Raw genomic sequence first — 57,671 nt, 5'->3', positions numbered from 1 at the left:
GCGCGGGTTGAACTCTGGGTGGGCGACCAACGACCAATGCCTCCACTAAGGACAGTATCGTCTGCTGGTCGCGCTTGAGGGCATTCGTCATCTGTTGGCTGAAACGAAGCAGAAAAAGCGCTGTGATTAAAAACAGAAGCAGGCCGGGTGCAACCAATAACAGGTTGTCCATCAGATTGAACTGAACACCTGTTCCACCCCAATAGGCAACCTGCCAGATTGATCCTTTGACTGGTACCACACCATCCGCTTTGGTGCCGGTGGCAGACTCGTCCCCCTTTCCGACAATGACCAGCGGGTCTTTGTCAGAAAGCGCCTGTTGCACCTCTATACGGCCAGGGAGATTCTCAACCCTGCGGATGAGATTTTTCAACATATCCAATGAATATGCGACATGAAGTACCCCGGCAACATCGCCGACCTGATCGGAGGTAATAGCACTGGCAATTGCGATATGCTGATGCGGCGTACCAGACTGATGCAACTCTGCAGGCAGTACAACATCACTCTTCTCTGCCTTTCTTAAAAGCAGCAAGGATGCATAGCCCATATTTGGCATCTCGCTCGTATCAGGCTCATTGTAATCTACGGGCAGTAGCCTTAGCTGCAACGCATCGGGAACCAGTCGCGCAAGTCTGGCTTGCTGGGCGGGTAATCCGCCCTCATCGAAAGCATTGAAAGAGTCCGCCAGGCCGGGTTGACGAGCCAAACCCTGGATCAGTGCCAAGCGTTGTTGCAGGTTGGACGAGATGGATCCGGCGAGTAACTGAGCTGTAGACTTTACCTGTTGCTTGTCGCTTGTCTGAGTGGAGGTCAGATTCTGATACACCAGGTAGGACCAGGCAATTGCCGTCAATACCAGAAGCGCTAGAACCCCCAGTAGCCAATAGCCGCGTATGGTGCGACCACCGCTCTGTAGATTATCCTTCTCCCCACCACGTTTTAGAAACCCCATAATATTTCCTGGATCAGGCTAGGTGTTCTGAAAATCCATTCAGTAACAACCATGTTGAATACAAATTATAAACTGCTTTAAAAAATTCCACTTATTCCAGGACAGCTGGTAAAAGTCTACTCAACATCCGATTGATTCGAATAGCAGGCACTTCAGTTCCATAGCGCGCTAGTTTTGTGCATCAATCCAGCATAACCCCAAACCTATAATCAGCGCTCTCCCTGGTACTGATTGAATATTGATACTTCAGTTGCGCGCATGGAATTGCTTTGCAATCCTTTCGGCGAGTCGTTGAGCCAAGTAGGATTTCTCCATCATCGGCAACTCCTCTCGACCATCCTGCCATAACAAGAGTAGTGCATTCTGGTCAGACTCAAATCCACCTACCCTGCTACCAACCCTATTCGCAGCTATCATATCCAACTGTTTGCGACGACGTTTTTCATCGGCATACTGCTCAACCTGGTCTGTCTCAGCAGCAAAGCCCACTGTGAATGGTGGATCATTTTTAGCCGCCACTTCAGCGAGTATATCGGGATTCTTCACAAGTTCCAGTGCTAGTATCTCTTTATTTTTCTTGATCTTATTGGAGGCAATGTGGTTCGGACGATAATCGGCGACTGCAGCAACAGCGATAAAAATATCACAATTATCAACATGCGCCATGACCGAGGAATACATTTCAGCTGCCGTTTCAACCTGAATAGTGGTGATTTTAGATGGTGAGGTAAGTGCTGTCGGACCGCTCACAAGGGTAACTTCAGCACCTAAATCACGCATCGATTCCGCCACTGCGTACCCCATCTTCCCCGAACTGCGATTTCCCACATAGCGCACGGGATCGATCGGTTCCCTGGTTGCGCCTGCCGTGATCAGCACCTTGACACCCTGCAGCGTACCCGGACTGAAATAGTTCTCTACAAGTTGGCATAATGCCTCGGGTTCCAACATTCGCCCCGGTCCAGTTTCACCACAGGCCTGCGCCCCATCATCCGGTCCCCAGCAGAGATAACCCCGTTGAATCAGACGTTGCAGATTATCCTGGGTTGCCGAATTCAGCCACATCTGCCGGTTCATCGCAGGCGCCAACACTATCTGAGTCTCGGTAGCCAGGCAGAGAGTTGCCAACAGGTCATTTGCCTGTCCTGTCGCAACACGGGCCATAAAATCCGCAGTGGCCGGTGCAATCATTACCAGGTCGGCCCAGCGTGCAAGTGAGATATGATCCATTGCCGCTTCCTGGGCTGGATCGAGAAGTTCGGTATAGACTGGATGCCCTGAAAGGGCCTGGAAGGTGAGCGGGGTGACAAACGCCTGTGCTGCCGGGGTCATGACCACACGCACTTCAGCCCCCGCAGATTGTAAGGCCCGCAGCAGCACCGCACTCTTATAGCAGGCAATACCACCGGTCACCCCTAACAGGATCTTTTTGTTTGCTAATCCAGACATCACGTCTCAATTATCCTGAGATGGGGTAAGAGTACCCCATGCACCTAAGAATGTTAACCAAGCTCCAATACATCGGATAATTTATCAACCCCTGTCACTTGCAGTCCCGGGATTGGCTGCTTGGGTAGATTCAGGCGTGGCACGACCGCATGCTTGAAGCCGTGTTTGGCCGCCTCGCGCAGGCGTTCCTGACCATTGGGTACCGGCCTGATCTCTCCCGTCAAACCCACTTCGCCAAAAACGACCAATCCCAGGTCGATGGGACGATTGCGAAAACTGGAGAGGGCCGCCATCAAAACGGCCAGGTCTGAAGCGGTCTCAGTGATGCGCACCCCACCAACCACATTCACATAGACGTCCTGATCGAACATCCCAATGCCGCAGTGGCGATGCAGCACCGCCAACAACATGGAGAGCCTGTTCTGTTCCAAACCCAGGGTTACCCGGCGTGGATTAGCCAACGGACTCTCATCAACCAGAACCTGAACTTCCACCAGCAGTGGACGCGTACCCTCGCGGGTGACCAGGATGATACTCCCCGGCACCGTTTCCGCCTGGCGTGAGAGGAAGATCGCCGAAGGATTGCTGACCTCCTTCAAGCCCTTATCTGTCATGGCGAAGACGCCCAGCTCATTGACTGCGCCGTAACGGTTTTTTATGGTGCGGATAAGACGAAACTGACTGCCCGCCTCGCCCTCGAAATAGAGTACGCTATCCACCATATGTTCCAACACCCGGGGACCCGCCAGGTTACCCTCCTTGGTGACATGTCCGACCAGAAATACCGCCGTCCCACAGCGCTTGGCGAAATGCACCAGTTGCGCAGCCGCCTCCCTCACTTGCGAGACAGACCCGGGCGCCGATTGCAATAACTCGGTATACATGGTCTGGATCGAGTCCACCACCAACACCTGAGGACGCTCCCGCTGCGCAGCGGCGATGATCCTTTCGACACAGGTCTCGGGTAACAGCCGCAACTTTTCCGCGGACAGCCCCAGGCGCTTGGCACGCAACGAAAGCTGACGCGGCGACTCCTCCCCCGAAACATAGAGGGTGCACATGGATTCGGACAGACGTGCCAGGGTCTGAATCAACAGGGTCGATTTCCCGATACCTGGATCGCCACCAATCAGGACCACGGAGCCTTCGACAAGTCCACCCCCCAAAACCCGGTCGAGTTCCGAACTCCCGGTGGACGATCGCAGCTCCTGCTCACCCTCCACATCGGTCAGGCTCAGGATCTGTGTCGATGTCTCTCCGGTGTAACCGCTATAGCGACTGTTCGCAGCTGAGACAGGTGCGGCAAGACTCTCTTCCAGGGAGTTCCAGGCTTGACACTCTGAACACTGCCCAGCCCACTTTGGAAAGCTCGCGCCACAATCCCGGCAGACATAGAATGATTTCGCCTGACGCTTGCTACCTTGAGCCATCAGCCCACCTCATCTGCGTCTATGTTTATGTCGACGAACTCAACCCGCCGTTTGACACCACACAGCAATTCGTAAGCAATGGTTCCCGCGGCGGCGGCAATCTCTTCAACCGGCAGTCCCCTGCCCCAGAGTACGGCCCTGTCTCCCACCTTCACGCTGGGCAGATCCCGTGCATCGACACAGATCATATCCATGGATACCCGACCTATCAGGGGCAGGCGCTTTCCCGACACCAGTACGGGGGTGCCAGCGGGGGCATGGCGGGGATAGCCATCACCATAGCCAATTGCGATTACCGCCAAGGGCATTGCCGTCGGGCAAGTGAAGGTACCGCCGTAGCCGACACGCTCACCGGCCTGGCAGTGTTTGACAGCAATCACACGGCTCTGCAGGGTCATCACCGGCAGCAGATCTTCATCACCGGCTGTTGAATCGATGAATGGCGATACGCCGTACAGCATGATCCCCGGACGCACCCAATCCATCAGTGATCCGGGATGACCCAAAAGACCAGCTGAATTGGCAATGGAACAGGCATTGAAGCAACTAAGATCGAGTGACTCGAACAGGCTGCACTGGGCCCCGGTGGCGGGATCATTTCTGTCATCCGCGTTTGCCAGATGGGTCATCAGGTTAATCCCGGCAACTGCAGGATTCGCCTGCAATGCAGTAACCACAGCGCCGATTTCTTGCGCCGTGAAACCCAACCTGTGCATGCCGGTATCGAGCTTGATCCAAAGCTTCAAGGATTGTCGCTTTAGCCCTGTCTTCTCCAGGATCTTCAGCTGCGAAATATGATGCAGCACGATCTCAAGTCTCGCCTCGGCAGCCTGCTTGTATTCAGCCTCGCTATAACAACCACCCAGCACCAGGATGGGTTGGGTGATCACCGCACTACGCAGCGCCATGGCCTCACCGAGTCGCGCCACAGCCAAGCCATCGGCCTGGGCAAGGGTGGGGGCGACACGCAGCATGCCATGGCCATAACCATCCGCCTTGATCACGGCCCATACCTTGCGATCCTTCGCGGCTGCTTTTGCCCGCTTCAGGTTATGACCAAGGGCCGCGTGGTCGATTCTGGCCTGAGGGGCATACCCCATCAATAACCCTCGTCTGCATAAATATCGTCAGTGTAATTTTCAAATTTGGTGTATTTGCCAAGAAAGGTCAGACGGGTGGTGCCAATCGGTCCGTTACGCTGCTTACCGATAATAATCTCGGCGATGCCCTTATCCGGGCTATCCTCGTTATATACCTCATCCCGATAGATAAAGACGATGAGATCCGCATCCTGCTCGATGGCACCTGATTCACGCAGATCGGACATGATGGGGCGTTTATTGGTGCGTTGCTCGAGACTTCGATTGAGCTGGGAGAGTGCAATCACCGGCACATCCAACTCTTTGGCCAAGGCCTTGAGTGAGCGGGATATGGCGGATATCTCATTGGTACGATTCTCCCCTTCACCCGGGGCCTGCATCAATTGCAGATAGTCGATGACGATCAGACCCAGATCGCTATGCTCACGCTTGAGGCGCCGTGCACGGGCACGCACCTCCGTTGGAGACAAGGCCGGTGTATCATCGATGAAGAGAGAAGTCTCCGCCAACATGCTAACCGCCGATGAGAGCCGCGGCCACTCATCATCATCGAGTTTTCCCGTGCGTACCCGGAGCTGATCGATACGTCCCAGGGAAGACATCATACGCATCGCCAATGCATCCCCCGGCATCTCCATGCTGAATACCGCCACCGGTTTGCCCCCTTGAATGGCCACATTCTCTGCAATATTCATTGCAAAGGTGGTTTTACCCATGGAGGGACGTCCCGCGACGATGATCAGATCAGCATGCTGCAGACCGGAGGTCATCTGGTCGAAATCGGTGAAACCGGTGCCGAGTCCGGTGATCGGTTCATCCTGCTGGAAGAGTGTCTCTATCCTGTCCACCGCCTTGGTCAGGAGGGACTTGATCGGGGCGAATCCACCCTTCCCTTTTGTGGTCTGCTCGGCGATCTCGAAGACCTTGCGCTCGGCATTGTCGAGTAGCTCTTCCGCTTTCCTGCCCAGTGGATGAAACGCGCTGTCCGAGATATCCGTACCCACAGAGATCAGTTGCCGCATCACGGAATACTCGCGGACTATACTGGCGTAGGATTTGATGTTGGCCGCGCTGGGAGTCTCTTCCACCAGGCGAACCAGATAGGGGAGTCCGCCGCCGTCTTCAAGGGCCTCTTTACGTTCCAGGTGCTCTGCCAGGGTCACCACGTCGAATGGCTGACTCTCTTCGGCCTGGGCGGAGATGGCGTTAAAAATCAGGCGGTGCTCCTTGCGGTAGAAATCACTCTCCACAACCTGGTCCGCCACCTTGTCCCAACTGGCATTATCCAGCATTAGTCCACCCAATACCGACTGTTCCGCTTGAATCGAGTGCGGCGGTACCTTGATGGCACGAGTATCGTGATCCGGATAGGGTGGTAGCTCTTCAGGATAGGCGGTTTCTGACATCAATTTTGATCTACGGATGAGGTGGTGCGAATTTGCCGAATCGACCTGTAAGGATACGGGATTGCGCTGACCTAGGAAAGCTGATGCAGCAACAAAGCCGCTCTGAGCAAAAACTGCAAAAATGGGAAAATTAGTCGCTAACGGACGCCAACGACAGTAAATGAACGTAAAAAAGCTGTCAGGGTGCGGCAAGCCGCACCCTACAACTCAAGCGAAGTTGACCTGCTGCTGTTTAAGCTTCAGGAACAATCGTCAGTTTGATTTTGGCATTCACGTCGGCGTGTAGATGCAGATCGACCTCATACTCACCTGCAACACGGAATGCACCGTTTGGCAATAACACCTCTTTTTTAGCCAGCTCAACACCGGCTTCAGCAACGATCTTAGAGATATCAGCAGTACCTACCGAACCGAACAGACGCCCTTCCTCACCTGCCTTACAGGTAATTGAGACCTCTAACCCATCCAGCTTGGCTTGACGCGCCTCCGCAACCTTCAGCTTTTCAGCCGCATCTTTCTCCAGTTCAGCCCGGCGTTCCTCGAAGATCTTCACATTATCTTCTGTCGCCGGCACAGCTTTACCTGAAGGAATCAGGAAGTTGCGGCCATAGCCACTCTTCACGTTCACCTTTTCACCCAGATCACCCAGGTTATCCACTTTCTGCAATAGAATAATTTCCATTGTAACCACCTTTCTATAGGTCAAATCATCGGTTGCCGGGTGCCTTCAATGCCACACCAGCAACCTGTTCTTACCCGCGCTGTTTGAAGCGGGCTCGAAAATTTATCCAAACATCCATCAGACCGATACTGGTTAAAACCATCACCATCTGTGGCATGAACATAATCAGCATTATGTAGACCAATACCAACCAGAGTTGCGCCGATTTCATTCCCTTGAACACACCGTGAGCAACCGCCAAGCCCTGTAAAAACAGCACCCCCAGGAACACCGCACCCACGCAGTTGAGCAGGGCTGGTACATTCCCGGCGGGCATGAGCAAGAGCGATAAGGCCAATGCCCCAACCGCGCCGACCATCCAATGTACCCGCAGTTGATGGAACTCCTTGGAGAATCCACCCGGGTTGTACAATCTTGCCTGCCACCAGCGAGCGAGATAGAGGCTGGCTGTCAACTGCAGCATATAGACCACAGAGACTGCCCCGCACATCACCACCGATAGCTGCGCAACCAGTTGATCTCCCTGAGACTGATCCAACAACCCGCTGTCCACAAAGCGTTTTCCAAGGGGCTGCAGATACTCCTGCCAAAACAACGCAGGCTCACTCAGGACCATGTACTGTATCAACACCACCAACAGGCCAAATCCAATTGCCAGCTGTGTCGTTAACGCCAGTGACTTGGTGTTGCGTAACGCCATGCCAAGCATGGCGATCGGCATCCAAAGCACCAGCAAGACACCCACTGCCGGTAACGGATTAGAGACAATCACCACCATCAACAAGGCTATGGCCAATGTGGATAGAAGTAATGTTTTAATCCCGGCTGATGCCCCCTGACGCAGGAACACCAATCCTACGCAGGCGCTGCCTACAATGCCGATCAACGGAAATATCAGAGACAGCATAGTCAGGGCAGTGGTAGCCATTGCTGACTGGGACGGCCCACGCATCACAAAGGATGCCAATGCTTTCATGTTCCGCTACTCCGGCAGGTATGAGTCCCCCTTAGTGCTGATCGGTATAGGGCAGTAGTGCCAGATAGCGTGCCCGCTTGATAGCAGTCGCAAGCTGTCGTTGATACTTTGCCTTGGTACCGGTAATCCGGCTGGGAACGATCTTGCCACTCTCACTGACATAGGCCTTGAGAAGATTCAAATCCTTGTAATCGATCTCGCTGATGCCCTCCGCAGTAAAGCGGCAATATTTCTTACGTCGGAAAAAACGTGCCATTTGTATACCTCTCAATCCACTCGATTAACATCGTCCGAAGATTCGCTTGCTTCCGTGGCTGCTGCGGGAATCTCTTCCTCTTCCACACCCACTTCATCTTCCTCTTCCGCATCAGCATTAGCATCAGCATCCATTGCATCATCCCGGTCTCGGGATGATCCGCGCTCTCTCTCTTCCTCTTCCTGGGACTTGGCCAGTTGAGAGACTTCGGTAAGCGCCTCATCGCGGCGGATGACCAAGTTGCGAATCACGGCATCGTTGAAACGAAAGGCGCTCTCCAGTTCGGCCAGTGCCTCGGCGTTACACTCGATGTTCATCAGCACATAGTGTGCCTTGTGGATTTTATTGATGGGATAGGCCAGCTGACGGCGGCCCCAATCTTCCAGACGGTGGATCGTACCACCCTTGGTCTCGATACCCGAACGATAACGCTCGATCATAGCGGGTACCTGTTCACTCTGGTCCGGATGAACCAGGAACACAACTTCATAGTGCCTCATTGTCTCTCCTTTCGGGTTAGGCAGCCTCCCGCATCTGCGGTAAGGCAAGGAGTGATGCCCGGTCGATTCGCTAGGTCGTCGTTGCTGACGTCAACAGCGGCAGTCGGGCACCGGGAAGCGGCGGATTCTACCGATTTGAGGGGAAATCTGCAACTGGCGGAAAAATAGCCCTAAAAATCTGCCTGCACACCGAGAAAGGCGCCGTCGAAATCCCAATCGGTGTAGATTCCGTCCAGATCATCCAGTTCCAGGGAGATACGGTGATAGCCTCCCTTGAGGCTGATATCCACCGCCAGACTCTCGACCAGTTTGAAGGCGATCCCCGCCGTATAGTCTTGCAAGGTATGATCACCCAGACTCAAGAGGCTCAGATCACCGAACAGGGAGACGCGGCTGGCAGGAATCCCCACCTGGAGCGCCCCGTGAAACATCGGCACATAACCGTCAAAGGTCTCGCTGGCACGCAGACCATTGCTCTCAACCTCGATGTCGCCATCCAGGTATTTGACATTCAATCCCAGATCGAAAGATACCGTATCGTTGTCAAAGATCTCGTAATAGAAAATAAAATCTGTGTTTTGCGCCTCGAAATCAACATTCACATCGATGCCGGCGGGAAATGTAGTATCCGAGTAGTCGAAATTCTCCGACAGGCGCTGATCACCGGAAGAGCTGAGATCATTGGTCCTGACCTTGAAGTTGGGAACCAATGGCAAGGGGTGTTCAAATGCCAGGGTCAGGATGGCATTGCGTTCACTATCGAGATCGAATGACTGCTGATCGCTGCTATCTGCAAAGGAACCGGAGGAATCCATGTTCCAGAAATCCACATCAGCAGTCATGCCTAATACGCTATCGGCATGGAGAGGCATGTTCATCAAACCGGTCAGCAGTGACACGCAGGCTAATTTTCTGATCACGATAGTCTCCTCAATACCTTAAACAGGCAATCCTTCGGATTGATTCAAACGTTACCACGCTGACGAACCGCTTCATAGAGAGAGATGCCACAGGCTACGGAAACATTGAGGCTCTCCACACTTCCCGCCATTGGCAGCTTAACCAGCAGATCACACTGCTCCCTGGTCAGTCTGCGTAATCCCTTGCCCTCGCCTCCCATGACGATCGCCAAGGCACCACACAGATCGATCTCATACAGCGTTTGGGTGGCCTCGCCCGCGGTACCGATCAGCCAGACACCCTCGGCCTTGAGCCACTTCAGGGTGCGGGCCAGGTTGGCCACCTGGATGAAGGGAACCGTTTCCGCGGCCCCGCTCGCCACCTTTCTGACCGTAGCCGTCAGTGCCACTGAGCGATCCCTGGGAGCGACAATCGCATCCACGCCTGCGCCATCGGCACTCCTTAGACAGGCCCCTAAATTGTGCGGATCCTGGACCCCGTCTAGGATCAGCAGAAATGGCTGTTTCTCTAACCTTTTCAGTAACGCCTTCAGGTAGGGCTCATCCTGTGTCTGCCGTTGCCGAACACGCAACGCCACACCCTGATGCTTCTCTCCATGCACCCGTTCATCCAACACCCTGCCTGGAATGCGTTGACATGGGATACCGGCTGTTTCGGCCAGCCCAAGGATCTCTTTAATTCGACCATCCTGTCGTTTGCTGTCCACCAGCAGCTCTTCCGCCCCATCCTTACGCTGGAGTGCTGATTTTACGGCATGCAGACCCAGCACCCATGTCTGATCATCAGACATCAGTGTTTCTTCGAAGTGGATTTAGATCGTTTTCTCCGTTGCTTCTTTTTACCAGACCTTTTCTCCTTGCCGGACGCCTTGGCTTTACTCGCCTTTGAGCTGCCTGGACCGCTCTCGGAACGACGTGATTTTCTTTTCTTGCCAGTGGTCTGGCCCCCTCCATCGGCGGGCACGAAGTCGATCTTGCGGTCATCCAGGTTGACCTTGGCCACGACGATGGTCAGGGGATCACCCAATCGCAATACCCTGCCGGTACGCTCACCGGTCAGACGGTGCCCCACCGGGTCGTAGTGATAGTAGTCATTTTGGAGTGCTGTAATATGCACCAGGCCGTCAACATAGATCTCTTCCAGCTCCACGAAGACACCAAACGAGTTGACGCTGGTGATAATCCCATTGAAGGTCTCGCCAACCTTGTCCTGCATATATTCGCACTTCAGCCAATCGAGGGCGTCCCGGGTCGCCTCATCCGCTTTGCGTTCCGTGCTCGAGCAGTGTTCACCCAGGGCTTGAAGCTCCGCCTTGGTGTAGTCGAAGTCGTCCGCGCTACCCCGGTTTATGGCATGTTTAAGCGCACGGTGGACAATCAGATCGGGGTAACGTCGTATCGGCGAGGTAAAGTGGGTGTAGGCCTGGTAAGAGAGACCGAAATGACCCACGTTATCCGAACTGTAGAGTGCTTGTGAGAGAGAGCGCAGCAATACTGTCTGGATAAGATGCCTGTCCGCCCGCCCTTTGATCTGATCGAGCAGAATCGCATAGTCGGCTGCCTTGGGTTTCTTGCCCCCGGGGAGACTCAACCCCAGTTCACCCAGAAACTCCCTCAGATCGGTCAGCTTCTCATCCGCAGGACCTTCATGGATACGATACAGCGCCGGCTGCTTTTTACGTAACAGGAAACGCGCCGCCGCCACGTTCGCCGCCAGCATACACTCCTCGATGATGCGGTGTGCATCGTTGCGCACTACCGGCACGATTCTCTCGACACGCTTCATCTCATTGAATTCAATCCGTGTCTCGGTGGTATCGAAATCGATGGCGCCTCGCATGGCCCGCTGTTCCAGAAGCACCTGGTAGAGTTGATTCAGATGCTGCAGATGAGGCAGTATTTTCGCGTGTTGCTTACCCAGCCTGGCATCACCCTCGAGCATTGCCGCCACATCATCGTAGATCAGTCGCGCATGGGAGCGCATCACAGCCGGATAAAACTTCGACCTTGTCACTTTTCCGCTGGTATCGATGAACAGCTCGCAGGTCATACACAGCCGGTCTACCTGTGGATTGATGGAGCAGAGGCCATTCGACAACAATTCCGGCAGCATGGGGATGACCCGATCAGGAAAATAGACCGAATTTCCCCTGATTCGCGCCTCACTGTCCAGGGCACTGCCCGGTTCCACGTAGTGAGAGACATCAGCGATGCAGACAAGCAGGCGCCACCCTTTCGGTTTTGGTTCGCAGTAGACCGCGTCGTCGAAATCCCTGGCATCTGCGCCATCGATGGTCACCAGCGGTAGCTTACGTAAATCGACCCTGTCCTTCTTATCCGTCTCTGCCACTTCAGATTTGATAGTACCGATCTGTTGTTCCACCTCATCCGGCCAATCGATCGGTATGCTGTGGGTGCGAATGGCGATATCGGTCTCCATGCCCGGCCCCAGATGATCGCCCAGAACCTCTGTGATGCGGCCAATGGGGGGAGTACGTTTGGTGGGTTGATCCAGAATCTCGGCCACCACCATCTGTCCCTGCCTGGCGTTACCGATCTCGTTGCTCGGGATGACCACATCCTTGCTCAGGCGTTTGGAATCGGGCACCACGAAACCCACACCTGTCTCCATATAGAGGCGACCAGCGACATTGCGGGTGTTACGTTCCAATACCTCTACCACCGCCCCTTCCAGACGATTGCGACGATCCATGCCGGTCACCCTGACCACGGCCCGGTCGTCGTGAAATACAGAACGCATCTCCTTGAAGGAGAGATAGAGATCGTCACCGCCATCATCAGGCCTGAGAAAACCGAATCCATCCGCATGCCCGATAACCCGCCCGACGATCAGGTCGCGCTTGTTGACCAGGCAGTAGTTGTCATTCCGGTTACACACCAGCTGCCCGTCCCGCTGCATTGCGCGCAAGCGACGGCGCAGCGCTTCCAGCTGCTCTTCCGACGCAAGGTCAAGGCGATCGGCAAGGGATGACATATCCATCGGGACACCCTCTGTTTCCAGGGTCTCCATGATGAACTCACGACTTGGGATCGGATTCTCGTACTTACGTGCCTCGCGGGCACGATGGGGATCTTTCCCGCTGGATCGTCTGCTGCTTTTTTTGTTTGCCACTTAATTATCTATTCTGATTGCATTGAAAATCGGATTTTAACATTTAACCGTTTAAACCCCCATGGCTTATCTCACCTAATCTACAGTGTGATTGGATTTATTCCATCAATACCAGCAAACTTGCCCCTAAATGAATATCCACACGCTGCAGATCATCCTCATATTACTCGGGGTCGCGGTAATAACAGTGACCCTGTTCAAGCGTCTGCACCTACCACCCATACTCGGCTATCTAATAGTCGGGATCCTGGTCGGTCCCTTCGGCTCAGGTGTGATCGCTTCCAATGAGGAGACCCAGTTTCTGGCAGAGTTCGGGGTTGTGTTTCTGTTGTTTGCCATCGGACTGGAATTTTCCCTGCCACAGATGATCGCCATGAAAGGTGCTGTATTCGGTCTCGGTGGCAGTCAGGTATTGCTCACGGCACTGATTGCCGGCGGCATAGCCTGGCTGCTGGGACTCGAATTGGCAGCCGCGGTGATTACCGGCGCAATCCTGGCCCTCTCCTCAACCGCCATCGTCATCAAACAGCTCTCAGAGCAGGTTGAGCTGAATACCGGGCATGGTCGGGTGGGGGTCAGTATCCTGCTGTTCCAGGATCTGGCGGTAATCCCGTTGCTGGTTGTCATTCCGATCCTGGTCAGCGATGCGGAGCAGGGTTTGCTGATACCCCTCTCCTGGGCCCTATTCAAGGCCTCAGTGGTATTTGCCGTGATCATGGCGATTGGTCACTGGGCCTTGCGCCCCCTGTTTCATGAGATCGCCCGCGCCCGTTCAGCCGAACTCTTCACCCTGACAGTTCTCCTGGTATCCCTGGCCGCTGCCTGGTTGACCCATGAGGCCGGGCTCTCTCTTGCCCTGGGCGCCTTCCTGGCTGGCATGATGTTGGGTGAGACCGAGTATCGTCATCAGATCGAGGCCGATATCCGCCCATTTCAGGATGTCCTGCTGGGGCTCTTCTTCGTCACCGTGGGGATGCGGGTCGATCTCATGTCCCTGTTACCCCAACTTCACTGGGTATTCATTATCGCTGCTGCCTTGATCGCAGCCAAAGCCAGCATAATCCTGCTGCTGGTGCGTCAAACCAAGCGTTCCCTGGCAACCGCATTCCGCTCAGGACTGTTATTGGCACAAGGTGGTGAATTCGGATTCGTACTGCTGGATCTGTCCCTGCAATCCTCTCTGATCCCTGGAGAAGCGGGACAGATGTTGTTTGCCGCCATCATCATCAGCATGGCGATCTCACCGTTTCTGATTCGCTATAACGGCAAGCTGACTGAGAAATTCTGTAATTTACACCCCTCTGACCAGGATTTTGTCATCACCCAGGACCTGGAGCATGAAGCCGAAGGAATGGATCAGCATGTCATCATCTGCGGCTATGGTCGCATCGGTCAGAATCTCGGCCGACTCCTGGATCACGAGGGTTTCCCCTATGTGGCCCTGGACCTGGATCCCACAGTAGTCAGAGAGGCCCATGAGGCGGGTGAACCGGTCCATTTCGGAGACGCCACCCGTCATGAGATCATGCACGCGGCCGGTATTGAACGGGCCGGTGTAGTGGTGATCACCATTGAGGACCACGCCACAGCACTACAGATCCTGCATCACATCCGTAAACTGATCCCTGAACTACCCGTCCTGGTACGTACCAAAGACGACACCCATTTGGAGGAACTGGAAGCAGCAGGCGCAGCCGAGGTTATGCCGGAGGCGGTGGAGGCCAGCCTGATGATGGGCGGGCAGCTCCTGCTGCTGCTGAAGGTGCCGGGTTCCCGCATCCTCAAGATCATGCGTGAGATCCGTGAAAACCACTACAAACTGCTGCGGGATTTCTACCACGGCGAAGAGGCCATCGATATCGAGCACGACGAGGGCTTTCAGGAACGCCTGCATACCGTCACCCTGCCTGAACGCGCCTTCGCGGTGGGCCACACCATACAGGACCTGCACCTGTGGGATTGGGATGTAAGTGTCACCGCGGTACGCCGCGGCGGCATCAGGGGCGAGGCACCGGAACCCGAGACACGACTGCAGGCAGGGGATGTGCTGGTGCTGGCCGGTACCCCACACCATTTGGAGCATGCGGAGGGGCTGCTTTTATATGGCCTCTAGTTGCGTTGATCGCTACTCCGGCCGCATGTGCGGAAACAGCAGTACATCACGGATCGAGGGGGAGTCGGTGAGCAGCATCACCAGCCGGTCTATGCCTATCCCCTCGCCGGCGGTAGGGGGCATGCCGTGCTCAAGGGCCCGCACATAGTCGGCATCGTAGTGCATCGCTTCATCGTCCCCGGCCTCCTTCTCCTCCACCTGTTGGCGAAAACGCTCGGCCTGATCCTCCGCATCGTTGAGCTCGGAAAAGCCGTTAGCGATCTCGCGGCCACCGACGAAAAACTCGAACCGGTCGGTGACGAAAGGATCGTCGTCGTTGCGTCTCGCCAGGGGTGAGACCTCGGTGGGATAGGCGGTGATGAAGGTGGGATTCATCAAGCGATGTTCCACACTCTTTTCGAATATCTCGATCTGTATCTTGCCAAGCCCATAGCTGGGCTTGAGGGGGATCTCCATCCTCTCGGCTATGCCCCGGGCCTGGGCCTCATCATCCAGCATCTGCGTAGTGATCTCCTGGTTGAAATGGCAGATTGACTCCTTGACCGTCATGCGCTGGAAGGGGCTGGCAAAATCGTAACGCTCTCCCTGGTAGGAGACCTCGGCGCTTCCCAATACCTCCTGACATAGCCCCCGCAGCATCGCCTCGGTCAAATCCATCAGATCGTTGTAGTCGGCATAGGCTTCGTAGAACTCCAGCATGGTGAATTCGGGATTGTGGCGGGTGGAGAGCCCTTCGTTACGGAAGTTGCGGTTGATCTCGTAGACCCTTTCGAATCCCCCCACCACCAAGCGTTTCAGATAGAGCTCCGGGGCGATACGCAGAAACATATCCATATCCAGGGCGTTGTGACGGGTAGCAAAAGGTCTTGCGGTGGCGCCGCCGGGTATCACCTGCATCATCGGTGTCTCCACTTCCAGGAAACCGCGCTGATCGAGAAAGTTGCGAATGAACTGCACGATACGGGTGCGTAACTGAAAGGTATTCCGCGACGCCTCGTTCATGATCAGGTCGACATAGCGCTGACGATAGCGAAGCTCCTGATCGGAGAGGCCGTGAAACTTTTCCGGCAGTGGGCGCAGCGCCTTGGTCAACAAGCGCAGATTGTCGACCTTCACCGAAAGCTCACCGGTTTTGGTCTTGAACAGCACCCCTTCGGCACCGATGATGTCACCGATATCCCACTTCTTGAATTGGCTGTTATAGACACCTTCTTCGAGTGAGTCTCGCTGCACGAAGAGCTGCATGCGTCCCGACATATCCTGAAGATGGGCAAAGCTCGCCTTGCCCATGACCCGCCGGCTCATCATGCGACCGGCTAATTTGACCCGCAGTCCCGAACCCTCCAGCTCCTCACCCGACTTCTCCCCATACTCGGCATGTAACTCTCCGGCCATGCTGTTGCGGCGGAAATCGTTGGGAAAGGCATTCCCGCTGTCGCGCATCTGTTGCAGCTTGTCACGACGCTGGGCAATCAGCTTGTTTTCGTCCTGGGTCTCGTCATTCATGGTCTAATCAACTCAAATATTTACTGATTTCAAACTTTCTTAAGATCGGTCTGCGGACATTTTCAAGTGGCGGTGGTCAAGTGGTTACACCCCGCTTTTGAGGCTCGCCTCGATAAACATGTCGAGTCCACCATCGAGCACCGCCTGGGTATTACCTGTCTCAACGCCGGTGCGCAGATCCTTGATCCGGGAAGCATCGAGGACATAACTGCGAATCTGGCTGCCCCAGCCGATATCTGATTTGCTCTCCTCCAGCTCCTGTTGCGAGGCATTTCGTTTCTGCATCTCGAATTCGTATAACTTGGCCTTCAGCTGCTTCATCGCCGTGGCCTTGTTCTTATGCTGGGAACGATCGTTCTGGCACTGCACCACGATACCTGTGGGATTGTGGGTGATTCTCACCGCCGATTCGGTCCGGTTGACATGCTGCCCCCCCGCACCGCTGGCGCGGTAGACATCGATTCGCAGGTCAGCGGGATTGATCTCTACCTGTATGGAATCGTCGATTTCCGGGGAGACGAAGACTGCCGCAAACGAGGTATGGCGCCGATTTCCAGAATCGAAGGGCGATTTTCGCACCAGGCGATGAACCCCGATTTCAGTGCGTAGCCAACCAAAGGCATACTCCCCCTCGTAGCGTACCGTGGCGCTCTTGATGCCTGCCACTTCTCCTGCGGAGACCTCGATAAGTTCGGTCTTGAAACCACGATGTTCACCCCATCGCAGATACATGCGCAGTAGCATCTCCGCCCAATCCTGCGCCTCCGTACCCCCTGAGCCCGCCTGAATATCGAGAAATGCATTGCAATGGTCGGTCTCACCGGAGAACATGCGACGAAACTCCAGCACCGAAACCTTCCTGGTAAAATCCGCAAGCTCTTCCTGAATAGCATCGACAGCAGCCTCGTCTCCCTCCTCCACCGCCATTTCCAACAATTCGCCCGCGTCAGCCAGCCCGTTGGTGAGTTCATCGACGGTGAGTACTACAGCTTCCAGCGTGGCGCGTTCCCGACCCAGGGCCTGGGCGCGCTCCTGATCGTTCCAAACGTTGGGATCTTCCAATTCACGCAGAACCTCGGTCAAACGCTCCTGTTTGCCTTCATAGTCAAAGATACCCCCTCAGGGAGGTGACCCGTCCCTTCAAATCCGCGATGGATTGGCTAATCGGATTAATATCTTGCATAGCAGTACCGGCTTGGGAAAAAGCGGGAATTCTACACTACCTGTATGAGTGCAGGAACCACTTTCCCTACCTTGATCGCACAAACATGGTATTAGAGCCCGTAAACACTGAGCCAATAGGCCCTAGGTAACTTTACGCACCCGAGCTCCCTTTGGGCTGGAGCGTTTGCCAAGTGTGGAAATTTTGGATCTGACCTGATCTTTGATGAGACCCAGTTTACCGACCAAACCAGGGGAAGCGGCAGGTTCAGCAGGAGCCTGCTTAGGCTGACCTGGTTGCTCGGTCTGTTTGAGCCACATATTGTAGGAGTCGATAATCTCCCGGTCCCAGGATGCAGGTGGTTTCACTACGCGACTTTCACGATAGAGCCTCTCCAGGGAACGCCTTTTCGGACAGCCGGAATCTATCATTGCCTCATGAAGTTGCGACTCTGCAATTCTCAATCCCTTTTCTACCCTCTTTCTGCTGACATGCAATACCTTGGAAATGGCCGTTTCACTGATACCCAGCTCATGCTTGAAAAGAAAGTAGCGCTTTTTATCGTCAGGCAGGTGTTTGAAGTGCTCCATCAGCACCAAACTCCAGTTGCCATCCTGTTCGATATCACGGGGTAGATAGTTACTCTGCATATCCGCGCTTTGCGCTACCCCTGGCGTTTGTACCGACTTTCCGAGGTATTGATAGAAAGAGAGCTTGAGATCCTTGGGCGTTTTATTCGTAAGTCCTGAAATCACCAGATGTCGCCAGGCCGAATAGTAGGCGGCTTTGCCATACTCTCCAGTGCCATATTGCCTGACGATAAAGCGGTAGACACGCCCCCTGTAGCGTTCATAGAAAGAGACGAACCCCTCTTTGTCGTGCTGTAATATTTTCTCAAGCACAGCATCTGTATCAAATCTTCTCGATTTCACTTCAGCATAGGCTCCGAGGAGAAACCCTCCTCTCAGGTAGGTTGCTGGAATGTGCAATATCCCTTGCCAGACACGCATTGTTGAGAATCCATCCATAGGTTTCAGCGCACAGTTTGATTGTTCAATTATAAAGTATATGGGTTTTTTTGCCCGCTTTTTGCAAAACAGCTCAAACAATTTCACAAAAAACCATAATTTTTAAGGGTTTATTAGGCTATTCAGTCAAGCTCTCCATATTTTGAATAGCAGCAATGTGATATAAAAAAGTTGTATGTCGATCTCAGTTATTATCCCAACCTACAATCGTATCCATAGCTTGCCGAGAGCAGTTGACTCGGTATTGTCACAGACCCATGCGCCACTGGAGATCATTGTTGTAGATGATGGTTCTGAAGACGGCACAGATAGGTTGATGAAAGAGCGATATAGCCAGTGTGACTACCTTCATCAATCCAATCTTGGTGTCAGCAGTGCACGCAACCTGGGAATAGCGCATGCGCGGGGCGAGTGGATTGCCTTTCTCGACTCCGACGATCGCTGGTTACCGAATAAACTCCAGTTACAGATCGGGGCATTGACCGAGTCACCACAATATCGTCTCTGCCATAGTAACGAAGTGTGGATACGCAATGGAGTCAGAGTCAACCAAATGCATAAGCATGCCAAAAGTGGCGGCAGGATATTCCAGCGCTGCCTGCCCCTGTGTGTCATTTCCCCCTCCTCGGTCATGCTGCATCGGACATTGTTTGAAGAGTACGGTCTATTCGATACCGAACTACCCGCTTGCGAAGACTACGATTTATGGCTGAGGATCTGTGCCAGGGAAGAGGTGCTGTTCATCGACGAACCACTGATAGAGAAGTATGGAGGGCACACCGACCAGTTGTCCCAGCGGCATTGGGGCATGGATAGATTTCGTGTTCATAGCTTAATTAATCTACTCGAGAATCAATGCCTTGACGGGGATGACCGGGTTGCAACCATCGATATGTTAATTGCTAAATGCAACATCCTGGTCCTGGGCGCGGAGAAGCGTGGTCATAACCAACGTGCGGCATATTATCGGGATATACAGAGACGGTATCGGATACAATGAAATGGATGTGGTAACAGATAGCATTCCAACCAATCTAGTAATTGCGTTGCCCGCAGAGGCAAGGCCTTTGATCGAGCAATTGAACTTACAGCGGGATCAGGCAAACATGCGTATGCCTGTTTATGTTGGGAATGGCATTCAGTTAGTCATAACCGGGACTGGCGCAGCTGCCTCTGCCCAAGGCGTGCGCTACATACATTCAATAACACCCGGCTCTGCTATGCAGTGGATCAACCTCGGTATCTGCGGTCACGGGTCTCTTGAAGTCGGCACACCAATTTTGATTGATCGTATCATCGATCAGCAGAGGGATGAGACCTGGTCACTTGCCATCCCTCAGCAAATGACCAAAGCGGTCGGTGCATTGACATGCGTATCCAGGGCCCAGTCTGAATATGCGGATAACATGGCCTATGATATGGAGTCATCCGGATTCATTGGCGCCGTAAGCGAGATCGACTCAATCACTTCCGCCACAGTATTCAAGATAGTCTCGGATAATCCTGACTATGAATCCCGGGGGATCAGCGGAAAATTCGTGCAATCACTGGTTAGCCAACAGCTCGGATTGATTCGTTCCCTGATTGACCACTATCGGTAAATGATTTATGGCAAACGAGCCCCATACCACCGCAAGGAAATTTCTCGTTACCGGTGCCAGTGACGGTATTGGCGCTGCGATCACAAAGCGCTTGCTGAATCAGGGTCATCGAGTCTTGGCTATTGGCCGGGATTTCAGCCAGTGGGCCGAAGCAGAGGGACTTGAAAAATATATTGTCGACCTTGCCGCATTGGATAGGTTGCCAGAGCACTTGGCGCAGATAACGGTTCAACACCCGGACCTGAACGGTGCGATTTTGAATGCCGGATCCGGACGCTTCGGCAATATAGAGGAGTTCTCTTACCAGCAGATCAGTGACCTGGTGGCAATCAATCTGCTGCAGCATCTCTATGTCGCCCGCGCCCTGGTGCCCTTGCTCAAGAGATCCGCAGCTGGCGATCTGGTTATCATCGGTTCAGAATCGGCGCTGAGCGGCGGACGCAAAGGTGCGGTCTACTCGGCCTGTAAGTTTGCCTTGCGGGGTTTCGCCCAGTCATTGCGGGCAGAATGCAGCAACAGTGGGGTAAGGGTCTGCCTCATCAATCCCGGCATGGTGGATACGGGGTTTTACGACGATCTGAATTTCAAACCGGGCGAGATGGCGGAAAACGCATTGCGGGCGGAAGATATTGCAAATACCGTGATGCTGGTACTGCACGCCCATCCCGGTACGGTCTTCGATGAAATCAACCTCAACCCACTGAAAAAGGTTATTCAGTTTAAAGATTAATGATGCAGCCGTTCGAATTCAAACCCATCGGTATCATCCACTCCTGTTTCAAGGAAAAATTCGGCATTCCCAGGCAGTCGCGCCTGATACCGGAAGCCGAAGCCAGGCTGGAGATAGTGCCCCCCTACAACCGAGCGGAGGCCTTTCGCGAGTTGGTTGACTACTCGCATATATGGGTCATGTTCGTATTTCACGAGTCACCTAGGGATGCCTGGAAACCCACCGTTCGCCCACCCCGATTGGGGGGAAATCAACGCGTGGGTGTATTTGCATCGCGCAGCCCCATGCGCCCCAATCCCATCGGTCTCTCGGTTGTCGAGCTGGTCAAACTCGATCTGTCCAACAATAGTGTCACGCTGCACCTGGCTGGTATCGACTTCCTGGATGGTACCCCAGTGCTCGATATCAAACCCTATCTACCCTATGTGGATGCGGTTCCGGACGCAGAGAGTGGGTATGCCCCAGATGCCCCCGGGGAGAGGATTGAGTTGAGCTACTCGGCTGCAGCGGAAAAGGCCCTCGAGCAATTGCCGGCTATGGAGGCCCGGCACTTGCGACAGCTGATACAGGGCATTCTGCAAAATGACCCTCGCCCGGCATATCTGGACGAAGCCAAAAGGAGCCAATTCGGCATGCGTCTCTATGATTTCAATATTCGCTGGGAAATAACAGGGGGCGCTTTCCACGTCACCGAGCTGCAATCGATTGAGGAATATCCTGCTGGCTGAAATAGAGTTGTGATATCTTTGCTTTTCCTTAATGAGTGCTTCCTGTTGGCCTAACAAACCGCTATCATTCCCTGATTGGACAAATAGTTAGAAGCTGAAGCAAATGTCTTGCATTGACACGCCGGATGCAGCGCATGATGCAGGAACTAGAATCGTATAAAATAAACCCAAATTCCTGATGAGTAACGACAAAGCCGCCAAACAAGCCGCAAAACCTGACTTGGTTCAGACATTCCTGAATCAGGTCCCGGGCAGGGTCTCCGCAATTCTGGAGAATTGGCACCAATTGGTACACAGCGACTGGAAAGGCAACCATCTGGATACGCTGATCGAACGCATCTCTACCCTGAATGAATCCGGGACCAAGTTCGGTGTACCACAGATCGCCCAGAGTGGAAAATCTCTGATTTCCCATCTCGGTGACTATCACGGCACGGGTTTGAAGCCACAGCACGACGATGTAGTCGCGTTGGACGGCTTGGTCCACGCCTTCAAGGATGCGGCCATCCAGGCCTGCAACCAGCAGGCGGAACTGCTTGCCAGCAAGCCCGCGGAGACTGAAGAGGAGGCACCAAAGCTTGCTACTGCTCAGAAGGTTTTTATTCTAGGTGTCGATGAAGCCCTGGCAGCGAATCTGACCCGACATCTGCAAGTCAACCAATTTGACGTTGAATATCTCACCGACGTGGAGCAGGTTGTTCATCACTACGAGATCAATCCGGATGATTCAAGCTTACTGATCAGCCATGTGGATATGCTGAATGATCTCTTCCCCGAATCGAAAAAGGGGGGATTGTGGAATAAGAACAATGGACTCCCTGGTATGCCTGTGGCCTTTGTCGCAGACAACTCCGACCTGAAGACACGTCTCTCCGCTATGCGCGTGGATGCCAGTGCCTATTGGGTAAAGCCGGTCGATCCCTATCTGGCGGCAAAACGCATCCACGAACTCTCATCCACCCATTCCCATACCGCATATCGTGTGCTGATCGTCGAGGACGACCCGGCCCAGGCGGACTTTGCCGACGCCATTTTAAGCAAGGCCAATTTCGAATGCCGGAGTGTCATCGATCCATTGCAAGTGATGGATGTCCTGCAGGAATTCAAGCCGGACTTGATCCTTATGGATCTCTACATGCCGGAAGCGAGCGGTACCGAACTGACAACCGTTATCCGGGAGGATAATGAGTTTCTCGATGTGCCGATCGTGTTCCTCTCCGGTGAGCAGGATCTCGACAAGCAGTTGAGTGCACTCAGTTTTGGTGGCGAGGACTTTCTCTCCAAACCGATTGCACCCAAACATCTCATCACCACGGTTACCAACCGCATTCGTCGCGCGCGTCAACTCAGTCACCGTCTCCACGGACATACCCGGGGTGAAAAAGAGACGGGGCTACACTCTCGCAACTATCTGCTTGAGCGTCTGGATGCCCTGCTGCAATCAGAATCACCTATCGATGAAATCACGGGAATCTACTTCATTCAGATCGACAGCCCGGAGGATCTTATCCAAACGGTGGGTATCGGCGGTCTGGATGCGGTACTTGCAGTGGTGGCCGACCACCTCAAACAGCAGTTGCAGAGCCAGGATATATTGACCCGTTTTGGAGACAACAGCCTGAGCCTGCTTGCCTTGCGTCCTACCCAGGAGGAATTGCAGTCTCTGGGTGAAGCCCTGTGTCAATACGCATCAAAGCAGATCATCGAAGTCGAGAACACCACTGTCGGCGTTACCCTCAGCATCGGCATCTACCCGGTTGAGACGAATAATCACGATTCCCGTTCAATCATCGCCCATGCCCAGATCGCCAGCCGTAATGCCCAGGAGGCAGGTGGCAATCAAATCAAATTCGTTGAAATTGAGGTAGCGACACAGGATCAGACGAGTGAAGCTGCTGCTGTAGATATGGGATCATTGATCGAAAGCGCCCTTGAGCATGACTATTTAGACATCTTTTTCCAGCCAATTGTTGCCCTCCAGGGCAGCACCCAGGCCCATTACCAGACCCTGCTTCGACTTCAGGAACCCGATGGCAAACTGCATCGTGCCGCAGAATTCATTCCCAAGGCTGAGGAGTTGGGATTGATCAGCAAGGTCGATCAGTGGACCACCCGACGTGCCGTACATGCCATCAGTGAGCATAAACACCAGGGCAGTGATCTGCATCTGTTCGTCTCCCAATCCGCGGATCTGCTGGAGAACATGGAGCGTCTTACCTGGCTGCGCAACAAACACCGTCAGGGGCAGATTCACAAAAACAGCCTGACATTCGAGTTCAACATCAATGAGATAGCCAAAAACCTGAAATCCGCCAAGATCTGCATTGATATGCTGAACAAGATCGGCATCACGTCCCTGCTGACCCGTGTCACCCATACAGCGGAAACCGAACGAGTTATCGAACATCTTCCGATTCACTATATCAAACTCGATTTCAATCTATTGCAGGATCCTGAGCAAGGTCTCAAAGAGCTCATAGAACTTGCCCATGAAAAAGGTATCAAAGTTATTGCTCCACAGGTTGAGGACCCACGCAGCATTGCCGTGTTATGGAGCAGTGGTACCGATTATGTGCAGGGGAATTTCGTACAGCGTCCGGAAAGCAATCTGATCTACGATTTTAACGAGTCCGTACTCTGATCCCCATTCCGAGCCGCCGCCAGGTCTCGCTGAGGAGATAGGGAGCCGTAGCCTAATGAAACTTCAACCATATACCCTGTCATTGCTCCTGTTGCTGCTGGTCTCGGCACCTGTCATGTCGACTGAGGATCAAAGGGCCTATCCCCGACCTGTTGAACCCCTCAATGAGGCGGGGGACGAGCAGCTGAATTGCAGGCAATTGGAACAACGATTGTCTCAGCTCGAAGGTCGATCCTACAGCGCCAAACCGGGATTCTACGAAGATCCCTATACCGGTGCTTCCATCTGGATCGGTTCCCTGTGGGTGCCCGGCGCACTCAGTTATCTGGGCTATTCCGCCGTCGCGGAATATCAGGAGAATGATCGTCTTCACCACACCCAGAGCCGTATCGAGGGGCTGCGACGGATGAAGGCCAACCTTCGTTGTCATGAGTAGCGATGTCACATACCCACTATCCAAATCCGGCTTGCGCGAGGGGGAATATCGCTGGAATGAGCTGATCGACATGGTGCTGCATCACCGCCGCGAACTCATCGCCGCGAATCTGATTGCCGTGCTGGGCGCCATTGCCGCCGTACCTGTTCCCCTGTTGATACCACTGCTGGTGGACGAAGTGCTGCTGAACCAGCCCGGGCGGGCGATTGCCGCCATGAATGCCCTGTTTCCCCAGGCTTGGCACGGGCCTGTGCTCTACATTATGGCAATCCTGGTCCTCACCCTCATTCTGCGCCTTCTCGCCCTTATCTTCGGGGTATGGCAGACCTGGCAATTCACCAGGATCGCCAAGGATGTCATTTTTCACATCCGACGGGATCTGCTCCTCAGGCTTGAACGCATCTCCATGTCCGCCTACGAGACCATGGGCAGCGGTACCGTCGCCTCCCACCTGGTCACCGATCTGGAAGCCGTGGACAGCTTTGTCAGCGTTACCACCAGCAAGTTTCTGGTGGCCTCGTTGAGCATCATCGGAACCGCAATCGTGCTGCTCTGGATCAACTGGGCCCTGGCCCTGTTCATCCTCTTGCTCAATCCCCTGGTGATCTACTTCACCACCATCTTCGGTCGCAAGGTCAAGCACCTCAAGAAGCGGGAAAACTCCGCCTTTCAACTGTTCCAGGAATCCCTCGAAGAGACCTTGGATGCGATCCAGCAGATACGCGCCAGTAACCGGGAGCGCCACTACATTCGACGCATCATCGATAAGGCCGACCATATCCGCCATCACTCTGCCGCATTCACCTGGAAGAGCGATGCCGCCAATCGACTCTCCTTCATGATCTTCCTGTTCGGTTTCGACATCTTTCGTGCTGTGAGCATGTTTATGGTGCTCTGGTCAGATCTGACTATCGGCGAGATGCTTGGTGTCTACGCCTATCTCTGGTTCATGATGGGACCGGTGCAGGAAGTATTGAATATCCAGTATGCCTATAATGGCGCGCAAGCGGCTCTCAGCCGCATCAACGATATGCTGAAGGTCGATCTTGAACCGACCTACCCACACAAGCACAACCCCTTTCTCGGCAAGTCCACCGTCAGCCTTCGTCTTGAGGATATCCAGTTTGCCTATGGTGATGGTTCGTCTGTCTTGAATGGCGTCAACCTGGAGATCAAGGCCGGTGAAAAGGTTGCTTTCGTCGGCGCCAGCGGCGGTGGCAAGACCACCTTGGTGCAGATCATACTGGGTCTCTATCCGGTCAAGACCGGACGGGTGTTGTTTGACGGAGTTGCGGTAGATGAGATCGGCATGGATGTGGTGCGGGATCATGTGGCCACCGTGCTACAACACCCCGCCCTACTCAATGACAGCGTCAGGATCAACCTCACCCTGGGTCGCGAGATCGAAGATGAGAAGCTGTGGCAGGCCCTGGAGATTGCTCAACTTAAGCAGACCATTCAAGCCATGGAGCAAGGCCTGGAGACCCTGATCGGCCGTTTCGGCGTCCGTCTCTCCGGAGGACAGCGGCAACGCCTCGCCATCGCCCGCATGGTATTGACCGATCCCAAGGTGGTGATTCTCGACGAGGCCACCTCCGCCCTGGATACCACAACGGAAGGCGACCTGCATGAGGCCCTGCAGAACTTTCTACAGGGACGAACCACGGTCATCATTGCCCACAGACTAAGCGCGGTAAAACAGGCTGACCGGGTATTGGTCTTTGAAGATGGCCAGGTAGTGGAAGAGGGTCGCCATGAAGAGTTATTGCAAAACAATGGCCTCTACACCTCTCTTTACGGACGTCAGGAGCAGCACAGTCAGTAGTCGGTGCGGCAAGCCGCACCCTACATCTCATATCAGTAAATAGATTGTGTTTTGCCGATGTCTAATCCAATGGCCAGCGTCGTAGAACCTGATAGCGCGTCCCGGACAAACCCGTGTTTGCCGAAGCTGCCAAAACGAACTCTTTCACCTGCCAGACTATGGGTTGTGGCAGTTGTGCCGGAACAACCTGGCGCGCCTTTCTGAAGAGTGTGACGTGAGGTTTATAGGCGCGTTGTTCCGGTTCGTGACCACAACCGGTCAGACCATTGTTTAAATCGGCGACCAGTTGACTAAGTGCTTGTGGGGTCTCTCCTGGTGAAGCCCAGAGGATCCTTGGTCTCGACCAGTAACCGGTATGGTCGATGGACAACTGAAAAGTCGGTACCCTGACGGTATCGGCAATATCTTCCATGCAACGCCTTTGAGATGGCGCTATTTGTCCGAGAAAGACCACTGTCATATGCAGATCATCGGCGGCATGCCGACGCCCTTCTCCAGGCTGCGAAGTGCGGGCCAATAGATCGAGCTGATCACGTACCGCCTCATCTGGCCACAGGGCAAAGAAATAACGCTGACCACTCATGATCCCGGCGTCCTCAATCGATCACTCACTCAATAAACGCTCAAGTTCTTGCAAGGCATGAACAACCGCCTGCCACCGCACCTGGTTGCGATCACCAGGGAAAGATTGCCGACCTGTTATCCCCTCATCTCCCTTGATCTGCCAGGCAAAGTAGACGCTTCCCACCGGTTTTTCCACACTGCCGCCGCCGGGTCCTGCGACTCCGCTGATCGCCACAGCGACCTCGGCGCCGCTCTCCCTCAATGCTCCTTCAGTCATCTCCAGGACACAGGCTTCGCTGACGGCGCCGAATTGCTGCAGGGTGGAGGAAGAGACCCCCAACATGGCCTGCTTTGCCTGATTGCTGTAGGTCACAAAACCACGATCGAACCAATCGCTGCTACCCGCCAGATCGGTCAATATCTTGGCCAGCCAGCCACCGGTACAGGACTCCGCCACAACCAGGCGATAGCCGTGTCGGCGCAGATGTTCGGCACAACCTTTGGTTATCGCTGCAACGGCCTGCGCCGATAAAGCCTCCATCTACTTCACTTTCACCTTCAAGTGTTTACTCTTTTTCGGCCGCTCTGCCTCAACCTGCCAGGTAATCCGCAGATTGATGCGATGCCGCTCCTCATCCTGGGTGGCGGTGACCTTCAGCTGCAGCAGCCCATCCGGCTGCATAACCATCTCACCGTCCTCGTCGCTCAAGGTCAGTTTGCCTTTGGCGATCCCTTGCGAGATCGCTTTCATGAGTGCCTGAATGGAATCTTTATCCTGCAAAGACTCATGACGGAAATTTTTCTTGCCTTGTCTCATCTCTATTTTCCCGGTGTTCTTCGATGAAGCGTCTGTTTATGTCTGAATGGATCAGGGATTCGCTAAGTAAACGACTTCTGGTCAAATACCTTGATATGGGGATAGTCGGTACTGACTCCCATGACCAGGCGTTTGGGATGGATGATGGTTACAGCGGCACCCTCCCCCTTGAGTCCCTCTTTCTTGCGACTGTGGCGATCCAGCGTGGCATCGCATTCAAAATGGATCATCCCTTTACGCAGCATGATACGCTGTCCGTGATGGCGATTGGCATGGCCATGCACAATGGTGTAGATCCCCGCCTCGTTCAACAACTTGATTCCCTTGCGCGTAAGCGGCATATCCACGTCCCTGTACTTGGTGCGAATCAGATTGGCCATCGGACCATAGTAGAACTCAAAGATCTCATCCTCGATACTCTCCCTGAACTCCTTGTTTAGGTACTTGATGCCTTTACGCTTGATCAGTTTCGCCATTCTGTCATCCATACCCGCATGCACAAAAAGAAATGAACCCCGGCGATAGACCAGTCTCATCTGTTTGAAGAACCATGCAAATTCACCACCGGGTTTGAGAAACAGCTCCTGCCATTTCATCACTGCGGCGTAGACATGACGCAAGCTGAGGCCCACCGCCTTGCAGTCCGACTCAAAGGCATCGATCTTCTCCTGCAGACGCTTCAGCTCCCTGGCCATGCGCTTATCAGGCATTACCCAGCTTGCCATCTTTGGAAACTCTTTGAACCAACGCTTCGGTGGGTAGAGTATGCGGCGACAGGTGCGGGTAGGCGGTATACCCTTCAAGGCATTCTTGTCCTGCAGGTACTCATCCGCGATCTCGCGCAGCATGGGTACGACTTTACTCCCCATACGGATAAAAAAATGATCATGGCGTGGATCGGGATCCATACCAACCGATGCAATCCCCAGCTTAATGCGTATATCGTGATTACCCGCAAGCAGTAACACTTTGGCACCCAGTTTTCTAAGCTGTCGTATCACCTGCAACAGTTTCAAGTTACTGGGACCTTTATCGAAACAGTCTCCTCCAATCACGAAAATGGCATCTTTACCATGGGATGTCAGTTTCAATGCACAGGCTTCGTTACCTGTCTTCCTCACCCCGCCCGAAGCCACCAGGGAGGCGACAAAGGCATCCGCATCGGCGTGCAGGTCGGAAAAAAAATAGTGCTTGTGTTTCGGCCACTGCCACTCACCCTGTTTCACCACTTCTCTCAATAACAGCTCGGCAGAGCTACGCTGCCCCCGCTCCTTGGCCACCGATAGCCGCCTACCCGAGAGCCATGGCTCACCGTTTGTGGGCAGATCCACATCAAGCCATTTCAAACCCTTGTAAACCGGCAGATACTTGTGGTGAGGTCTAGCGTCGTTATTGTTTTTAGTCGTCAAAAGAGTCTCCACCGGAACGGATTTTCCAGTCTCCTGTAAGATGCTGCCAGGACCCATCCGACAGACGTTCGAGAAAAACCGGCCGGCAATGATACATACTCACTGCCGCGATCCGTTCAAACGGCAATACACCCAGGCGGTGAGCCGCATGGCGAAAGGCCGCACCATGACCCACGAACAGCTTCACGGTATCCACCTCCACTTGCGTTTGCAGCTCCAGCAGGCGTCGCTGAATATGTTCAGCCACCCGTTCACCCGCATCCATCAGGGATTCCGCCCCCTGAAGCGGCAGCCGATAGTGGCTGTCAGACTTCCAACCCCTAGGCGGTGACGTAAAGCGAGGGTCTGCCCTGAGCACCGACTCGATCTGTTGCAATGTAAGATTGGCTGCCGAACCCAATGACCGTTCAGCCAAGACGTCGAAGGATTCGATTTGCAACCTGTCGTGACTGCCGATCTGTAATCCCTTGCGCAACACATCTGCGGTCTGCCAGCCACGCAGCAGGCGTGAGCTGTCGATCACCGGGTGCAACGACCATTTGAACGTCTCGAGGCTACCCTGGATCAGGGTTACCGACCGCTCCGCCTGTTCCGCGCCCGGCCTGGTCAAGGGAAAGGGTTGCAGGGCACTCGGGGTATCGGGCAGTTGTTGATACTCACCATGACGCAACAAAGCGGCTATCAATCTAGCCACGATTTATCACCATTTGAAAAACCTAACCTTTCAGTTGCTTGGCCAGGACTTGAATCATCGGTTTCAATTCCGCCTGTTTGACCCGTCTCATCGCCAGCTTTGGCGACAGCCACTCGCGTCCGCGGTGATTCTCTTCCCATTCGCTTTCCGGCAACTCGCGGGTGACCCGCATCGGGTAGACCTTCACCGTGCATTCGGCACCCCATTTATCATAGGTATAGGTGCCCACCGGCTCTTCCGCCACCTCTCCCTCGATACCCGCCTCCTCAAGGGCCTCTTTGGCAGCCGAATCCTGCAGGCTCAATGCGGGTTCGCTGATCCCTTTCGGCAATACCCAATGCTTGCGCTTACTCGACATCACCACCAGGATTTCAACCTTGCTGTCCTTGATCCTGTAGGGGATCACAGAGGACTGCTTGTAATAGTAGGCCGGTCGATCCCGCATCTCAGTGCCATGTTCGTCGGGAAAGGGAAACTTCTTATCCATGCTGGATGGACGGACGATGGATATCAGGTTGCCGTCACCACTCTTCAGCTCACTCCAGTCATCCGGCATCTCAATCATTACCAGGGTGGAGGTGGGTATCAACTTACCATCGCTGGGTAAGGGGATGCGTTCACCCTGCAGATACTCTGCCAGTAATTCCAAACCCGGATTGTGTCCCACCAGCATGATCCGCTTGCTTTCTGGGGGCACATCAGCGAGGACCCTTAACAACTCATCCACATTCGCGGCATAGATGCGTCGATCCTCCTGGATGGTTTTCGCATCGCCACCCATGGTCTTGATCGTCTTCTGTGCGGTGACGATAGCGCGCTCCGCGGGAGAACTGACGACATAGTCGGGCTGCAACCGCTGTTGCAGCAACCACACCCCCATGCGTTGCGCACCACGTTTGCCACGATCTTTGAGCGGACGTTTGAAATCCTCCACCTGTTGACTCCAATCGGACTTTCCATGTCTGAGCAACATCAACTCTCTAGCCATAGTCTGATCGCCTCATACATTCGTTTAATCCCACAGTTTTAAACACAATCCACTCAATTCGGCAAAGTCTATTTTACCTGTCACCTCATAGATTGGGACACTCTTCAACAGGGCCAGATAGGGCGCAGGCTGAAGCGCTTCATCATCCCTTATAAACTCACCGAGACTGTCCTGAAAGAAAGGTCCGGGAGATTTCATCACCGCATTCAGCAGTTCACTGCGTTGCGCGATATCGATCTTGGTCAGCTTGAGGGGAGCGCTCTCCTCTCTGCTCCAGTTCAGGATCACCATCGCATCCAGAGGCACGGGGGTCGAGGTGTCGATGCGATCACGGCCATAGAGCCGTTCCACATCCACGTCGTACTTCTCTTCAAGGTCCCAAAGTTCCTGTTTCGGCAGGCTCAGCAATTGTTCCCTTCTCTGTTGGTCCAGCAGGGGTGAGAGTCGTGGACTGTTCACCAGAGTGCCTGGATTGATGCGGGGAAGCTTGGGGATGCCCACCGCCTCCACCCTGACACCCTGACGCCGCAGAAACAGCCTGTCATTGGTCACATAGCGACTCTTGGGATGCTCCATCAGATGCAGCATCAGGGTCGACTTTCCGCCCCCGGAAAAACCGGCCATGGCTATCCCATGCCCCTTCAGAACCAGAGCGGCGGCGTGACAGATCAGCCACTCCCGCTGCTGCAGCCAGTTCATCACCTGTGAGTTTATGAAATTGACTAGCTGGTTGTCATAGGCCGTACATGGCCCAGCCGCGATACGCCACTGTTCGCTCTGCAGAAACAACATGCCGGTGCGCACCTTGAACACCAGACGCCCATCTGTCAGATCGAGATAGGCATCCTTGCGTCCACTCTTACCCGCTTCCCGCTGCCAGTCGATAAACGGCAGACCGGTCTCGAGCTTTTCACTCTCAATGGCAGTGACTTCGATTGTCGCCAGACCCGTTTTCCTGGGTAGGTGATGAAAATAGTCCCCCAGCCGGTCCAGCAACGATTGGCTGTTGGAACGAATCACCAGGCTGCATTCACCTATCGCCAGTTGCAGCGGCTTCTCGCAGAGGGGCACCGTTTGTAAAAGCCGTGTGGCCGCATCCCGGGCATCCACGATCCCGGCCCAGTCAGTCGTGCTGTTCATGCCTCCAGTTCCTCCAGCATGTAGGCCACATAGCGGGATGGCACATCTATACCCATCCCCTCCTGCGCCCCACGGAAGCCGCCAAATGCGGAGACCTCGAAGATTACCGGTCCCCGCTCCGTCTCCGCCACATCCACCGTGGTGAAATCGAGGCCGAAGATCGCCTGGGCCTTGCGCGCCAAGGCCACCAGCTCCTCATCGGCCTCATACCCCTCGTAGTGACCGCCACTCCTGATGGTGGTGTTCCAGGCCCCCGATTGACCCACCCTGGCATAACTGCCCAGGTAGTCACCATCGAGAAAGACCATCCCCAGATCCCGCCCCGGCAAGGCCAGTTTTTTCTGGATGTACATTACCGGATTATCCACCCGGAAGGCCTCGATCTGTTGCAGCAACTGCTGTGGATCCTGCCCGGCATCGATTACTGTCATACCCCGGGCCTTTGTGGAATAGAGTGGTTTGAAGACTGCTGAACCGAATGCAGCGACAGCTTCGGCGGCAATCGCAGGGTTCTCTGTGATCCGGGTCGGTGGCATGGGTATCCTTGCATTATAGAGGGACAGGGTACAGCTAAGGCGGTCGATAAGCCGGATGATCCGCTCTACCTTGCTGAACACCCGCACCCCGGCCCGCTGCAACTGTCGCAACATCTCGAGCCGGTCAAGCACGTGTGGGCTGTACTCCTCGCTGATCTTTTTCACCACCACCGCATCGAGACGGGTCAGGTCCTGATCCCGAAACAGGAGTCTGCCGCTGTCCAGTTCGGCGCATACTTCGGCCATGTCGATCACCAGACGAAATCCCGTGGCCTCGTTCACCGCATCGGCCAGGGCCTCGGTGGACCATTTCCCGGGAATACCGACGACACCGATTTTCGGTTTATCCAATGAAAATCTCCTTCACGGGCACCACAAAAGGATGCTTGGGTTTGGATTCACTCTCGAGCAGCCGCTCCATCAGGTAGGTGGCTCGAGAGAACATGCGTTCCGACAGGGATTTATCCAGAATGAAGCGGGGAGATGTGGCAAAGGAGCGGATCAGGCCCATAGCCAGACGGATCTCGAAACCCTTATCCCCCTGCTCCCGGGCAAAGGCCCTGGCAAAACGATAGAAGGCATGGCAGAGATCCATAATCCGCTGCCTGACCCGGGGGTCGAATACCTGCAGACGGTAGTTGGAGACCATGAAGACACTCACATCCTGCAGGTAGTCCATATGGCTGGAACGATGCAGATCAATGAAATTGATACGTTTCTCCTGGGGATCGAAGATGATGTTATCGACATTGAAATCTCCATGAATATAGACGGAAAACGGCGCCTTCACGCCAGTTTCAAGACCCTGCATCTGTTTCAGGAGATCATCGAATGCAGGTAACGCCACACCACCGATGATAGCCGCGGGTTGCCTGAATTCCGGATGGATGGCATACACATCCTTCATACGCTTCGCCAACTGTTTCATATAGGCCGCGGAGACAGGTTTTTTCGTCTTTGTCTCCAGCCATATCTGGCTCAGGGTCCTGGTCAGGTGATTCAGGGCCTGCTGCAGCAGCTTATCCGAACCATCCAGCAGGATCTGTTCGAAGGTCTGGCCGGCCAGGTGCTCGATCAACAGGGCCGCAGAATCGCCCTGTTTCTGATAGGCGAGTATCTTCGGTGCAAGACCGGGAAAGATATCATGCCAATTCTTGACCCGCTGCTTCTCCTCCTTCAGCTTGCGCTTACGGCCATCCTTGAAAATAGCGTGATAACCACTCCCCTCGTCAGCGCTGCTAAGGGCATTGATAGCACTGCCCGACTTGGTCTCCGCGATGGGTGTGAACTCCAGCCTGCCGATGTCATTCGCTGTCTTGAGTTCAGTTACCGAGGCGTTGAAGGCATGATAACGATCGGTACTGAAGTGCTGTCCCATGGAGGCGGAGATGATCGCCTCGCTGATACGCAGCATGGCATTGCCCATCTGCTCGATGATGTGGGCCAACATGATCAGAGAGATGCGGTCCGCCGGGTGTTTCTCCTTTTTCAACAGGCGTGAGTAGTGTTTCAGCTGTTTCTGGTAGGCCGTGTCCAGGTGACGCTCCACCTTGCCTATCTTCAGGGCCTGGCGGGTATCCTTGGCTGACAAGGCAGGCTCGATGGACGCCAGACCGTTATTGACCCGATTGATCATGGCGAGAAAACCCTTCACCTTGATCATGCCCCGATGCTGAATGTGGGCGCTTTGCATCACCGCATCCCGGGAGAGTTCCACTATCCGCTCCAACTGGCTGGCGATCACCTCGATGGATCTCAGCAGCTGGTAATCCTTATCATCCTGATCGGATGATGACATCTCCCGCAGACAGTGGTTATGGATGCTCAGTTTCAGGTTTTCCACATACCCCTGGCGGTCCAGCAGCCGCATGGGAATGGTTGCCGTGGGCAGGGTCAAATAGTCTTTCAGCAGCGCCAGGTGAGTCGCGGTTTCAGCCAACAGAAAATGGAGATTCTCTTGAATGCTTTTTGCAACAGACATGTCAGTCAATGACTCCCAGATAGGTCGGCGTCTTCAGTTGCGTCAAACCGGGAAGATGGGGGGCGATGCCTTTGGGAAAGATCTCATGTTTGTCCATATCGGCAAAGGGCACCCATACCACATCGATCTGATGCTTGTCCGGATGGTGTCCCGACACGGGTTGGTAATCCACCGGCAGGGTGCAGCCGAACAGGAACTCGACCAGATGCCTGACCGAGGGATAGCTTGTGTCGCGCTGCTTGTAGAAATCGGCGATGGCGAGCAGGTGACCGATCTCCACGACAGCACCAATCTCCTCCTCGCATTCACGTGTCAGGGTCTGGGTCAGGGACTCATTGGCATCCTGCCCCCCGCCCGGGAGTGTGTACCAGGTACCGCGGTGCTCCGCCCACTTCTTCTGCATCAATACCGCTTGTTCACGCACAATCACCGCCCGCACCGCATTGCGGATATTGGGCTCAAGCCCCTCTGGTTGCGGTTGGTCGTTCATAGGGCAGTTGGTTAGCTACCTCTGTTTTGATACTTCAATATATACACAATTCAGTTAAAAACACCGCCAATCCTTATAATTATAGAGAAGCAGGTAGGTGGCTGGCGCTCCTCTTTCGTAACCGCGGCAGGGATGCCGCGGTAGCCTCATCGGCATACCCCAAGGGCACTTCCTTTGGGCGCAGGGAAGTGCCGTTGAGGCGGAGGAGAAAGAGGAGTGCCAGCCACCGGTGTCCTCCAACAAGACTCTCTAAGTCCTCCAACAAGACTCTCTAATAAGAGTCAAATTGAATATGTTGCATGTCTTGCTTGACTCCGAGCGTCAGAGAATTGTCTTTCTCCGACGTTCCGATAGCACATCCCTGTGCTAGGGCCTGTTAACACTAATCCAATACGTCCTGCTGGGGCTGTTTTTGTGTCCAGCAAGGCAGAATGATCGTCGTGTAGCACGGCTACATGAGCGAATGATAACGCCGCTGGGCGCAAAAACAGCCCCAGCCCTTCGGGTTGAGCCTGAAAAAGCGCCACTCGTCGTTGCTCGTCGCTCATTTGGAATCACCAAACTTCTCTCCTCGCGCCTTGATTGGCGCTTTTTCAGGTTCAACAGGGCGCATTGGATTAGTGTTAACAGGCCCTAACGGAACTACCGCGGCATCCCTGCCGCTACTGCGAAAGACAATCCTCTGACGCCTACCAGCGTTCTAGGTAGGTCTAACAATGAACATAGTCTAAATATGACTCATCAATACCAGCCCCCAACACAAGCCCACCAGCACCAGGGATATCAACACCGAAGCCGAGCCCTGATCCTTGGCCCGCCCCGACAGCTTATGCTTTTCATCACTGATCCTGTCGACCACGCTCTCCACGGCACTGTTGAGCAGCTCCACGATCAGTACGATCAACAACGGCGCCAGCAACAGGGCCCGCTCCACACCGTCGTTACCCAACCATAGCCCCAAAGGGGCCAGCACAATCAACAGATAGACTTCCTGCCTGAACGCCTGTTCATGTTTGAATGTGGCCCGCAGCCCCTTCATGGACCAGCCCAGGGCATTCACCAAACGCTTGATGCCTGGATTTTGTTGTTGTTTCTCATCCATGACGGCATTTCTAACAGCTTATGCATAAAAAATCGACCATGTAATAAACAAATCATATTCCGCAAATGAAAATGCAACAGTCTGCCTCTATGGTGCGCAGGCAATGAAGCACATGAGAGTAGGTATATGACGACACTGCGCTATAAGAGTCTCTTCATATCCGATACCCACCTCGGCCTCCGCGCCTCCCGCACCGAATATCTCCTCGACTTCCTCAAAAACACCGATAGCGACAACCTCTATCTGGTGGGAGATATTCTCGATTTCTGGAAGATGCGCTCCGGTTGGTATTGGCCCGCAATCAACAACGAGATCATTCACCAGATCATCGCCAAGGCGAAGCGGGGCACCCGGGTGGTGTATGTGCCCGGTAACCACGATGAACTGTTGCGTGATTATCTCAATTTCCATATCACCGGTATCGAGATCCAGAAAGAGGTGATCCACACCACCGAGGACAATCGGCGTTACCTGATCCTCCACGGCGACGAGTTCGACGGGGTGGTGATGAACAACAAGTGGCTGGCCCATCTCGGCAGTGATGCCTACGACCTGCTGTTGTGGCTCAACCGCTGGTTCAACCTGGCCCGCCGGCGTCTGGGATTCGGCTACTGGTCCCTCTCCGCCTATCTCAAGAACCAGGTCAAAGAGGCGGTGAAATATATCGGCAATTTCGAACAGGCCGTGATCCACACCGTACGCGAGCGCAACCTGGACGGGGTCATCTGCGGCCATATCCACCATGCGGTGATCAGCGACATGGACGGTCTCACCTACGCCAACTGCGGTGACTGGGTGGAGAGCTGCACCGCCCTGGCCGAAGAGCCCGACGGTTCATTGAAACTGATCCGCTGGGTCGAGGAATCGATGCAGCTGCTTGAAACCACCCCATCACCGACACCTACCGCTGTCCCCGATCCCGCCCCTGTTGTCGCGGAAAACGAACCCATCAAGGCACGTAAAGTTGCTTAGAAAACCTCTGATTAATCTCATTCTCGTCATCCCGGCGTATGCCGGGATCCAGGAAAACCAAGCACATGGATTCCGGCATATGCCGGAATGACGGATTAATCAGACCTTGCTTAGTGAAGTTAAATGAAAAACAGAGAGAATCTATGCGCATTGCAATCGTGACAGACGCCTGGTTTCCACAGGTTAACGGCGTCGTTCGCACCCTCGACAAAACCATCAATCTGCTGAAACAGTGGGGACATGAAATACTCTGTATCAATCCGGGTCTGTTCCGCACCATGCCGATGCCGACCTACCCCGATATCCCCCTGTCCCTGTTCCCCTATGGCCGGGTGAAAAAACTCCTGGACGAGTTTCAACCGGATGCCATTCACCTCTCCACCGAAGGCCCCCTGGGTTGGGCGGGTCGGCGCTATTGCCTCAAGCATAACCACCCCTACACCACCACCTACCACACCCGTTTCCCCGAGTATGTGAGACTGCGCGCGCCGATTCCCCTGTCCCTCTCCTACGCCTTCGTCAGGGCATTCCACGGCAAGGCGACCCTGACCATGGTGGCAACCAGCTCCATGAAAACGACCCTGGAGTCCCATGGCTTCAAGAACCTGGAGTACTGGACCCGCGGCGTGGATATCGAACACTTCGTTCCTATCGACAAGCCGGTACTCGACCTGCCCCACCCCATCGCCCTGTATCTGGGCCGGGTGGCGGTGGAGAAGAACATCACCGATTTTCTCGACCTGAAGATGCCGGGCAGCAAGGTGGTGATCGGCGATGGCCCTGCCCTGGATTCCCTCAAGCAGGACTATCCCCAGGCACAGTTTCTCGGCTATCGGAAAAACGGCGATCTGGCCCGCCTCCTCGCCTCCGCCGATGTGATGGTCTTCCCCAGCCGTACCGACACCTTCGGCCTGGTGATGCTGGAGGCCATGGCCTGCGGCGTACCCGTCGCCACCTACCCGGTGGAGGGCCCCCTGGATGTGATCAAGAACGGCAACAACGGCTGGATGGACGAGGATCTGCAGAGCGCCGTCAGCAACGCCCTGGAGGTGGATCGCAAAAGCTGCCGTGCGTTCGCCGAGGGCTACTCCTGGGAGGCCTGTACCCAGCAGTTCCTCAACCTGGTGAAGATCAATCTCACCGATCCGGTTGCCGAACCCACCCCGGCAGAAAAGAGTCTTTGACACAAAAGGTGCGGCTTGTCGCACCTATACCCCCCTGCATCTGAACAACCCCCCTTCAGAGAGGTTGAGTCGAACCATCCATGTTCTCTAAAATAGCAATATGACTAAAAAAACCACAATCGGCTGAAGACCATGGAAGATCTAAACCACCCCCTGAACGAGGAAGAGATCGAACAACTCGATCAATTCCTGCTGAATCGCATCGACGACCACCTCATAACGGAAGAGATGGACGAAGGCATATTCGACATCTCCACCCTGGATGGCTTTCTCACCGCCGTCGTCAGCGGACCAGTCACCATCCCGCCATCGGTGTGGCTCGATTCGGTGTGGGGCGATTTCGAACCGGAGTGGGATAACGAGGAGGACTTCAGTGAAGTCCTGGCCCTCCTGATACGCCACATGAACGGCATCGTGCAGACCCTGATGGAGTACCCCGAGGACTTCGAACCCCTCTACCTGGAACGCATCCTCGATGACCGAAGCTACGTCATCGTGGATGAGTGGTGCGAGGGCTACCTGCGCGGCACCCAGCTATCCTCCGAGCAGTGGCAGAGCGGCGGCGAAGAGATCGCCACCCTGCTGAACCCGATCCTCTCCTTCACCGCGGTCACCGACTGGAAGGGCCACGACCACACCGATGACGAGGTCGAAACCATCCAAAAGACCATCGCCCCCAACGCCCGGGAGATCCACGCCTACTGGCTGACCCGGCGCGATGATGTCCCCCAAGAGGAACTGATCACAAACCACGATCAACCCCCGGTGGGACGCAACGATCTCTGTCCCTGTGGTAGTGGCAAGATTTATAAGAAGTGTTGTCTGCATTGATCAGCAATCAACTATAAAATCCACCCATCCCACCACACACCACTGTTATCACAATCTAATGTGGAAAAAAAAACGATAATAACAACTCTTCTGAAATAGAAATCTATATTTTTTTTGGATTTTCTGTTATTCTTTGTTCGCGATTCGCGAATTATGATTATTATGCCACTCAAACCACAAGACATCCTGGTACTTCTGAAACTGGTCACCCTCGGTGACCAGTCCTGGTCTTATAATCGCTTGGCCATCGAACTGGGCATGAGCCCATCCGAGGTCCATGGAGCTGTCAAACGCGTACTTAAGGCACAACTCGCTGTACATATCGACCGGGTTATCCAGCCAAACTTCAGGAATCTGGAAGAGTTTCTGATCCACGGTATCCGCTATGCATTTGTTCCGGAGCGAGGAGAGATGACCAGGGGCATGCCGACCGCCCACGCGGCCCCTCCCCTTTCGGACAGGATTGTGCCAGACCAGGAGCCGCCACCCGTGTGGCCTGATCCGGAAGGTGAGGCACGTGGAATGATTTTTTCACCCCTCTATCGCTCGGCACCCGTAGCGTCAAGGAATGACCCGGCACTCTATGAGTTGCTGGCACTGGTGGATGCGATACGAGGTGGTAAAGCAAGGGAACGGAGTATCGCCGCAAAGGAATTGACAAGGAGGTTCAATCGTTATGAAAAGGAAGCAAAACCCAAACCTAAACATTCTCACTCAGGCCGTCGAGCGGCTGGGAGCACTAAGTGATGAGATGGTCTTTCTGGGAGGCTGCGCGACGGGTCTGTTGATCACCGATGAGGCGGCTCCTCCGCTTCGGGTCACAAGGGACGTGGATACAATTGTTGAAGCCGCGACGCTTGCCGCCTATCAACTTTTCTCTGTCAAATTACGCAAGCAAGGTTTTCGCGAAGATACCAGCGATGGCGCCCCGCTCTGTCGCTGGGTTGTTGATGAAGTGATTCTTGATGTGATGCCGACCGACAGCCGTATCCTTGGATTCGGTAATCGTTGGTACGGATCAGCGGTAGAACACGCTGAACTCAGAACACTGCCATCTGGACAAAAGATTCGCCTTGTCTCTGCCCCCTATTTTCTTTGCACTAAATTGGAAGCCTTTGACGGTCGAGGCAAAGGCGACTATCTGTTGAGTCATGATATCGAGGACATGATTGCCGTATTGGATGGCAGACCTGAAATCGTCAATGAAGTACAGACTGCTGATCAAGAACTGATTGATGATATTCGTAACCGATACAGTCAATTACTCGGAGATACCAGATTCATTACTGCACTCTCTGGTCATATGCCAGGGGATCAGGCCAGCCAGGCACGTGTTGGTTTGGTTATCGAGAGGATTGAAGCGATCGTCAAGGGATAACGGTGCGGCAAGCCGCACCCTACGCTTGTCTCTGTGGTATGGCTTGACTTCAGTACTTATTATTTCCAACATGATCCTGCGGCCGGCGCTCCGAGCGGTTCCACGAGATTTGCACGCAAACTCGTGGAAGACTCCGGGGCTACCCCGGGGTGGCGTTACAGCTGACATTTCATTGCCGGTACGGCACTGCGCTTCACGCAGTACAGTACAGGCCCGACGAGCAGGTCGGAGGTCGGTCGCACTTCATTAACAATAAGGTCTTCCGGATATGGGACGCCTACAATTTGATGGGGAATGGATTGTCCAGTCTTACGACCAACCTGCGTCTGTTGGCTCTCTCTGTGCTCGCAGGCGCCTGGGACAAACCCGGCCTGATTGAGCGACTCGAACAAGCGCTCGAGTGCAGCTCGTCCGATGCCGCTCAACTGGCTTCGCGTCTGCTGTTTCACTTCGAGGCGGGACAGCCGCCAAGCCGGCAAAGGCTGATGGCGTTTCTTGCCAATGAGGTGTCATTGCAACAACGCTTTGCCAGTCCGGATGCGAAACCTCCAAGACTGGTGCTCGATCCCCCGCGCATGGGCCGGCCGCCGGAGAGACTGGTCACCCTGCCCCTGCCCCCCCTGGAGACGCGAAAGGATCTGGCCGAATGGCTGGGGCTGTTCGATCATGAGTTGGCCTGGTTCGCCGATCTTGAACGACGCCAGTGCAAAGTCAAGGAGTCCAGGCTGCACCACTACCGCTACCGGTGGATCGAGAAACGCTCCGGTGAGTTGCGCCTGATCGAGATCCCCAAACCCCGTATCAAGGCGATCCAGCGCCGGATCCTGGGGGAGATTCTCAATCGCCTGCCGCCCCATCCTGCTGCCCATGGCTTCTGCCGTGGCCGCTCCACCCGTAGCTTTGTTGCATCACACCTGGGCAAACCGGTTCTGCTGCGGTTGGATCTCAAGGACTTCTTTCACAGCGTACCGGTGGCCCGCATCGACGCCCTCTTCCGACGAGTGGGCTATCCCGCCAATGTCGCCTGGCTGTTGCAGGGCTTGACCACCCATACAACCTCCGCGGCACTGGCAGGTGATGCCTTCGAAAGCCTTCCCTGGCAGAGACGCAAGCGCCTGACCGACAAGCATCTGCCCCAGGGGGCGCCCAGCTCCCCGGCCCTGGCCAATCTCTGCGCCTGGCGCTTCGATTGCCGTCTGCAGGGGGTTGCGGATCGGTTTGGCCTGGACTACTCCCGCTACGCGGATGACCTCGCCTTCTCCGGCGACAGAAGTCTGCTGCGGCTTGCCCCTTTTCTGCAGGGCCTGATCGGCGCCATCGCCCTGGAAGAGGGCTTTGAGATCAACCAGCGTAAGACACGGCTGCGCACACAGGCCCAGTCCCAGCGACTTGCCGGCACAGTGGTCAACAGCAAGCCCAACCTGCCCCGCAAGGAGTTCGATCGATTGAAGGCCATACTCCACAATTGCATTCATCATGCCCCGGAAAGTCAGAACCGGGAAGGTGTTGCCGATTTCAGGGCCCACCTGGGCGGCCGGGTGGCCTATGCTGTTTGGCTCAATCCTGCAAAAGGTGTGCGATTGAGCCATTTATGGCAACGCATTCAGTGGCCTGAATAGACCAGAATAGGGAAGCAATAGAGTGGTGTACATTCCCACCCAGAACTTGATATGACCCATATTAGGTCCTATAGTACCCCATATGGGTCTTTTCTAGGAATTCACATGCAACCCACCTCTATCGGCGACGCCCTTTTCACCAAAACCCAGCAACGAGTACTTAGCCTGCTCTACGGCACACCTGACAAGAGTTTCTACGCAAATGAAATCGTCCGCTGGGCTGATATGGGACGCGGGACTGTGCGTCGCGAACTTGAACGTATGACAGGCGCCGGCTTGTTGCTCTCTTCACGAACGGGCAATCAGCTTCACTACCAAGCGAATGCCGAAAATCCGATCTATCCGGATCTGCTGAATATTGTCAGAAAAACCTTTGGCATGGCAGATGTGATTCGGCAGGCACTAATGCCTCAGGACTCCCAAATCAGCTTGGCATTCGTCTATGGTTCAATGGCCAAACTGGAAGAATCACAATCCAGTGATCTGGATCTGATGTTGGTGGGTGACCTGACCTATAGCGATGTTGTAGAGCTTCTTCTACCCGTAGAGTCTTCACTGCAACGAACCATCAATCCGACGATCTATACCCTCTCTGAGTTCAATTCAAAATTGCTGCAGGGAAGCGGCTTTCTGGAACGGGTTATGAAACAACCCAAACTGATGATTAAAGGAGTAATCAATGACTTTGGAGAACCTCTACAAGACCAAGGCACTGCATAAGGAACCAGCAGACAAGCTTGAGTTTAATGGACTTGTGCAATCAGCTGTTGATCGACTCACCGATGCAGAAAATACCGATCTCTCCTATGCCAGCCGATTCGATTTAGCCTACAACGCCGCCCATGGTTTAGCCCTGGCCGCACTAAGATCCGCCGGCTACCGTACTGATAAACGCTATTTGGTTTTTCAGTGTTTGGCTCACACTTGTAACATCAGTAAAAGTCAGATCAGGACCTTCTCGCTTTGCCACGACAGACGCAACCGAGCTGAATATGGGGGTTATCTAGAGCAAGATGAGGCTTTGTTGCATGAATTGATCGACAACACGCAAATCCTATTGAGATCAGTCAGATCGTTAAGTTTGTAGGTAAGTGATAGCTATTTCCGCTCAGGAGCGTGGGATGTAGAGCAAGTACTCTATTTCATTGATTGTTCATTTATTGCGCACTATTTCAATTTAACGTACTACTTGAAATAGTGATCACGACTGGTTCAACGCCCCATCGCAGTAGCTGTCTGGTTACAGAAAGAGACCGGTCTGGCCCCAGCCACCATTCAGTCAGGCCTGCAGAAGCTGGCAGAGTTGAAAATGATTGATGAACTCACCAGGAAACGGCATGACAGAATCTACGCCTACCCGGAATGTATCTCGATCTTGAATCGTGGCAACGGATTGTAAGTCCCGTAGGGTGCGGCTCGCCGCACCGATAACATCTCGTGTTAACCTCCACACCCTTTCGGGTTAAACTCTGCTGTCTGATTTCTCGCCGCACACCTGTTGCCGGCATCTCACCAAAACATAACGAAACGGACAACATGACTGATCAAAAGATACTCTGCGAACACCGCCCCTCCTCCATGAAGCTGGAAATCCAAGGGGTCTACGACTGGCCGATCTGGGAGAAGGAGGTCTCCAAGTTCGACTGGGAGTACACCCAGACCGAGACCTGCTACATCCTGCGCGGTAAGTTCATCGTCACCCCGGAGGGGGGCGAGCCCCAGGAATTCGGCCGCGGCGATCTGATCACCTTCCCGGCGGGCATGAAGTGCACCTGGGAGATCCTCAAAGACGTGGAAAAACACTACACCTTCGAATAGTCCCACCCTGTCTGATGGCCAAAGCCGCAAAATCGTCCCAGCACACCCCGATGATGCAACAGTACCTGGGCATCAAGGGGGAGCATCCCGACAAGCTGGTCTTCTACCGCATGGGGGATTTCTATGAGCTCTTCTTTGCCGATGCGGAAAAGGCGGCGCGACTGCTCGATATCACCCTCACCAAGCGGGGCCAGTCGGCGGGCAAGCCGATCCCCATGGCGGGAGTCCCCTACCACGCTGCCGAGGGCTACCTGGCGCGCCTGGTAAAACAGGGGGAGTCGGTGGCGATCTGTGAGCAGATCGGTGATCCGGCCACCAGCAAGGGGCCGGTGGAGCGCAAGGTGGTGCGCATCGTCACCCCAGGCACCCTCACCGACGAGGCGCTGCTGGAGGAACGACAGGAAAATCTGCTGCTGGCGATCAACGAGGCCGATGGCTATGGGCTGGCGGCCCTGGATCTGGCCAGCGGCCGCTTCACCGTTCAGCAGCTCAAGGGTCTGGAGGCATTGAGTGGTGAACTCGAACGCCTCAGCCCGGCGGAGATCCTGCTCGACGAGGACTCCAACCTCCCTGAGACCCTCACCCGGCTCAAGGGTGTGACCCGACGACCTGCCTGGCATTTTGATCTCGATTCTGCGGAAAAACTGTTAAGCCGGCAGTTCGGCACCCGGGACCTGGGTGGCTTCGGTTGTCAGGACCACCCCCTGGCGGTGGCCGCCGCCGGTTGTCTGTTGCAGTATGTGGAGGAGACCCAGTTCGGCGCCCTGCCCCACATCCGAGGCATGCGGGTGGAATATCGGGAGCAGAGCGTGATCATCGATGCCTCGACCCGGCGCAACCTGGAGCTGGTCCACTCCCTGTCGAATCAACCTCAATACACCCTGGCGGGGATCATGGACCGTACCGTCACCGCCATGGGCAGCCGCATGCTGCGGCGTTGGATCAGCCAGCCGCTGCGGCAAAGGGAGGCGGTGGCCCGGCGCCATGCCACCATCGAGGTCCTGCTGGCCTCCCGTCTCTACAACGAGCTGCAGGAGATCCTGCAGGGCATCGGCGACATCGAGCGCATCCTCGCCCGCGTGGCCTTGAAAAGCGCCCGCCCTCGGGATCTGGCCACCCTGCGGGAGGCCCTGGGCACCCTGCCCCAACTGCAGCCCCTGCTGGCGCAACTCGACAGTCCCCTGACACCCGCCCTGGCACAACAGATCGGCGAACACCCAACCATTCACCAGCTCCTCAACGGAGCCATCATCGAACAGCCACCGATGCTGATCCGCGACGGCGGGGTCATCGCCCAGGGATATGACACGGAGCTGGATGAGCTGCGCGCCCTCTCTCAGAATGCGGATCAATTCCTCCTCGATCTGGAGAGCCGCGAACGGGAGCGCACCGGCATATCCACCCTCAAGGTGAGCTACAACCGGGTCCATGGTTACTACATAGAGATCAGTCGCGGCCAGTCTGACAAGGCACCGGACGACTACATCCGCCGCCAGACCCTGAAGGGGGCGGAGCGCTTCATCACCCCGGAGTTGAAGAAATTCGAGGATCAGGTGCTGAGCGCCCGGGAGCGATCCCTGGCCAGGGAGAAGTATCTTTACGAAAGGCTGCTCGATCAACTCTGCGAGGAGCTGCCACCACTGCAGCAGTGCGCCGAAGGGCTGGCCCAACTGGATGTGCTGTGCAACCTGGCGGAGCGGGCCCAAAGCCTGAACCTGGTCTGCCCGCTGATGACGGAGGAGCCGGGGCTGCAGATCAGCGATGGCCGCCACCCGGTGGTGGAACAGGTCAGCAGCGATCCCTTCGTCGCCAACAGTGTCAGCCTTGATGACCAGCAGCGGATGCTGATCATCACCGGCCCCAACATGGGCGGCAAATCCACCTTCATGCGCCAGATCGCCCTCATCGTCCTGCTCGCATATAGCGGCAGCTTCGTGCCCGCCGCATCGGCGCGGATCGGACCCATCGACCGCATCTTCTCCCGTATCGGTGCCTCCGACGACCTGGCCGGGGGGCGTTCCACCTTCATGGTGGAGATGGAGGAGACCGCCAATATCCTGCACAACGCCACAGCCCAGAGCCTGGTGCTGATGGATGAGATTGGGCGCGGCACCTCCACCTTCGACGGCCTCTCCCTGGCCTGGTCCTGTGCGGTGGAACTGGCCACCTGCCTGGGCGCCTACACTCTCTTCGCCACCCACTACTTCGAACTCACCACCCTGCCGGAGGAGTATCCCGGCATCAGCAACCTGCACCTGGATGCGGTGGAACATGGAGATAGCATTGTCTTCTTGCACGCGGTGCGGGAGGGACCGGCCAACCAGAGTTATGGTCTTCAGGTGGCCACCCTGGCAGGGGTTCCGAAACCGGTGATTATCAGGGCACGACAGCGCCTGTTGGAGTTGGAGGCCAGCGCCCAGCGCCATGCCGAGCAGCAACAGAGCCAGCTTCCCCTGTTCGTTACTGAGCCCGAGTGCCCTCAAGCATCAGCAGTTGAACAGCTGTTGATTGAAATCGAGCCCGATGAGCTGACCCCACGTGAGGCGCTGGAGGCGTTGTATCGATTGAAAGAAAAACTTGAAGAGTAATTTTGAATTACACATAAATTCATAATTCAAATTCAACATTCAAAATTAAAAAAAACCTGGAGGTTTTTTATGTCCGATCATGTCTACAAGAAGATTCAGCTGGTAGGTTCATCCCAGACCAGCACCGACGATGCCATTCGCAATGCCATTGCGCGTGCGGGTGAGACCATCGAGAACATGAACTGGTTTGAGGTCGTCGAAACCCGTGGGCATATCGATAACGGCCAGGTGGCCCACTGGCAGGTCACCATCGATATCGGTTTTCGACTCAAGGATTGAGCCCTGTCTCCACAACAATCGGTAAAACCCTGAACAATATAGGTATCAATCCTAATACAAAGCGATAGAACGTCTGCCTACATTTAATAAGACATAATTATTACAGGGGCATGACATTGGACGCGCGAAGAAGCCCTAGAAGGAAAACTTCACTCCCGGTGACGCTCTCATCCAAGGCCGGTGGTGCTGGACAGGCGTGCATCATCAAGGATCTAAGCGAATCGGGCCTCTTCATAACATGCCCGACCTCAGCCAAGATTGATGGTAACTACCAGCTTTCTATCAAAAGGCCGGGGGCAGGAGAGTACCTGGAGCTTTCAGCCAGGGTCATCCGTGTCGATAATTGGGGTAGCGCGTTGATCTTCGATCGGCTTGAGCCTCAGAAGAGTCGGTTACTCTCCAACTTGATACAACCGAAATGGGACGGTAAAGATCTGCTGGAGGGTGTGATCATGCACGGCATGCTTGAAGACACCGCCAATTTCGCTGCCTGTATGCGGCTGACATCACTATTGAGCAGCAACTATAGGCATACCAACCGCGCACTCTAGTCAGTGGGCGGCGAAGCCACTCCCTAAGTCAGTCGTGGTAGCTTTGATTGGTTAGCTGAGAAACTCCAGCGACAGGTCGCCCAGATCGATGCGGTCACCGTCATGCAGTTCCACACCACCCGCTTTGATCGGTTGGCCATTGATCATGGGTGGGTGATCGCCTCCCACCTTGAGTAAAAAATAGCCTGAATGACGCTGGTTGATCAAAACCAGATCTCCACCGGGATTGCCGACACTGAAAAAGGCCCGATCGACCACTTTCACCTCACCCTTGTTATCACCACTAAGGTAGCGGACCCTGGCCCGATCCTCTATCGGGATCTCGGTATCAATGTTTTCATTGGTTTGTGGGGAGGAAATTGCATTCACGGCGAATTGTGGACTTGATCCATCGCTGATCGATGGAGCCACTGCAACCTCAGGGGTCGCAGCTTCTACAGGTGTGGCCACACGTGGACGCAATACCACGGTTCGATCAGGATCATCCATGTCTTGCGGTGCCGCTTGAGCGATAAACCTGAGATGATATTTGCCAACCTCGATCAGATCACCGTGCTTCAAGAAGCGTTTAGTGACCGTGTTGCCGTTTACGCGAGTACCGTTGGTGCTCTGCTCATCCTCAATGGAATAACCACTGAACACCTTTAGCAGTGTGGCATGGTGGCGACTGACCGAACGATCCTTGAGACAGACCTCACAAGTCTCGTCGCGCCCGATCAACATGCGCTTGCCATAAAGTGGAAACTCTTGTGGTGACTCATCGCCACCCATAACTACGAGCTTTTCCATAAAGCTATCTACCCAAGTACCATTGTCTAAATACTCACTTAACTATCGCCCGCCATGGTGCGGGCCAGAATCACGGTAATGTTGTCCACCCCTCCCATCCTACAGGCAAAATCCACAAGTTCATCGGCCTGCTGCATTAAATCGAGGTTTCTGTTCTCAAGGATACTTTGGATTTCATCATCCGTCATCATGCCTGTAAGGCCATCGCTGCAAAACAGGTAGAGATCATCGATATCAAGCTCAGTCTCACTCAGGTCGATGTCCACTATCTCTTCAGAGCCTATGGCCCGTGACAATACATTGGTCGGCACACCCGCCATGAGTGCTTGTTCAATGCTAGCAAAATCCCCTAGATTGACCATCTCCTGAATCATTGTATGGTCTGTGGTCATCTGCTCAAATACACCGGCCCGCAGGCGATAGAGCCTGGAATCACCAACATGGGCATACAGCAGGCTGTGCTCGGTGAACAATCCGACCACCAGGGTCGTCCCCATACCCTGGTACTCCGATACTTGCTGGGATAGCTCCTGTATCGCCTGATTTACATCCTGTATCGCATTCAGCAGATGCTCTCGCCATGAAACCCCATCATCAGCTTTACCCAAGCCGGCCAATTGACTCATCAGCATCTCGACCGTCAGGCTGCTGGCCACCTCACCGGCGTTGGCGCCTCCCATGCCATCTGCAAGTATCAACAAACCTGCATCAGGATCCCCGCCAACAGCATCCTCATTCTGCTCCCGTACCACCCCTTTGTCGGTACGCATTGCCACGTCTAACTTCAAGCTGACTCCCGAAATGTAGCGGTAGAGGGTAGTTGTGTTAACAGGCCCCAGGATTAAACTACCATTAAATACTTATTGATTCCTGAAGCAAACCCAAAAATATGGGTAATTTTTCACTTCTGTGATCGATTCTTATCCAACTCTGTTAAAATTTTGCTCAAACGCTGCGCCGGAATATAGCCTGGCAGCATATCACCGCTTTGTAGAAATATGGCAGGTGTGCCATTCACACCCAGGGTCTTACCCAGCGCCCAGTGCTGTTCGACCGGGTTATTGCACTCCTTCTTAGCCAGCTTTTTACCCGCCTTGGACTGGGTCATGGCATCATTCCGGTCATCGGAACACAACACGGTTACCGCCTTATCGAAGGATTCACTACCTATACCTGCCCTGGGAAACATCAGATAACGCACCCGTATGCCCAAGTCGTTATAGTCTTTCATCTCGCTATGCAGCTTCTGGCAATAGCCACAATCGATGTCCGTGAATACGGTGACGGTATGCTGGGTTTTTTCTGGGGCGAAAACCACCATGTTATCTTCCCCAATTGCCTCAATTGCCGCTGCTTTGGCAATAGATACCTTGGGTGTGGTCAAATCCTCCCGGGTTTCGATATCGTACATATTGCCGCTCAACAGGTACCTGCCATCCGCGGAAACATAATAGAGTTGAGGGCCTACCATAACCTCATACAAACCATCGATCTTGGCGGGCGTGACGCTGGTAATGGAACCCTTCTTTAGGATTTTATTGACCCCTTCACGCACCTTCATGATCTCTGCATTTTGCTTGCTGGGCTCCGCCGTCACAGGTGCGATCAAAAACAGGGTGATAAGTGGCAGCAGTTTGGCGCCCTTGTGCAGGATAGCTCGGTGTGATTGTTTCATCGATGTTTAGTCCCGAAAATTTTGATATTGAAGGGGAAGACCGTAATCGGTCTCCCGAATAAGTGCGATAGTCTGCTGTAAATCGTCTCGTTTCTTCCCTGTCACACGAATCTGCTCACCTTGAATCTGGGCTTGTACCTTGAGCTTGCTGCCCTTGATCTGCTTGACCATCTTTTTCGCCACGTCGCTGTCGATACCTTGTTTAATGATCACTCGCTGACGAGCGGCATTTAGACTGGTCTCAGCATCCTTGATATCCATAGCAGCGACATCAACCTTACGTTTGACCAGTTTCTGGCGCAGAATATCCATCATTTGATTGAGTTGGAACTCCTGCTCCGCACGTAATACGATCTCGTTCTCATTCTGTTCGAATGCGGCATCCACACCTTTGAAGTCAAATCGAGTACCTACCTCCCGGTTGGCCTGATCGACTGCATTTCTGACCTCCTGAAGATCCACTTCAGAAACGATATCGAAGGATGGCATATTGGCTCCTGGTCAAGTGAAACTGGGAGGGGACTCTACCATAAGCTGGCCCTACTCTCATGTATCCGGGTCTGATAACAGACCCGAGATAACCTCCACTGCTCATCCCCGGGGATGATGGGTTGCGTGCAGTTGCTTCAAACGCTCCCGTGCCACATGGGTATAGATCTGAGTGGTGGATAGATCACTGTGCCCCAACAGCAGTTGTACAACGCGCAGATCCGCACCATGGTTCAACAGATGGGTGGCAAAGGCATGCCGCAAGGTATGGGGCGAGATGGTATGGCTGATTCCCGCGCTTGCGGCATGCTTCTTGATGCGATACCAGAAGGCCTGCCTGGTCATACCATGACCGCGCCGGGTCGGAAACAGATGGCTGCATACCCTGTCGCCCAGAAGCTCGCTCCGAGCACCCCCATAGAAGCGTTCCAGCCACCCCTGTGCCTCGTCACCCATCGGTACCAGGCGTTCCTTGCCACCTTTCCCAACAATACGCATCACCCCCTGTGTCAGATTCACCTGCTCCGGGCGCAGATCGACGAGTTCGGATACCCTCAGACCCGAGGCGTAGAGCACCTCCAGCATGGTCCGGTCACGCATGCCCTCCGCATCATCAAGATCCGGTGCATCCAGCAGCGCCTCAACCTCAGTCTCGGAAAGTGATTTTGGCAAGGGTCTGCCGAGCTTGGGAGAATCGATGCGCACACTGGGATCGGCACTCAACCAGCCTTCGCGCAAGCTATATTGATAGAACTGCCTGACACAGGAGAGCAGGCGTGCGGTCGAGCGCGGCTTCCTACCCTGTCTCACCAGATCTGCCAAATAGGATTGCAGGTCGGCCCGCTGTGCCTGCAGCAACCCATAACCCCTGTTGTTGCGCAGCCAGTCAGCCACCTTGGCTAAATCGGACTGATAGGCGGAGAGTGTGTTACGGCTCAAGCCCCGCTCCATCCACAAGGCATCGGAAAAGGATTCAATAAGGGAGCTGTCCTCACCAGCTCCCTTCACAAGACACCCTCATGCTGCAACAGCCAGCGCTTGATCTCCAGCTTCTCACCACCCCGTTCACCCGCGAATCCCCCAAGACCATGGACGCCAACGACCCGATGACAGGGCACGATCAGCGGACAGGGATTGGCCCGGCAGGCATTTCCCACCGCCCTGGCTCCACTGCCGATCTGCTGGGCCAATTCTCCATAGGTCAAGGTTGAGCCAGAAGGTATCTTTCGCAGTGCCTCCCAGACGCGTCTTTGAAATGGTGTTCCTTCGAGTATGAGTTGCAGATCAAATTCTCTTTTTGGGTCCTGCAGATAGACTTTGATGGCGTCTATCACACAACGCAATCCTGGAACCTGTTGGGTATAGTCCCGCTGGGGTGGAGTCAAATAGTCCACGGCCCTCAGTTTGCCATTGGATATGGCGATGCCGACCGGGGCGAATGGGAAGTTCAGTACAGCCTGATAGGATTGTTCGGTCGCTGTCATGATCTCTGCTCCAAGGTTACGCTTGTCTTGATACCCATTACTGGGTAGGCCCGGGGGTGAAGAGCCCCTGAATTTGGCAATCTCCTACGCCAAATTATGTCCACAGATCCTGTGGATAACTTTGTTAGTAAGCTGCAGGAACTCTGCTGCAGCCCTTGATCCTCTTAATCTCTTTTTAAATTGTGTAATTTCTATACAAATTATAAATTGCATTTTAATTCAATATGTTAGTACATCAATTGAATCTATTACCAGAGAAGTTCCCTATAACCTGCCAATCTCTGCTTCCTGAAAACCCGATTGTGCATAAAAAGCGTTGACAGTCGAATTCATCCATGCTCAGGGCAGGCTTGATCACAGCTATGGACCAAGTCTCCCTACATTCAAGAATTAAGCATTTAATTCTCCAATCTACCGACGCTCTGATGGTGATATTATGCCATTAATGAGACCTGCCGAATCACCATTCTGGAATACCACGCCCCTGGATGCCATGTCCCGGGAAATGTGGGAGTCTCTCTGCGATGGCTGTGGTAAATGCTGTCTGCAGAAAATCGAGGATGAGGAGACCCGGGAGATCTTCTTCACCAATATCGTTTGTGACCTGCTCGACCTGGAACGCTGCCGTTGCACTCACTATCAAGAAAGATCAAAACTGGTACCCAATTGCGTTACCCTCACACCAAATGACCTGGCCGATCCCTATTGGCTGCCAGAGACATGCGCCTATCGCTTGTTGGCGGAGGGGAAATCCCTGCCCGACTGGCATCCCCTGGTATCCGGAGACCCCGAAAGTGTGGAAAAAGCGGGCCACTCCATACGCGGCAAGGTCATAAGGGAATCGGCGGCGGGCGACTGGGAGCACCACCTGGTCGATTGGATATAGCATTGATTGACCCAGGTATCAGGATTAATTTTATAAGTCCGCAAATGAACGCTAATAAACGCAAATTAAGACTATTTAAGGTATTTCATTGGCTTAGCCAAAGCCTAACCATTATCGTTCCCTGATCCATTTGAGTGGTGCAATCAAGCGTGTCGCCTGTTCACACAAATCATGTAATTTTTTACAAAAGCTGTAGACATTTGCGTTCATTTGCGGACGCTTAATAATTTTCCTGTAAGTATTGATCAGATCCACTAAATGAACTCAATAACGACACTGACCGAATTTCTCGAGTCCGGCGGGCTCTCCATCGAGATCTCCGATATGGGACGACGGATCGTCGCCATTCCTAGAGAGGCGTTCATTGCCTTTGAACGGACCGAGACAGCCTACCCTTTTCCGCTGCAGCAACAGGCCTGGATCGCCCTGACCCTTGCCGACCCAAAGCAGCCACAGATCGATCCCATGATCTGGTTTATCCGTTTTCCCCTGGATGAACAGGGTAAGCTGCTGCTCTCCGCCAGGGATGAGTTCATGCATCACCTGGTTGAGAGCCTGGGTAGTGAGCCGGATAGGGATGGGATGCGGGGCGCGTTGCAGAACAATCCCTACGCCTTTCAGCCCAAGCAGGAGCGTCTGGCCATATTTCATGCACGTCTGACCCACGCCCTGAGGCAACCGGCCTCACGTTACTATGACCATGCCAAGGCCTATTTTGACGGTGATCTGGGTTGGGAACAGTGGTCATTCATCGGCTATCAGGGCATCGCCGATGTGGCTGCCCGCCTGGATCAGCATGGCAATACCCAGCGTGTTCGCAAGTCGATTCCCTCCCTGCCGCCCTCCCCCTTGGAGGTACTCTGCCACTGTCTGGAAAATGAGGTGATATCCCATTCGATCGCTGATGCGCTGGCTCAAAGGGGTCTCTCAAGCCTGCACCAGGAGAGGCCCGATCCGCAGGTTCTCTCGGCGGTGGTTCGTGGACTCTCCCAGAGCCAGCAGGAATCGATTCGCAACGATTTCATCTATCAGCTCCTCGACCATCCCATCTCCCAACGCAGTGATCTGCTGGCGGCTATAGCGGGAAGGGCCTGGGAGTCGCTGGAGGATAGTGCACTTCGCCATCGCTATCTGGAACGACTGGCGGACAACGAGGCGGGCCAGGCGTTCTTCAACGGCATTTTGAGCGACCTGCTCTATCTGCCCGCTACCCGGCAGGCAATGCAGGCCAGTCTGCGGGATCCACAACGCTCACAACAAATGAGCCAGGTGATCGGCGCATTTTTCAGCCATGTCAGGGGAGAATAGAAGCCACTACATCATCTTGATCATGGCATCGCCGAAGGCAGAACAACTCAGCTCCTGAGGATTATCCATCAGTCTGGCGAAATCGTAGGTCACTGTCTTCGCGGAGATGGTATCGCCCAGGCTCTTGATGATCAGGTCCGCCGCCTCGAACCAACCCATGTGCCGCAGCATCATCTCCGCCGAGAGGATCAGTGAACCGGGATTGACCTTGTCCTGACCGGCATATTTCGGCGCGGTACCGTGGGTGGCCTCGAACATGGCCACATCATCTGAAAGATTGGCCCCCGGGGCTATGCCGATGCCGCCCACCTGTGCGGCCAGGGCGTCGGAGACATAGTCACCGTTCAGATTGAGGGTCGCAATCACACTGTATTCGGCGGGCCGTAACAGGATCTGCTGCAGGAAGGCATCGGCGATCACATCCTTGACGATGATCTCCTTACCGCTCTTGGGATTTTTAAAGCTGCACCAGGGCCCACCATCCAGTTCAACCGCGCCAAACTCCTCCTGTGCCAGCTCATAGCCCCAGTTTTTGAAGGCGCCTTCGGTGAACTTCATGATATTGCCCTTATGCACCAGGGTCACCGAACTCCGGTCATTGTCGATGGCATACTGAATCGCCTTGCGTACCAGGCGTTTGGTGCCTTCACTGGAGACAGGCTTTATCCCGATACCGGATGTGGCGGGAAAGCGGATCTTGCTGACCCCCATGGAATCCTGCAGAAAATCGATCACCTTCTTTGCCTCTTCGCTGCCCGACTCCCATTCGATCCCGGCATAGATGTCTTCTGAATTCTCCCTGAAGATCACCATATTGGTCTTCTCAGGCTCCTTCAGCGGACTGGGAGTCCCATCGAAATAGCGTACCGGCCTGAGACAGACGAAGAGGTCGAGCTGTTGACGTATTGCCACATTCAGGGAGCGGATACCGCCTCCCACAGGTGTGGTCAAGGGACCTTTGATGGAGACAACGAAATCCTTCACCGCATCCAGGGTCTCCTGGGGGAGCCAGGTATCGCTGTCGTAGACATGGGTCGCCTTCTCCCCGGCATAGATCTCCATCCAGGCAATCTTTTTCTCACCGCCATACGCCTTATCCACCGCGGCATCGATCACTTTTCGCATCACCGGGGTGATATCCACGCCTATGCCGTCACCTTCTATGTAGGGGATGATGGGGTTATTCGGTACATTCAACGCCCCATTTGCGTCAACGCTAATCTTCTCCCCTGCGGAAGGGATCTCAATCTTGTCATATGCCATGGATGTTTCCTGTGTTTAGGTCGTTCGATTTTCACAAAAGCTGCAATTGTAGCTGTGTTTTGGTGGATATATACAGATCTATCGTTTTTTTATCACAAATAATGGCTCAAGAAGCCATCTAAATGCACGCTACAAGAGGTTAATAAATGCTTAATTCCGTAGAATATTTATGCTATTTACCACGCCGATAGACTACCCTTCAGCATGATTCCAGGGAGGTTTGATGTCAGATTCCAATCGAAAAACACCAGGTAAACTGCTCCATTCGCTAATAACAGAGTGGCAAAAAGCCATCATCGGCAAGCCGGAAACCCTGCGCCTGGTGATGATCAGCCTGCTCTGTCGCGGTCACCTGCTGCTGGAGGATCTACCCGGTCTGGGTAAGACCACCCTCGCCAAGGCCCTGGCGAAAAGTCTGGATCTGACCTTCAAGCGGATTCAATGTACACCGGATCTGCTGCCGGCGGATATCACAGGTATATCCATCTTCGACCAGAAGTCACAGGGCTTCCGCTTTCTTCCCGGCCCGGTGTTCACCAATATCCTGTTGGCCGACGAAATCAACCGCACCTCGCCACGCACCCAATCCGCACTGCTCGAGGCCATGGCGGAGCGAACGGTGACGGTGGATAGAAAGACCCGCAAGCTACCCGCCACCTTTATGGTCATCGCGACCCAGAACCCCATCGAATTCAGCGGCACCTTTCCACTCCCGGAAGCGCAACTGGATCGTTTTTTCATGCGTGTCTCCCTGGGCTACCCCAAACTGGAGGACGAAACCCGCATCATGCAGATGAACCGCAGTGATGATCCCCTCGATCAAATCGCGGCAAGGATCGACGACGCCACACTGCTCAAGCTGCAGCGTGCGGTAACCAAGATCCAGATCGAGCAGAATGTCATCGATTATATCGCGGCCCTGATTCAGGCCACCCGCAAGCATAAAAAGATCCGCTTGGGTGTGAGTCCCCGTGGTTCGATATCTCTGATGAAGGCCGCCCAGGCGAGTGCATTACTGAATGATGAGAGCTTTGTTACACCGCGCCGGGTACAGGAGTTGGTGGTACCCGTACTGGCCCATCGCATGCTGTTGAGAAGCAATAGCGACAATGACAAAAACCTCCTGCAGGAGATCGTCGACACCACGCCTGTCCCCGCCATGCCGGATAGCCGGAGTGACAAGCAGAAAACGGAGACTGTTCTCGAACTGGCGGAGTGATAGGGATGAAGGAAGAGGCCCTGCTATCCAACAGACTGCCCCCTGAAGTCATCGCCTGGCTGCAACGCTGGTTCAACCTGCACGTGGTCATCTGGCTGCTCTCCCTGGCCTGCTTTTTTGTCGCCTGGAACCGGGGGCTGGCACTGCTCTACGGCCTGTCTTCACTCTGCCTGTCCCTATTGCTGATCTCTCACTTGATGCCCAGGCTGCAAATGCGCGGAGTCAAAGTGGAACGCTCCCTGGTTGGTGATCTGACAGCCGGCAGCGAGGGTGAATTGGTCTACCTGATATCGTCCAAGAGTCGAAGATATCATCTTCAGTTGACAGATCAGCTTCCATTCACCGAAGGTCAACAGAAGCTATTCATCTCACAGTGCGACAAAACCCTTCGTGAACGCGCCACCGTTTACTGCGACCGTCGCGGCCGGTTCCTGATAGATCAGTTGACACTCTCCTCCTCCTATCCATTCGGCGTGGTGAGGCATAGCCGCCAACTGACAACCGATACCCTCGAGGTGCTGGTGCTTCCCCGGGTATGCAACCTGACGCGTATCCCTCTCCCCGTCATCGCGGATGCCAACAGCGATGGCGATCTGCACATACCTCAGCAAGGGGGCCAGGATGAGTTTGCGGCGGTGCGTGAATATACCCAGGGGGACAGCCTTCGTCACATTCACTGGCGGGCCTCTGCCCGGCAGCAACAACTGGTGGTGAAGGAGTATGAGCGCAGTGACCGGCCGGTATTGTTGGTAACCCTGGACAGCAGGCCCGCCTTTAACCAGGGTGAGGGCTCGAGATCCACTTTTGAATATGCCATCACCATCGCCGCCTCGATGATTCACTTTGCCAGCCGCGAGGGAATGCAGAGCATTCTGGTGGTCGAAAACGGTGACTGGCATGACTATGTCATCCCGGCCTATACCTCAGACCTATACGATCTGTACGCCTTTCTGGCAACCCTCGAGAGCAACGGCAGCCAAAGTTGCAGCGAATTGATCGAGCAGGCGGTAATCAGATTTCCCCAGGCCAATCTGATTACC

The 57,671-nt window shown here is 54.4% G+C and carries 57 protein-coding genes (2 of these 57 cut by a window edge); 24 read left to right on the top strand and 33 right to left on the bottom strand.

The features are described 5' to 3' along the window. From R2K28_RS08615 to rnr, 12 genes are all read right to left on the bottom strand, one after another. Nucleotides 1–955, bottom strand: partial view of a phosphomannomutase/phosphoglucomutase gene (locus tag R2K28_RS08615; RefSeq protein WP_316369177.1) — the 5' portion only. Its footprint begins 1,559 nt before the window's first position; only the first 955 of its 2,514 coding nucleotides appear in the window; it begins with the start codon at nt 953–955; its stop codon lies off the left edge, out of view. Nucleotides 956–1,201: 246 nt separating this feature from the next. Then, a complete protein-coding gene (coaBC, locus tag R2K28_RS08610) occupies nt 1,202–2,404 on the bottom strand; it encodes a bifunctional phosphopantothenoylcysteine decarboxylase/phosphopantothenate--cysteine ligase CoaBC (protein WP_316369175.1) in 1,203 nt (400 codons plus the stop codon). A gap of 53 nt (nt 2,405–2,457) precedes the next feature. Then, nucleotides 2,458–3,834 (bottom strand): DNA repair protein RadA, encoded by a 1,377-nt coding sequence (gene radA / locus R2K28_RS08605; protein ID WP_316369173.1) that lies wholly within the window; start codon nt 3,832–3,834, stop codon nt 2,458–2,460. Further along, nucleotides 3,834–4,934 carry an alanine racemase gene (gene alr / locus R2K28_RS08600; protein ID WP_316369171.1) on the bottom strand — a complete coding sequence of 367 codons (1,101 nt, stop codon included), beginning with the start codon at nt 4,932–4,934 and terminating at the stop codon, nt 3,834–3,836. The genes radA and alr overlap by 1 nt, the downstream gene beginning before the upstream one ends. Beyond that, nucleotides 4,934–6,340 (bottom strand): replicative DNA helicase, encoded by a 1,407-nt coding sequence (dnaB, locus tag R2K28_RS08595; RefSeq protein ID WP_316369169.1) that lies wholly within the window; start codon nt 6,338–6,340, stop codon nt 4,934–4,936. Before dnaB ends, alr begins: the two co-directional genes overlap by 1 nt. Nucleotides 6,341–6,572: 232 nt before the next feature. Then, nucleotides 6,573–7,022 (bottom strand): 50S ribosomal protein L9, encoded by a 450-nt coding sequence (rplI, locus tag R2K28_RS08590; RefSeq protein WP_316369167.1) that lies wholly within the window; start codon nt 7,020–7,022, stop codon nt 6,573–6,575. Between the two features lie 70 nt (nt 7,023–7,092). Next, complete coding sequence (locus R2K28_RS08585; protein ID WP_316369165.1) at nt 7,093–7,998, bottom strand: DUF2232 domain-containing protein; 906 nt, start codon at nt 7,996–7,998, stop codon at nt 7,093–7,095. A gap of 31 nt (nt 7,999–8,029) precedes the next feature. After that, nucleotides 8,030–8,254, bottom strand: a complete 225-nt coding sequence (gene rpsR / locus R2K28_RS08580) for a 30S ribosomal protein S18 (RefSeq protein ID WP_116445302.1) — start codon at nt 8,252–8,254, stop codon at nt 8,030–8,032. 11 nt (nt 8,255–8,265) lie between these two features. Next, nucleotides 8,266–8,754 carry a 30S ribosomal protein S6 gene (gene rpsF / locus R2K28_RS08575; protein ID WP_316369163.1) on the bottom strand — a complete coding sequence of 163 codons (489 nt, stop codon included), beginning with the start codon at nt 8,752–8,754 and terminating at the stop codon, nt 8,266–8,268. 170 nt (nt 8,755–8,924) lie between these two features. Beyond that, complete coding sequence (locus R2K28_RS08570; RefSeq protein WP_116476018.1) at nt 8,925–9,674, bottom strand: TIGR04219 family outer membrane beta-barrel protein; 750 nt, start codon at nt 9,672–9,674, stop codon at nt 8,925–8,927. Nucleotides 9,675–9,718: 44 nt separating this feature from the next. Beyond that, nucleotides 9,719–10,465 (bottom strand): 23S rRNA (guanosine(2251)-2'-O)-methyltransferase RlmB, encoded by a 747-nt coding sequence (rlmB, locus tag R2K28_RS08565; RefSeq protein WP_316369161.1) that lies wholly within the window; start codon nt 10,463–10,465, stop codon nt 9,719–9,721. Next, nucleotides 10,465–12,807 carry a ribonuclease R gene (gene rnr / locus R2K28_RS08560; protein ID WP_316369159.1) on the bottom strand — a complete coding sequence of 781 codons (2,343 nt, stop codon included), beginning with the start codon at nt 12,805–12,807 and terminating at the stop codon, nt 10,465–10,467. The genes rlmB and rnr overlap by 1 nt, the downstream gene beginning before the upstream one ends. 130 nt (nt 12,808–12,937) lie before the next feature. Between rnr and R2K28_RS08555 the strand changes: the two genes are divergently transcribed. After that, complete coding sequence (locus R2K28_RS08555) at nt 12,938–14,920, top strand: monovalent cation:proton antiporter-2 (CPA2) family protein (RefSeq protein WP_316369157.1); 1,983 nt, start codon at nt 12,938–12,940, stop codon at nt 14,918–14,920. Nucleotides 14,921–14,932: 12 nt separating this feature from the next. On the opposite strand, the gene lysS is transcribed toward R2K28_RS08555, so the two are convergent. From lysS to R2K28_RS08540, 3 genes are all read right to left on the bottom strand, one after another. Beyond that, complete coding sequence (gene lysS, locus R2K28_RS08550; RefSeq protein WP_316369155.1) at nt 14,933–16,426, bottom strand: lysine--tRNA ligase; 1,494 nt, start codon at nt 16,424–16,426, stop codon at nt 14,933–14,935. An 84-nt stretch (nt 16,427–16,510) separates the two neighbouring features. Further along, a protein-coding gene (prfB, locus tag R2K28_RS08545) for a peptide chain release factor 2 (protein WP_316369152.1) occupies nt 16,511–17,609 on the bottom strand; the annotation gives its coding sequence in 2 pieces (ribosomal slippage) (nt 16,511–17,533 and nt 17,535–17,609; 1,098 coding nt in all). A 122-nt stretch (nt 17,610–17,731) separates the two neighbouring features. Beyond that, nucleotides 17,732–18,598, bottom strand: coding sequence for a hypothetical protein (locus R2K28_RS08540; protein WP_316369150.1), 867 nt, complete (start codon nt 18,596–18,598; stop codon nt 17,732–17,734). A gap of 193 nt (nt 18,599–18,791) precedes the next feature. Between R2K28_RS08540 and R2K28_RS08535 the strand changes: the two genes are divergently transcribed. The 7 genes from R2K28_RS08535 to R2K28_RS08505 all read left to right on the top strand — a co-directional run bounded on the left by R2K28_RS08535 (nt 18,792) and on the right by R2K28_RS08505 (nt 26,577). Then, nucleotides 18,792–19,616, top strand: a complete 825-nt coding sequence (locus R2K28_RS08535) for a glycosyltransferase family 2 protein (RefSeq protein ID WP_316369148.1) — start codon at nt 18,792–18,794, stop codon at nt 19,614–19,616. Nucleotides 19,617–19,836: 220 nt separating this feature from the next. After that, nucleotides 19,837–20,217 (top strand): hypothetical protein, encoded by a 381-nt coding sequence (locus tag R2K28_RS08530; RefSeq protein ID WP_316369146.1) that lies wholly within the window; start codon nt 19,837–19,839, stop codon nt 20,215–20,217. Between the two features lie 7 nt (nt 20,218–20,224). Beyond that, nucleotides 20,225–20,947 (top strand): SDR family oxidoreductase, encoded by a 723-nt coding sequence (locus tag R2K28_RS08525; RefSeq protein WP_316369144.1) that lies wholly within the window; start codon nt 20,225–20,227, stop codon nt 20,945–20,947. After that, a complete protein-coding gene (tsaA, locus tag R2K28_RS08520) occupies nt 20,947–21,675 on the top strand; it encodes a tRNA (N6-threonylcarbamoyladenosine(37)-N6)-methyltransferase TrmO (protein WP_316369142.1) in 729 nt (242 codons plus the stop codon). Before R2K28_RS08525 ends, tsaA begins: the two co-directional genes overlap by 1 nt. Before the next feature lie 178 nt (nt 21,676–21,853). Next, nucleotides 21,854–24,316, top strand: a complete 2,463-nt coding sequence (locus R2K28_RS08515; protein WP_316369141.1) for an EAL domain-containing response regulator — start codon at nt 21,854–21,856, stop codon at nt 24,314–24,316. Between the two features lie 55 nt (nt 24,317–24,371). Next, nucleotides 24,372–24,752, top strand: coding sequence for a hypothetical protein (locus tag R2K28_RS08510; RefSeq protein WP_316369139.1), 381 nt, complete (start codon nt 24,372–24,374; stop codon nt 24,750–24,752). Continuing rightward, entirely contained in the window at nt 24,745–26,577 is a 1,833-nt protein-coding gene (locus tag R2K28_RS08505; protein WP_316369137.1) for an ABC transporter ATP-binding protein, read from the top strand. Before R2K28_RS08510 ends, R2K28_RS08505 begins: the two co-directional genes overlap by 8 nt. A gap of 61 nt (nt 26,578–26,638) precedes the next feature. Here R2K28_RS08505 and thpR read toward each other — a convergent pair whose 3' ends face one another. From thpR to R2K28_RS08450, 11 genes are all read right to left on the bottom strand, one after another. After that, complete coding sequence (thpR, locus tag R2K28_RS08500; protein ID WP_316369135.1) at nt 26,639–27,160, bottom strand: RNA 2',3'-cyclic phosphodiesterase; 522 nt, start codon at nt 27,158–27,160, stop codon at nt 26,639–26,641. A gap of 21 nt (nt 27,161–27,181) precedes the next feature. Further along, nucleotides 27,182–27,682, bottom strand: coding sequence for a nicotinamide-nucleotide amidase (pncC, locus tag R2K28_RS08495; protein ID WP_316369133.1), 501 nt, complete (start codon nt 27,680–27,682; stop codon nt 27,182–27,184). Next, a complete protein-coding gene (locus R2K28_RS08490; RefSeq protein ID WP_116444843.1) occupies nt 27,683–27,958 on the bottom strand; it encodes an amphi-Trp domain-containing protein in 276 nt (91 codons plus the stop codon). It lies immediately after the preceding gene. A gap of 62 nt (nt 27,959–28,020) precedes the next feature. Continuing rightward, entirely contained in the window at nt 28,021–29,367 is a 1,347-nt protein-coding gene (locus tag R2K28_RS08485) for a metallophosphoesterase (protein ID WP_316369131.1), read from the bottom strand. Next, the gene (locus tag R2K28_RS08480; RefSeq protein ID WP_316369130.1) at nt 29,357–30,061 is read right to left on the bottom strand and encodes a histidine phosphatase family protein; all 705 of its coding nucleotides are present in this window, start codon (nt 30,059–30,061) and stop codon (nt 29,357–29,359) included. Before R2K28_RS08480 ends, R2K28_RS08485 begins: the two co-directional genes overlap by 11 nt. Nucleotides 30,062–30,083: 22 nt before the next feature. Further along, complete coding sequence (locus R2K28_RS08475; protein ID WP_316369129.1) at nt 30,084–31,049, bottom strand: histidine phosphatase family protein; 966 nt, start codon at nt 31,047–31,049, stop codon at nt 30,084–30,086. Between the two features lie 24 nt (nt 31,050–31,073). Beyond that, complete coding sequence (locus R2K28_RS08470) at nt 31,074–32,189, bottom strand: HprK-related kinase B (protein ID WP_316369127.1); 1,116 nt, start codon at nt 32,187–32,189, stop codon at nt 31,074–31,076. After that, complete coding sequence (locus R2K28_RS08465; protein WP_316369125.1) at nt 32,186–33,076, bottom strand: GAK system ATP-grasp enzyme; 891 nt, start codon at nt 33,074–33,076, stop codon at nt 32,186–32,188. The genes R2K28_RS08470 and R2K28_RS08465 overlap by 4 nt, the downstream gene beginning before the upstream one ends. Further along, nucleotides 33,069–34,706, bottom strand: a complete 1,638-nt coding sequence (locus tag R2K28_RS08460; RefSeq protein ID WP_316369124.1) for an aminoglycoside phosphotransferase family protein — start codon at nt 34,704–34,706, stop codon at nt 33,069–33,071. The genes R2K28_RS08465 and R2K28_RS08460 overlap by 8 nt, the downstream gene beginning before the upstream one ends. A 1-nt stretch (nt 34,707) precedes the next feature. Next, nucleotides 34,708–35,196: an NUDIX domain-containing protein gene (locus tag R2K28_RS08455; RefSeq protein ID WP_316369123.1), complete on the bottom strand. Its 489-nt coding sequence runs from the start codon at nt 35,194–35,196 to the stop codon at nt 34,708–34,710. A 727-nt stretch (nt 35,197–35,923) separates the two neighbouring features. After that, complete coding sequence (locus R2K28_RS08450; protein ID WP_316369122.1) at nt 35,924–36,298, bottom strand: diacylglycerol kinase; 375 nt, start codon at nt 36,296–36,298, stop codon at nt 35,924–35,926. A 126-nt stretch (nt 36,299–36,424) separates the two neighbouring features. Between R2K28_RS08450 and R2K28_RS08445 the strand changes: the two genes are divergently transcribed. The 12 genes from R2K28_RS08445 (at nt 36,425) to R2K28_RS08390 (ending at nt 47,518) form a co-directional block, all read left to right on the top strand. After that, nucleotides 36,425–37,270 (top strand): UDP-2,3-diacylglucosamine diphosphatase, encoded by an 846-nt coding sequence (locus tag R2K28_RS08445; RefSeq protein WP_316369120.1) that lies wholly within the window; start codon nt 36,425–36,427, stop codon nt 37,268–37,270. A gap of 143 nt (nt 37,271–37,413) precedes the next feature. Continuing rightward, nucleotides 37,414–38,454 (top strand): glycosyltransferase family 4 protein, encoded by a 1,041-nt coding sequence (locus R2K28_RS08440; protein ID WP_316369118.1) that lies wholly within the window; start codon nt 37,414–37,416, stop codon nt 38,452–38,454. Between the two features lie 132 nt (nt 38,455–38,586). After that, nucleotides 38,587–39,285 carry a UPF0149 family protein gene (locus R2K28_RS08435; protein ID WP_316369116.1) on the top strand — a complete coding sequence of 233 codons (699 nt, stop codon included), beginning with the start codon at nt 38,587–38,589 and terminating at the stop codon, nt 39,283–39,285. 162 nt (nt 39,286–39,447) lie between these two features. Further along, nucleotides 39,448–40,032: a hypothetical protein gene (locus tag R2K28_RS08430; RefSeq protein WP_316369114.1), complete on the top strand. Its 585-nt coding sequence runs from the start codon at nt 39,448–39,450 to the stop codon at nt 40,030–40,032. Beyond that, complete coding sequence (locus R2K28_RS08425) at nt 39,962–40,663, top strand: hypothetical protein (RefSeq protein WP_316369112.1); 702 nt, start codon at nt 39,962–39,964, stop codon at nt 40,661–40,663. The genes R2K28_RS08430 and R2K28_RS08425 overlap by 71 nt, the downstream gene beginning before the upstream one ends. A gap of 299 nt (nt 40,664–40,962) precedes the next feature. Next, nucleotides 40,963–42,282 carry a reverse transcriptase family protein gene (locus tag R2K28_RS08420; RefSeq protein ID WP_316369111.1) on the top strand — a complete coding sequence of 440 codons (1,320 nt, stop codon included), beginning with the start codon at nt 40,963–40,965 and terminating at the stop codon, nt 42,280–42,282. Between the two features lie 105 nt (nt 42,283–42,387). Then, nucleotides 42,388–43,002, top strand: a complete 615-nt coding sequence (locus tag R2K28_RS08415; protein WP_316369109.1) for a transcriptional regulator — start codon at nt 42,388–42,390, stop codon at nt 43,000–43,002. After that, entirely contained in the window at nt 42,962–43,369 is a 408-nt protein-coding gene (locus R2K28_RS08410; protein WP_316369107.1) for a hypothetical protein, read from the top strand. Before R2K28_RS08415 ends, R2K28_RS08410 begins: the two co-directional genes overlap by 41 nt. Before the next feature lie 449 nt (nt 43,370–43,818). Continuing rightward, nucleotides 43,819–44,100 carry a cupin domain-containing protein gene (locus tag R2K28_RS08405; RefSeq protein ID WP_316369105.1) on the top strand — a complete coding sequence of 94 codons (282 nt, stop codon included), beginning with the start codon at nt 43,819–43,821 and terminating at the stop codon, nt 44,098–44,100. Nucleotides 44,101–44,114: 14 nt separating this feature from the next. Beyond that, a complete protein-coding gene (gene mutS / locus R2K28_RS08400; protein ID WP_316369103.1) occupies nt 44,115–46,688 on the top strand; it encodes a DNA mismatch repair protein MutS in 2,574 nt (857 codons plus the stop codon). Nucleotides 46,689–46,757: 69 nt separating this feature from the next. Next, nucleotides 46,758–46,967, top strand: a complete 210-nt coding sequence (locus R2K28_RS08395; protein ID WP_116445233.1) for a dodecin — start codon at nt 46,758–46,760, stop codon at nt 46,965–46,967. 158 nt (nt 46,968–47,125) lie between these two features. Then, entirely contained in the window at nt 47,126–47,518 is a 393-nt protein-coding gene (locus R2K28_RS08390; protein ID WP_316369100.1) for a PilZ domain-containing protein, read from the top strand. Nucleotides 47,519–47,569: 51 nt separating this feature from the next. On the opposite strand, the gene R2K28_RS08385 is transcribed toward R2K28_RS08390, so the two are convergent. The 6 genes from R2K28_RS08385 to R2K28_RS08360 form a co-directional block, all read right to left on the bottom strand. Continuing rightward, on the bottom strand, nt 47,570–48,307 hold the full coding sequence (locus tag R2K28_RS08385; protein ID WP_316369098.1) for an FHA domain-containing protein: 738 nt from the start codon (nt 48,305–48,307) through the stop codon (nt 47,570–47,572). 38 nt (nt 48,308–48,345) lie between these two features. Beyond that, on the bottom strand, nt 48,346–49,095 hold the full coding sequence (locus R2K28_RS08380) for a PP2C family protein-serine/threonine phosphatase (RefSeq protein WP_316369097.1): 750 nt from the start codon (nt 49,093–49,095) through the stop codon (nt 48,346–48,348). Nucleotides 49,096–49,208: 113 nt separating this feature from the next. Then, complete coding sequence (locus R2K28_RS08375) at nt 49,209–49,982, bottom strand: DsbC family protein (RefSeq protein WP_316369096.1); 774 nt, start codon at nt 49,980–49,982, stop codon at nt 49,209–49,211. Nucleotides 49,983–49,988: 6 nt separating this feature from the next. Further along, the gene (locus tag R2K28_RS08370; RefSeq protein WP_316369095.1) at nt 49,989–50,471 is read right to left on the bottom strand and encodes a YajQ family cyclic di-GMP-binding protein; all 483 of its coding nucleotides are present in this window, start codon (nt 50,469–50,471) and stop codon (nt 49,989–49,991) included. A 102-nt stretch (nt 50,472–50,573) separates the two neighbouring features. Next, entirely contained in the window at nt 50,574–51,422 is an 849-nt protein-coding gene (gene xerD / locus R2K28_RS08365; RefSeq protein WP_316369710.1) for a site-specific tyrosine recombinase XerD, read from the bottom strand. 53 nt (nt 51,423–51,475) lie between these two features. Beyond that, nucleotides 51,476–51,955 (bottom strand): methylated-DNA--[protein]-cysteine S-methyltransferase, encoded by a 480-nt coding sequence (locus R2K28_RS08360; protein WP_316369093.1) that lies wholly within the window; start codon nt 51,953–51,955, stop codon nt 51,476–51,478. Between the two features lie 445 nt (nt 51,956–52,400). Between R2K28_RS08360 and R2K28_RS08355 the strand changes: the two genes are divergently transcribed. Then, complete coding sequence (locus tag R2K28_RS08355; protein WP_316369708.1) at nt 52,401–52,841, top strand: YcgN family cysteine cluster protein; 441 nt, start codon at nt 52,401–52,403, stop codon at nt 52,839–52,841. A 258-nt stretch (nt 52,842–53,099) separates the two neighbouring features. Then, complete coding sequence (locus tag R2K28_RS08350) at nt 53,100–54,149, top strand: DUF3549 family protein (RefSeq protein WP_316369091.1); 1,050 nt, start codon at nt 53,100–53,102, stop codon at nt 54,147–54,149. A 6-nt stretch (nt 54,150–54,155) separates the two neighbouring features. Here the strand turns inward: R2K28_RS08350 and icd are convergent, their stop codons facing one another. Next, complete coding sequence (gene icd, locus R2K28_RS08345) at nt 54,156–55,412, bottom strand: NADP-dependent isocitrate dehydrogenase (protein ID WP_316369089.1); 1,257 nt, start codon at nt 55,410–55,412, stop codon at nt 54,156–54,158. A gap of 223 nt (nt 55,413–55,635) precedes the next feature. Here icd and R2K28_RS08340 point away from each other — a divergent pair, with 223 nt between their 5' ends. Both R2K28_RS08340 and R2K28_RS08335 read left to right on the top strand, forming a co-directional pair. Then, nucleotides 55,636–56,631, top strand: a complete 996-nt coding sequence (locus R2K28_RS08340; protein WP_316369087.1) for an AAA family ATPase — start codon at nt 55,636–55,638, stop codon at nt 56,629–56,631. Nucleotides 56,632–56,636: 5 nt separating this feature from the next. Next, nucleotides 56,637–57,671, top strand: partial view of a DUF58 domain-containing protein gene (locus R2K28_RS08335; RefSeq protein WP_316369085.1) — the 5' portion only. Its footprint extends 192 nt past the window's final position; the window shows 1,035 of its 1,227 coding nt (coding positions 1–1,035); it begins with the start codon at nt 56,637–56,639; the stop codon falls past the right edge of the window.

This window comes from Candidatus Thiodiazotropha sp. CDECU1 (assembly GCF_963455295.1).
GTDB lineage: Bacteria > Pseudomonadota > Gammaproteobacteria > Chromatiales > Chromatiaceae > Thiodiazotropha.
This window is presented reverse-complemented; position numbering and strand designations above follow the sequence as displayed.

Coding starts and splice junctions, on each gene's coding strand:
- R2K28_RS08370 (WP_316369095.1), bottom strand. CDS start 50,471: ATGCCATCCTTCGATATCGTTTCTGAAGTGGATCTTCAGGAGGTCAGA.
- thpR (WP_316369135.1), bottom strand. CDS start 27,160: ATGAGTGGTCAGCGTTATTTCTTTGCCCTGTGGCCAGATGAGGCGGTA.
- pncC (WP_316369133.1), bottom strand. CDS start 27,682: ATGGAGGCTTTATCGGCGCAGGCCGTTGCAGCGATAACCAAAGGTTGT.
- R2K28_RS08490 (WP_116444843.1), bottom strand. CDS start 27,958: ATGAGACAAGGCAAGAAAAATTTCCGTCATGAGTCTTTGCAGGATAAA.
- R2K28_RS08470 (WP_316369127.1), bottom strand. CDS start 32,189: ATGAACAGCACGACTGACTGGGCCGGGATCGTGGATGCCCGGGATGCG.
- R2K28_RS08525 (WP_316369144.1), top strand. CDS start 20,225: ATGGCAAACGAGCCCCATACCACCGCAAGGAAATTTCTCGTTACCGGT.
- rpsF (WP_316369163.1), bottom strand. CDS start 8,754: ATGAGGCACTATGAAGTTGTGTTCCTGGTTCATCCGGACCAGAGTGAA.
- R2K28_RS08430 (WP_316369114.1), top strand. CDS start 39,448: ATGCCACTCAAACCACAAGACATCCTGGTACTTCTGAAACTGGTCACC.
- R2K28_RS08535 (WP_316369148.1), top strand. CDS start 18,792: ATGTCGATCTCAGTTATTATCCCAACCTACAATCGTATCCATAGCTTG.
- R2K28_RS08505 (WP_316369137.1), top strand. CDS start 24,745: ATGAGTAGCGATGTCACATACCCACTATCCAAATCCGGCTTGCGCGAG.
- rplI (WP_316369167.1), bottom strand. CDS start 7,022: ATGGAAATTATTCTATTGCAGAAAGTGGATAACCTGGGTGATCTGGGT.
- mutS (WP_316369103.1), top strand. CDS start 44,115: ATGGCCAAAGCCGCAAAATCGTCCCAGCACACCCCGATGATGCAACAG.
- R2K28_RS08530 (WP_316369146.1), top strand. CDS start 19,837: ATGCAGTGGATCAACCTCGGTATCTGCGGTCACGGGTCTCTTGAAGTC.
- R2K28_RS08415 (WP_316369109.1), top strand. CDS start 42,388: ATGCAACCCACCTCTATCGGCGACGCCCTTTTCACCAAAACCCAGCAA.
- xerD (WP_316369710.1), bottom strand. CDS start 51,422: ATGGAGCGGGGCTTGAGCCGTAACACACTCTCCGCCTATCAGTCCGAT.
- alr (WP_316369171.1), bottom strand. CDS start 4,934: ATGGGGTATGCCCCTCAGGCCAGAATCGACCACGCGGCCCTTGGTCAT.
- R2K28_RS08440 (WP_316369118.1), top strand. CDS start 37,414: ATGCGCATTGCAATCGTGACAGACGCCTGGTTTCCACAGGTTAACGGC.
- R2K28_RS08585 (WP_316369165.1), bottom strand. CDS start 7,998: ATGAAAGCATTGGCATCCTTTGTGATGCGTGGGCCGTCCCAGTCAGCA.
- rpsR (WP_116445302.1), bottom strand. CDS start 8,254: ATGGCACGTTTTTTCCGACGTAAGAAATATTGCCGCTTTACTGCGGAG.
- R2K28_RS08385 (WP_316369098.1), bottom strand. CDS start 48,307: ATGGAAAAGCTCGTAGTTATGGGTGGCGATGAGTCACCACAAGAGTTT.
- icd (WP_316369089.1), bottom strand. CDS start 55,412: ATGGCATATGACAAGATTGAGATCCCTTCCGCAGGGGAGAAGATTAGC.
- R2K28_RS08375 (WP_316369096.1), bottom strand. CDS start 49,982: ATGAAACAATCACACCGAGCTATCCTGCACAAGGGCGCCAAACTGCTG.
- R2K28_RS08340 (WP_316369087.1), top strand. CDS start 55,636: ATGTCAGATTCCAATCGAAAAACACCAGGTAAACTGCTCCATTCGCTA.
- lysS (WP_316369155.1), bottom strand. CDS start 16,426: ATGAATGACGAGACCCAGGACGAAAACAAGCTGATTGCCCAGCGTCGT.
- R2K28_RS08405 (WP_316369105.1), top strand. CDS start 43,819: ATGACTGATCAAAAGATACTCTGCGAACACCGCCCCTCCTCCATGAAG.
- R2K28_RS08410 (WP_316369107.1), top strand. CDS start 42,962: ATGACTTTGGAGAACCTCTACAAGACCAAGGCACTGCATAAGGAACCA.
- R2K28_RS08445 (WP_316369120.1), top strand. CDS start 36,425: ATGACGACACTGCGCTATAAGAGTCTCTTCATATCCGATACCCACCTC.
- coaBC (WP_316369175.1), bottom strand. CDS start 2,404: ATGTCTGGATTAGCAAACAAAAAGATCCTGTTAGGGGTGACCGGTGGT.
- dnaB (WP_316369169.1), bottom strand. CDS start 6,340: ATGTCAGAAACCGCCTATCCTGAAGAGCTACCACCCTATCCGGATCAC.
- R2K28_RS08355 (WP_316369708.1), top strand. CDS start 52,401: ATGAGACCTGCCGAATCACCATTCTGGAATACCACGCCCCTGGATGCC.
- R2K28_RS08510 (WP_316369139.1), top strand. CDS start 24,372: ATGAAACTTCAACCATATACCCTGTCATTGCTCCTGTTGCTGCTGGTC.
- R2K28_RS08540 (WP_316369150.1), bottom strand. CDS start 18,598: ATGCGTGTCTGGCAAGGGATATTGCACATTCCAGCAACCTACCTGAGA.
- tsaA (WP_316369142.1), top strand. CDS start 20,947: ATGATGCAGCCGTTCGAATTCAAACCCATCGGTATCATCCACTCCTGT.
- R2K28_RS08360 (WP_316369093.1), bottom strand. CDS start 51,955: ATGACAGCGACCGAACAATCCTATCAGGCTGTACTGAACTTCCCATTC.
- R2K28_RS08515 (WP_316369141.1), top strand. CDS start 21,854: ATGAGTAACGACAAAGCCGCCAAACAAGCCGCAAAACCTGACTTGGTT.
- R2K28_RS08435 (WP_316369116.1), top strand. CDS start 38,587: ATGGAAGATCTAAACCACCCCCTGAACGAGGAAGAGATCGAACAACTC.
- R2K28_RS08475 (WP_316369129.1), bottom strand. CDS start 31,049: ATGGCTAGAGAGTTGATGTTGCTCAGACATGGAAAGTCCGATTGGAGT.
- R2K28_RS08555 (WP_316369157.1), top strand. CDS start 12,938: ATGAATATCCACACGCTGCAGATCATCCTCATATTACTCGGGGTCGCG.
- radA (WP_316369173.1), bottom strand. CDS start 3,834: ATGGCTCAAGGTAGCAAGCGTCAGGCGAAATCATTCTATGTCTGCCGG.
- rlmB (WP_316369161.1), bottom strand. CDS start 10,465: ATGTCTGATGATCAGACATGGGTGCTGGGTCTGCATGCCGTAAAATCA.
- R2K28_RS08460 (WP_316369124.1), bottom strand. CDS start 34,706: ATGTCTGTTGCAAAAAGCATTCAAGAGAATCTCCATTTTCTGTTGGCT.
- R2K28_RS08395 (WP_116445233.1), top strand. CDS start 46,758: ATGTCCGATCATGTCTACAAGAAGATTCAGCTGGTAGGTTCATCCCAG.
- R2K28_RS08450 (WP_316369122.1), bottom strand. CDS start 36,298: ATGGATGAGAAACAACAACAAAATCCAGGCATCAAGCGTTTGGTGAAT.
- R2K28_RS08425 (WP_316369112.1), top strand. CDS start 39,962: ATGAAAAGGAAGCAAAACCCAAACCTAAACATTCTCACTCAGGCCGTC.
- R2K28_RS08350 (WP_316369091.1), top strand. CDS start 53,100: ATGAACTCAATAACGACACTGACCGAATTTCTCGAGTCCGGCGGGCTC.
- R2K28_RS08455 (WP_316369123.1), bottom strand. CDS start 35,196: ATGAACGACCAACCGCAACCAGAGGGGCTTGAGCCCAATATCCGCAAT.